Source organism: Polaromonas sp., from assembly GCF_039932935.1.
Classification (GTDB): Bacteria; Pseudomonadota; Gammaproteobacteria; order Burkholderiales; family Burkholderiaceae_C; genus Polaromonas.
Genome location: NZ_JBDTPB010000050.1, coordinates 1 through 56,993 on the forward strand (window position 1 = coordinate 1; position 56,993 = coordinate 56,993).

The following is a 56,993-nucleotide window of genomic DNA, read 5'->3' on the forward strand; positions in this document are numbered from 1 at the left end:
CTTTCTTTTGGCGAAGCAAAAGAAAGTTACTTGCCGCCGGGCAACCCCCGGCCAGCTACCTTCAACAAAGCGCGCCCCGCCCAAGTCAGAGCCGGCTTCAACCGTTCCCGCCCGGAAGGGCAAAAAACTAACGCCCAAGATACACCTCAATGACTCGCTCGTCGGCCTGAACCTGATCTAGCGTACCTTGCGCCAACACAGACCCATCACACAGCACAGTCACGATTTCGGAAATCGTCTTGATAAAGCTCATGTCGTGCTCCACCACCATCAGCGAGTGTTTTCCCTTGAGCGTTAAAAACAGCTCCGCCGTGCGCGCGGTTTCTTCGTCCGTCATGCCGGCCACGGGCTCATCCAGCAGCAGCAGCTTGGGGTCTTGCATCAGCAGCATGCCGATCTCCAGCCACTGCTTTTGCCCATGGCTCAGGTTGCCGGCCATGCGGCCCACGCTGTCGGCCAGGTGAATCGTCACCAGTGTTTCGGCCAGTCGGTCGCTTTGCGCCGAATCCAGCTTGAAAAACATCGAGTGCTTCACGCCCTTGTTGGTCTTGAGTGCGAGCTCCAGATTTTCAAACACCGTGAGCTGCTCAAACACCGTGGGTTTCTGAAACTTTCGGCCAATGCCTAGCTGGGCAATCTCGGCCTCCTTGTGGCGCAGCAGGTCAATCGTGCTGCCGAAAAACACCGTGCCTTCATCAGGCCGGGTTTTGCCGGTGATGATGTCCATCATGGTCGTCTTGCCCGCGCCGTTGGGGCCGATGATGCAGCGCAGTTCGCCCGGTGCGATGTCCAGGCTGAGCTTGTTGATGGCCTTGAAGCCATCGAAGCTGACGCTCACATCCTCCAGGTACAAGATACGGCCGTGGGTAACGTCCACCTCACCGGCACCGTGAGCAATACGGCTGCCGCTGGCGCTGCGGCCGCCGGATTCGGTATTGCTCTTGCCGGCTTCCAGCGCGGCAAGGCGCTCTTCAACGCGGCGCGCGCCTTGCTCAAGCAGATCGGGAGTCATTTAGCACCTCCCTTGCGAAACTTCTTGACCAGACCCACAACACCATCAGGCAGAAAGAGCGTGACGCCAATGAACAGCGCACCCAAAAAGTACAACCAGAATTCGGGGTACGCCACCGTGAGCCAGCTCTTGGCGCCGTTGACGATAAAAGCGCCCACAATCGGCCCGATCAGGCTGGCGCGCCCGCCCACCGCCGCCCAGATGGCGATTTCAATCGAATTGGCCGGGCTCATTTCGCCAGGGTTGATGATGCCGACCTGCGGCACGTACAAGGCCCCCGCCACGCCGCACATCACGGCCGAGATCACCCAGATGGTGAGCTTGTAGCCCAGCGGGCTGTAGCCGGAGAACATCACGCGGGTTTCCGCATCGCGAATTGCCTGCAGCACCCGGCCAAACTTGCTGCCCACCAGCCACTTGGCAAACAGGAAGAAGCCGAGCAGCGTGAGGCCCGTCATGACAAACAGCGTCATGCGCATGGAAGGCGTTGCAATCGGAATGTTCAGGATGCGCTTGAAGTCGGTAAAGCCGTTGTTGCCGCCAAAGCCGGTTTCATTGCGAAAGAACAGCAGCATGGCCGCAAACGTCATGGCCTGCGTGATGATGGAAAAGTAAACACCCTTGATGCGCGAGCGAAAGGCAAAGAAGCCAAACACAAAGGCAATGAGGCCCGGCACCGCCACAATCAAAAACAGCGTGGCAACAAAGCTGTCGCTGAAGGTCCAGTGCCATGGCAGCGTCTTCCAGTCCAGAAACACCATGAAGTCGGGCAGGTCGCTTTTGTAATTGCCGTCACGGCCGATCTGGCGCATCAGGTACATGCCCATGGCGTAGCCGCCCAGCGCAAAGAACACGCCGTGCCCCAGCGAGAGGATGCCGGTGTAGCCCCAGATCAAATCCATGGCCAGTGCGCAGATGGCGTAGCACATGATCTTGCCGAGCAGCGCCACGGCGTAGGTGCTCATGTGGAACACGCTGCCCTCGGGCACCCACAGGTTAAGAATGGGTGCGACGGCGCAGACAGCGATCAGCGCCATCATGAAAGCGCTCCAGCCGCCGCGCGTCAGCAGCGGACCTTTGGCGGGGAGTGGCACGCGGGAGGCCGCGGTATTGGGGGTTGCCATGGGGGTCGTCATTTTTTCACCGTTCGGGCTGAGCTTGGCCTGTCCTGAGCTTGTCGAAGGGTCGAAGCCAAGGCATGCACTTCGACAGGCTCAGTGCGAACGGATGTGGCGAATTCAGTGCTAGCGGATCGGGCCGGCTCAGCCCGAACGGGTGTGAGGGTCTTAGCCCGAATGGGTGTGAGGGTTTCGGCCCAAACGGGGGTAAAGGTTTTAGCGCGAACGAGTGTGGAGATTTCAGCTCGAACGGATTTGTACCCCCCCGTTCGCCCTGAGGTATCGAAGGGCTCCCCTACCAGGGGTGCGCCAGGTAGATCGATCCTGTCCATACTCATGCTTCCGCACTCCGGCCTTTCATCGCGAAGATGCCTTGGGGCCGCTTCTGGATGAAGATGATGATGAACACCAGCACGGCGATCTTGGCCAGCACCGCGCCCGTCCAGCCCTCCAGGAATTTGTTGAGGATGCCCAGGCCCATCGCGGCATAGACCGTGCCCGCCAGCTGGCCCACGCCGCCCAGCACCACGACCATGAACGAGTCCACGATGTAGCCTTGACCCAGGTCCGGCCCGACGTTTCCCACCTGGCTCAATGCACAGCCCGCCAGGCCGGCAATACCGGAGCCGAGCGCAAACGCATAGGTATCCACCCGTGCCGTGTTCACACCCATGCATGAGGCAATCGGTCGGTTTTGCGTGACGCCGCGCACAAAGAGCCCCAGCCGCGTCTTGCTGATCAGCCAGGCCACGCCCAGTAGCACCGCGACCGCAAAGACAATGATGACCAGCCGGTTGTAGGGCAGCGACAGATTGCCCAGCACCTGTACACCACCGCTCATCCACACCGGATTTTCAACACCGACGTTTTGCGCGCCGAAGACCGAGCGCACCAGTTGCTGCAGCATCAGGCTGATACCCCAGGTGGCCAGCAGGGTCTCCAGCGGCCGGCCATAGAGGAAACGGATCACGCTGCGCTCCAGCGCCGCGCCCATCAGGGCCGAGGCCATGAAGGCCACCGGCACCGCGGCCACCAGGTACCAGTCAAACGCGCCAGGCAGATATTTTTGAAACAGGCCCTGCACCACGTAGGTGGCGTAAGCGCCAATCATCATGAGCTCACCATGCGCCATGTTGATGACGCCCATCAGCCCGTAAGTGATTGCCAACCCCAATGCCACCAGCAGCAAAATGCTGCCCAGGCTGATGCCGCTGAAAATCGCGCCCAGCCTGTTGCCCCATTCAAGCGAGGCCTCCACCTTGGCCAGCGCCGCCTGCAGGGCGACCTTCACATCGGCGTCCGCCTCTGTGCCCAGGCGCTCGATCAGCACAGTCTTGGTATTGGGGTTCTTGCTGCCGGCCAGCTGTGCGGCGGCTTCTAGCCGCTTGGCCTTGTCGGCGCTGCCCAGCATGATGGCCGCGCGCATCAGCTCGAGCTGGTTCTTCAGCTCGGGGACCGTTTCAGCCGCATAAGCCTTTTCGATCAGGGGCAGGCGCGCTTCATCGTTGTCGCCGCCCAGCGTTTTGATCGCATCGCGCCGCTGCTTCTCGTCTTTGGAAAACAGCTTCAATGCCGCCAGCGCGTTGTCGAGCTCGCTGCGCATCAGGTTGGGGTTGATCACGTCTTCGGCATCCGCAGGCAATGGCACCTCGGCACCCGTGATGGGGTCAAAGGCCTTGTCATCCTTGACCACAAACACCTTGTCGCCCTTGGTCTTCACCGCGTCGTCAGACAGCGCCTGGATAAACGCCGCCGTCTTCTCATCGGCCTTGACGGCAGCTTTACCCAGCGCCTCCACCCGCGCCTCCGTCTCGCCAATCGCCATGCCTTTTACCTCCTCAGGGCTTAAGGCATGGGCGCGAGCAGCTATTAAAAGCGTAGCAAGAAGGATTAGGCGGTGTAGTGGGAAACGAAGCATGTGGAAAGAACCTGTAGGTTGGGCGCGTACGCAAAGCCGTCAAGCCGTGTAGCGCCCAGACTGCAACTTCCTGAAAGGCACGGCCCTGCTTGTTTATGAGCAAGAACCGAACCGTAGACACCCAAAGGCGTCAAGACTGGAAGAAGCGTAGCGAGCGGGCCAAGGCGGGTTCTGCGGCGCGGAACCGTACACCAGTACGGTGAGCACCGCAGAGCCCAGATTGGCTCGCGCAGTAGCTTCTTACTTCTTGACGGGTTCGTCGGGCTTGGAAGCGTTGCCTTCAATGTACGGGCTCCATGGCTTGGCCTTCACAGGGCCAGGCGTCTTCCACACCACATTAAACTGGCCGTCGGCCTTGATTTCACCGATGAAGACCGACTTGTGCAGGTGATGGTTTTTCTCATCCATCTTGCTCACGATGCCGGAAGGCGCGGTAAAGGTCTGGCCGGCCATGGCGGCGATCACCTTGTCGGTGTCGGTGGACTTGGCTTTTTCAACAGCCTGCTTCCACATGTTGATGCCGATGTAGGTGGCTTCCATCGGGTCATTCGTCAGAGGCTTGTCAGAGCCAGGGAGCTTTTTGGCTTTGGCGTAGGCAGACCACTTCTTGATGAACTCGGTGTTGGCCGGGCTCTTGATCGACTGGAAGTAGTTCCAGGCAGCCAGGTGGCCGACCAGAGGTTTCGTGTCGACGCCGCGCAGCTCTTCTTCACCCACGGAGAAAGCAACGACTGGCACGTCTTTGGCTTTCAGGCCGGCATTGCCCAGCTCTTTGTAGAAAGGCACGTTGGAGTCACCGTTGATGGTGGACACCACAGCCGTCTTGCCGCCTTGCGAGAATTTCTTCACGTCAGCCACGATGGTTTGGTAATCGCTATGGCCGAAGGGAGTGTATTTCTCGTCGATGTCCTTATCAGCCACGCCCTTGCTCTTCAGGTAAGCGCGCAGGATCTTGTTGGTGGTGCGTGGGTAGACATAGTCAGTGCCCAGCAGAACCCAACGCTTGGCGCCGCCGCCGGCTTTGCTCATCAGGTAGTCAACTGCGGGAATGGCTTGCTGGTTAGGCGCTGCACCCGTGTAGAACACGTTCTTGGACAGCTCTTCACCTTCGTACTGCACAGGGTAGAACAGCAGGCCGTTCATTTCCTCAACCACTGGCAACACCGACTTGCGGGAAACAGACGTCCAGCAGCCGAAGATCACCGAAACTTTGTCCTGGCCAAGCAGCTGCTTGGTCTTTTCAGCAAACAGCGGCCAGTTGGAAGCGGGGTCAACCACCACGGGCTCGAGCTTTTTGCCCATCACGCCGCCCTTGGCATTGATCTCTTCGATCGCCATCAGCACGGTGTCTTTCAACGTGGTTTCAGAAATCGCCATGGTGCCCGACAGGCTGTGCAAAATGCCAACCTTGATGGTGTCCTGGGCGAACGCTGGCATGGCGCCAAGGCCTGCCAGTGCGACGGCGGCGGTAAGCGCCTTCAGGGTAAATCGACGTTGTTGCATGTGAATCCTCGCTCCGGTAGATAGGTAGGTGAATCGCGTTTCGCTGCGCCAAAACCCGGGAAGTAAGACTTTTGAGGGCTTTTACACAGCGATGAGGAGATTCTGGAGACCGGAGGGAGATTGGGGAATACGCCGGGTGGCGTATGTGGCGGGCCAACGATATGCTGTCGAGGCCGGCTGGGAGGCCGGTATTGCGGGAGGCTACAGCGCCTGTTCGGCCCTCTTCCACATCAAACCAAAAACAAAATGAGGACTCTCTCTATGAACGCGCAGGCTTCCCGCCTTTCAATCCTTGCCTTAACGGCCCTCGTACTCTCCGGGTGCCAGACCACCCAGCCCAGCCCGAGTGCAAGCAACCCGGAGCCGGTAATTGTTTCCGCCCTTCGACAAGGAGGAAAAGGCATTCCCTACGGCCGCTCAGATTCGACAGCGCCCTACCTTCGCGTCATCAAGTTGCAAACCGCCACCGACCCAGGCTACGGCTACTCTGCCGCCAAACCCATCAAGACAGGCCCAAGGGACAACCGCCTTCATCTGCTGTACCTCAACTCTTTGCGCGGACCGAAAGGCGAACCCGTGACCTATGAGCGCCGAGGCGCTTGCTGTGAGTACGAGGACAAGTCGATCACGTCGATTGGCGGGCTCCCTTCAGGTGGCGGGCTGCTGGATGTCTACGACGTGCAGGTTGACGGAGGCGGCAAGACCATCACGATTTACGTGGATATGTACCGGATGGGACCGCCGCAGTTGCCGGTTGGGTTTACGGGTCGGTAGTGATGCCGGTGCAGTTGTTGCCGCAGTTCTAAGGTGTCTTTAGTTGTGGGTATGAGAATGCTTTGCTCCGTCCCCGCTAATCGCTATGCTAGAAACCATGCAAATCAGAGTTATCTTAGATACGAACATCTTTTCAGGTGATCGCCACAGAACCAGCGAGTCGTTCAAGGCTCTAACGCGTCTCAGTGCTCAAGGACTGATACAGATCATCCTCCCATATATAGTAAAGAGGGAATGGCAGACACAGCTTGTCGCGCAAAGTCGAGAAGATTTTGTCAACCTCCTTAACGCGGCACGTGACTTGGTGGCTCGCGGTGTGCCAGAGGACTTGGCCCCTCTCCTTAGGGACTTAATAGGACAAGCGGAAAACAGACTAGAAGATGTCGTGGCGCACGCCACCGTGTCTTATCAAAACTGGATTCAGCAGAACCAGGTAGTTGAGCAAGAACTGACCTTGCAATTAGGGGCCAATGCCATGGAAGCATATTTCTCGGGCACCCCGCCTTTTTCGGCCCCAAAAATCAGGAAACACATCCCAGACTCATTCTTGTATCAAGCCCTAGCGGAGCAAGCTATTCAGTACCCCGTCTACTTCGTCAGTTTCGACAAGGAGCTGCTAAATCAGTGCTCGAAGATCGGCAACCTAAAGCCATTTGAAAATCTCAATAGATTAATGGCAGATGAGGCAGTGCAGGACCTAATTGCCCAGCAATCAGGCGCAAGCAGTTCCATTGCTACCGACCAAGAACTTCCAAGCGAGATGGAATCCCAGTTCGATCCAATTGAAACTCTACGAAAACTTCAGTTCTCCCCGGATGCAAACACAAAAATCACGAGCTATTTGGTGACCGATGGAGCCAAAATGATTGCCGGTACAACATTCCGCTCGAAAAGCATCCCAGGAGATGACAAAGAGGCGTACGTTGAGTCATTTGGAGAGCTAGAGGACGTGGAAGTTATGTGGGATGAAGCCGCATATTTAGGCGATTTCACCTACGTGCTCGAGTACAAGGGCACGGGAACTATGCTGGTTAGCTACTATGTACACAAAGGTGACACTTGGGCACTAGAGCGCCGAAAAGTCCATTACCAGGACCACAACAGCCATGTTTGGGAAATAGAAGAAGAAACTTCCGTGACTGTCTATGGTTACATCAGCGTCACTATTGACCAAGATTACAGAACTGGAGATGACATCGCGCCGGCAATCGTTGAAATGGATATCGACTCGATTGAGAGAGTCATCCTTGAAGAAGATGACGCATAAATGTCTTTAGCTCCACTGAGGATCGGGATCATATTCCTAGTCTGTCAAAGAACACCCTATTCCTCATCTCTGCATTCTTCATAACTTTATCCCAGCTGAGCACTTCAATATATAGATTGATGTTGCCCATCCAATTGAACCACCCGAGTCGGTCAGGCATAGGTTTAAAGTCTTTCTCGGTCAGCAACCACTTTTCAACTTTTGCATTCAAATCGCAAACTACATACCCATAAAACGGCGTGTTATCTGCGATATTGATTTTTCGGCCCTCAGGTGTTTTGTACTTGCCTTCTTTTAGGCTGTTTACATAACGCACGATCTGCGCAACCGGATCCTCTTTAGATGACGGGTTAGCGAAGTCATCCCTACCGGGTCGCTTAAATTCAAATACCACAACCGGATTGCTACTCTCGTTATCGCCACGGAATGAAATTGGCCTATCGAACACCAAGAGGTCGGGCCTTTCAGATCCATTTCCATTTAGTGGTAAATCAGAGGCGACATAGCTTGTGAACGTTAACCGTTCATCAAGAATCCACAAATTGTGGTTTTGATACTCAGTATCTTCTGAATCCGCTCTGGTCGGAAATACGATGTCATGAACGGCAGACTCAGACGAATAAGCACCAGTTCCGTCAAGCTCAAGCGTTCGCTTAAATAGGTCAAGAACTTGCTTTCGCAGAGCCACGTAGTGAACCAAATCATTTTTACTTGATTCTGAGATTCGACTGACAATTTCAGCGACATTCGTGGGGAGATTCGTCGAATCTGTTGCTCCAAGAATTGCCTCTACCTCGCCTCTGACTCTAACTTCTTGCCTGAACTTCTCGCGCTGAAGCAGTGCTTCAATGTCAGACTCAGACGCACCGGTAGGGAAAGAGGAAGTATCGATATTGCGCACTAGACTTCGATGCCACGGCGCCCTTTGCTCTACGTAGCTGTGAATACGTTCCTTCTTCGCTTTTTGCCTTGAGACCACTTCAGACTCAACAGCTGCCTTAGTCAATTCAGCGGCCCTTTTCTCTATTTCAGTCTGCGAGATTCCGCGGTGCAAATCGTTCTCGCGTTGAAACTCAAAAGCTCCTCGCTCGAGAGAGACATTAGCATCCAGATAGTCACCGAAAACGTATGATTTAAGAATGAAATTTCTAGGCTTTCCGTCAGAATCGGATCGACTATCTAGAAATTCGTCAGCAAACTCAGGAACGTAAATTTGCAAAGACGTTTCTGTAACTTCCCGTTTGTGAGCAACAAGGCTGACCTTGCTAACTTTGTTGCGGGGAAATAGCATCTTGAATACACGCACATGGAATATCTGCATTCCATCTACGGCAGGAAGCTCGAAGCTATCCAACGGAAGCGTTATTTCCTGAATAACCGCACCATCGCTTTCCAAATAGCCGTTGAGCAGTATGGCCTCACTTCCATCCTCTTCCGTCAGGTCAATATTTGGACAGTTGTAGTCCGTCGTAATGAAATACGGCAAAAGAGTCTCAACGAGACCACGAGCAATTGTGGGCAACTTTCGAGGCAGTAATTGGCTTTTTTCACCGACCAAGGTGATAGTGCTCCCGCTTGAAGAGCTCTCGGCCGAGGTAACTACCTCATCACAAATAATCTCTTGCTCTTTTCCCATCGAGAATCGCCGCCGCTTGAATGTCTCATCAAGATAGACGCTATCCACCTTCATATCGCCGAAATACTTCAGGCACGTAAAACGTCCAAATCCCTTACCGCCTTGCCGAATTTTTAGATCGCTATACAAGGTATCAAACGAATCGCGGTTCTCCTGAGTAAAGCCAATGCCGTTATCAGAAATGGCGACATCAAGTATCTTGGATTCAGTTCCCTCCATCTCTTGCTGCGACGAACGCCGAACGCGGATATGGACAAAGCCCTCAGTGATTTTTGCTGCTTCGATTGCTTCTATCGCATTCACCACGCTCTCTACTATCGGCGTGTAGACGGTAGTGCTTGATCGGATGTTTTCTATAGCGCGTCGAATGTTTACATTACTCATTTTTTGTCCGTTCGATTTGCTCGCGGTGTCTTTCGGGAGCGTAACACCAGACTTGCTAGCAGAACAGTGGCGACCCGAATCGGTATCGTCTCATCTCATCTCATCTCAAAAATCAATTGGACGACGTTCCACAATCCACTTGAAATTCTTGAAGCCCGCGTCGCGATAACCCGGTTTTCCTCCCTGTCGAGTCCGTTACTAGTGACAAACACTTGTTTTGATTTCAAGTCAACGTTGGGCTAGTCTGCTCTCATCGATTCAGGTAGTAGCTAGAGCTGCAGCACGAATAGCTTTAAGCGCCTCAATCGACATGACATCCTTCTTTTTGTGGAGCATGGCGTGACAGTTTGGGCATACCGGACGTAAGTCTCTAATCGGATCTACACGGTACGCCTTTCTAATACTCGAAAGAGGACGGAGATGATGAACATGCATAAAGTCCGCACCAAGGCTTCCGAAATTCGCGCTGAAGTCAAAGGCGCAGACCTTGCATATCGGTTTGTAGTGTTGAAGGCATTTTCTTCGAGCGACTGGATCGCGCTCGTAGGCGTTAACAATCACAGTGCGGGTAGCCCCTTCGAGAAACGTTTCACTTGAAGATTCGGCTGGCCATTCAGGAGGTCCTTCTATCGCGTACCAGCGGTTCTTAATACGGAGCAGATACTTTTGACTAAGTTCTTTGACTAACCCCTGAATCTTTGCGCTTCCGCTGCCGTCGTCTTCCGCCATGATTATGGGAAAGGTGAATAGAGAATATCCTTCGTCTTCAATGAGATGAATGTGTTGAAGAGATTGACCGAACCCTCTCTTTTTCCCATTCACTCCATGCTCCCACCTCTTGTTGAAAATCTCCGTACGATTATTCTTAGTGTTTGTATCCCACGCGCCAAAGATCACAAACTTTTCATCGTTATTGACAAAAGACCAACTCCAGGTCCAGTTTGTGCAAGTCGCACCGTACGATTCGATAAATGCTTTTCTGCTCATAGGAAATTTGATGTAGGCGGTTGATAACGCATATTGCTCCACTGATCCGCTTTAACTATCGAATGGAGCGACAAGCAATACAACCAGAATGAAAGAATTTTCAACTTTGGCAATTAGTGCCTAGCTTCACAACCTCCGATTGGAGGATGTCATAGTTAATTGAAGCACAACACAATCCCATGTAGATGAACTAGGTCGACGGCTTACAGTGGGACATCAATGGCGAATCTAGAAAACTTCAAGAGTGCCTATGCTTTCATTGAGTCGGTTTCAAAGCCTTTTCAACAGGTGAGCCAGTACGAGCGCGCCAATGTAGTACTAGACATAATCTCTGAAGCCGCCTTCAACGGAGGTAGAGGTGATAGTCGCGATCCGAAAGATCTGGCCATCGTGAGAGTAATGTCCACGGTAAATCGGCTTCAAACTCGTTTTGGTTTGGGTGATATCACCGATGGAAAATGGTTTCGTGTTGTTTTCCAGGACAAGTCCGGTGCCCCTCCCGCCTGGATACTGGGAGCCGAAGATGACTACGGCGGCAGCGTACAAAGAACCAACTTGATCGAAATGCAGGCGTTGGATGATCCAAAATCAAGAAGCCGACCACAAGTAATATTGCTAGCCGATCTCTCCGCTCTATGCGCGTCTGCGCAAATCAATTCACAGCAACAGACTCTGAGAGCCGTTCGCCGATTGCCTCACAACGATTATTTTGTGCGATTGGTAGATGTCGGTCACGCAAGCTTTTCGGCTATTCATACGTCTCAAGATGCGAATTCTCAGATTCTGGGCTATTTCGATGTGGGCGGGCCGGTCTTCTTTCATCACCACACATTTCCAAAGGCGTTTTCCGAAAAGGATCGAGTCCCGAAGCAAGGCTTTGTCGCGCTTTCTCATTGGGATTTCGATCACTACTCACTCGCAGTCACAAAGCTTCCAGAGCTGCGAAAATTGCGCTGGTATGCCCCTAACCAAACAATTGGACCGAATGCAGCTAGGCTCCAGTCGCTTCTCGCCGGCAATTTGACTCTTCTTACGCAGCCCGCATTTCGGATTCATCCAGGACTCGATCTGTGGCAAGGAACCGGTCCAACAACTGACCGAAATAACAGTGGGTATGTCCTTACCGTGTCCAGGCAACGTTCAAAAATTCTTCTTACTGGTGATGCCAACTACGACATGATCCCCTTGGGTGCACAGGCGAATTTGTCTGCTCTGTCAATCACTCATCACGGTGGCGCTGGAAGTGGATTTCCCCCCACACCGAAAGGCGGGAAAGGCGCAGCCGGCGTGTCCCTTGGGCTTCCGAACAGATACCACCATCCAAACGCTGCAAGTCTGAAGGCCCATGCTGTGGCAGGATGGAAAATTCTCCGGACTTCTCACCCCGGCGGGAAACGCGGGGATTTGTGGCTTGTCTAGTGACCTGGGGAATAGCCGCATGTTTTTTGAGGGTTACGCGCCGGCTACGTCATCGTATTTGCGACACGCAAATCACCTTCAAGCCCGCAGCACAGACAAAATCCACTCCTCGAAGAGCCGAATATTTCGCTGCTCACGCCGCTCAGGCGGATAGGTAAGGAAGTAGCCATTGCCGCTGTCGACCTCAATGTCGAAGGGCCTCACCACTTTCTTCGAGGCAATCAGGTCGGTGAACAAGGCTGCGTCAGCGATGGCAACGCCAAGGCCGCGCTCTGCGCTCTGGACGCACATGTCGACCGTGTCAAACAGCTGCTCGCGCGCGCCCTGCAGGTCGGGCACGCCGGCGCCGCGCATCCACGTCAACCATTCGTGCCGTTGGGGTGTGGCGTGCAGGAGGGTTGCGCTGGCTAGATCGGCGGGCTCGCGCAGACTGGCGGCTAGCTGGGGCGAGCACAGAGGCACGAGGCGCTCGCGCATTAGCGGCACTTCGACCAGGTTGGGCCAGCCGCCTTTGCCGTGGGCAATGATGGCGTCAACAGCCGAGCCGCTGAAGTCGGGCGCGTCAGTCCAGTGGGTGGCTACGCGTATCTCGAGCCCGGGCAGCTCGGCCTGCAGGGCCGGCAGGCGGGGCAAGAACCACCTGACGGCCATGGTCGGTGGGAACTGGATTCTGAGGACATCGCTGCCGCGCCGTACGCGTGCGCTGGCTTCAGACAGCATCTGCATTGCTTGCCGCACCGGTGTGATCAGCTGCTGGCCTTCGACGGTGAGCGTCAGGCCGCGGGCTACCCGCACAAACAGCGGGCATCCGTAATATTCCTCCAGCAACTGAACCTGCCTGCTGACCGCGCCTTGTGTCAGATTAAGCCGGGTGGCCGCGCCTGTGAAGCTGCCGCAATCAGCGGCGGCCAGGAAGGCCTGCAAGGCATACAGGGGTGGCAGGGCCTGCATGGCTCAGGCGCGTGAGGCGGTGTTGTGCATCTGGCCAGTTTATCGTGGCGGCCTGTAGTGAGCTGTGGCACCAGCCATGCGTGCCGCACATGGCTGCCCCCAAAAACTTTCGTTGGTGCTCTGGCGCGGGCGATCCTACGATCACCCCATTCTTCCAACACCCCTCACAACGTTTCTTCACGTCATGGTCATCAGCTCGAACGCACTGGCATACATTGCCGTTATCAACAAGTACCTGGCGCAGCTGGCCGCAGGTGACGTGGGCGGCATCGTGTCGCTGTTCAGCCCCCAAGGCGTTGTGCACTCGCCCTTCCTGGGCGTGCAGCCGGCGGGCAAATTCTTTGACCTGCTCAAGGCAGCAACGCGGCGCAGCGTTATTGAAGACCCTGAAGTGTTTGTGAGCGCAGTCGGTTCGCGCCGGGCTTCGGTCTGTTTTACTTACCAATGGGAGCTGGCCGATGGCTCGCAGGTCAGATTTCAGTGCGTCGACCTTTTCGATTTCGATGAGCAGGGCTTGATCGAAGCGATGACCATAATCTATGACACGGCGCCCATCCGCGAAGCCGTCGGTGACAAGTACCGCGTCGTGCAAAGCAGCTAGTTCACCCCAACCACCCCCACCAACAAGGAGAACCTTATGAAATTCATGGTCCTGGTCAAAGCCACCGCCGACAGCGAAGCCGGCGTCATGCCCAGCGAGCAGTTGCTTTCGGAGATGGGCAAGTACAACGAAGAGCTCGTGAAGGCGGGCATCATGCAGGCCGGTGAAGGCCTGCACCCCAGCTCGAAGGGTGCCCGCGTGCGCTTTTCCGGCAAGAACCGCACAGTGGTCGACGGGCCGTTCAGCGAAACCAAGGAGCTGGTGGCAGGCTTCTGGATCTGGCAGTGCGCATCACTGCAGGAGGCGATCGACTGGGTCAAGCGCTGCCCCAACCCGATGCCCGGCGACTCGGAGCTCGAGATCCGGCAAGTCTTTGCGGCGGAAGACTTCGGTGAGGCCTTCACGCCCGAACTGCGCGAGCAGGAAGAGCAACTGCGCGCGCAGATCGACAAGCCCCGCTGACCGCACAACCCTAACTCTAGCTTCAACCCCAAGGAGAGCCACCATGCCAAAGATGATTTTTGTCAACCTGCCCGTAAAGGACCTTGCCGCTGCAACGCGCTTTTACAAGGCAATCGGCTGCGAACAGAACCTGCAGTTCAGCAACGAGCAGGCCGCGATGATGGTCTGGTCGGAGGCCATTAGCTTTATGTTGCTGACGCACGATTACTTTGGCACTTTCACGTCGAAGCGCATCGCCGACGCGCAGCAGACCTGCGAAGTGCTGCTGTGCTTGTCACGTGACAGCCGTGAAGACGTGGATGCCATCACGCAAGCCGCGGCCGCAGCCGGCGGCAAGGCCGACGTTCGCCCGCCGCAGGACATGGGCTTTATGTATTCCCGCGCTTTCCAGGACCCGGACGGCCATGTGTTTGAGCCGGTGTGGATGGATATGGCGGCGGCACAAGCTGCTGCGTAGGTGGGTACCTAACCGGCTTCAATCGAAATTTGTCGAAATCACCGGCCCGTTCGTCGTGGTTATGAAAACAATCCGAGCACGATAGGGTCTGCTTATTTCTTAACTTTTTGTAAACAGAAATCGATGAAGTCTCTACGCACCTTGATGAAGGCAACGTCGATGTTGACGATGTCGCCTTATTTCAAAATCTTGTCAGGCGAGGGGACGCCGTGGCACACCACGTTGTTGACAGAGGTGAGAATCGTTTTGGGATACCGAGGTAGCCCGCGTTGGCAGGAATGGTGGCGCAGCCATCTCCACTGCAAATTACTGCGGTGGACCGCGGCGCATGGTCGCTAGTTGTTCCGCAAATGATTTATCCAGGTCCCACCGTTGCAACCTGGTTATCTCACCATACTGATCGCAACTGGCACGGAACCCCGCCATGCCGTTGACTGCAAGAGCGCGTCTTTGGTTTTCTTTGAACGTGACCTTCCCATCGAGCAACTCGCGCCGGTATTCAGGGCCAAGGACGGGGTTCGCCAGAATTTTGATCCTGTGGTTTTCAATTTCCTGCAAGAGATCCATGTGTTTGACGCGCCAGATTTGAAGATGCTTTTCATTGTTTTCTCTGGTCTCCGGAAATTCTTCCGAACATATGTCAGCGATGCTTCGTACGGCTTCAACGATGTTAAGAACAACGCCCAAATCACGGTAGTAATTGCCGGTGGACGGGAGCACCTGTTGAGCGGACAGATTGCCGTGCATTGCCAACGCTGACAAGGCCATGCAGGCGAGTGCGATCATCTTTCTCATGGCCTCCTCCAATAGTTGTGCCTATTTTTTGCCCCCGCAGAATGCCCGCTCTGCCTCGGCAGGTGCCATCTCAAGAATGGATTTGAACGATGCGACGCCGACGCATCAGGATAAACACGCTGTCAAAAAACACGAGGGTTCCTCCGGCCAGACAGGAAACGGCAGCGATTGCCAGGACAAGCGTGACGGGTAGTTTCAATCCCTTCCGGGATTGTAGTTTCAGACATGGGATCTCTCAGGCTTAAGGTTGGAGGCAAGCGGACCAAGCGGCCTTTCTTGCCCGAAGGCTACAGTCTCGGCTTCGGTGCGACGAATCTTCGCTTGCTTCCTACGGCCGATCAAGTGTTTTTCTTCCTCTTGCGGGCAGCAGGGCTGAGCACGATGGCATTGTCGGCTCACTTCCCAAGGACGAAACATGAAACACAGCGATTTGATTTTCCCGGCCCTCATCGGTGCGGTGGCCAGTGCGCGCTCCATGACGCCCATGGCCAGCATCGCGGCAGCACGGTTTTTAAACCGTCGCACACCGGGGCGGCTTGTGCTGCTGGACCGCCCCCTGTTCAAGTACGGCGCCCTGGCCATGGGTGCTGGTGAATTGTTCGGCGACAAGATGAAGACCGCGCCTGACCGCACTGTTTTTTTGGGACTGCTGGCGCGAGTGATGAGCGCAGGCATCGCGGGCGCTGCACTGGCGCCCCGTGGTCGTGAGCAGGCCGGCGCTTTAACGGCGGTTGCAAGCGCCGTACCGCTGGCCTATATCACACTTGCAGGCCGCAAGCGCGCCATGGCCCGCATGGGCCAGACCCGCAGCGGTTTGATCGAGGACGCGCTGGTCGTTGCCGCCGGTGCGGCGGTTGTGGCGCTGGCGGTCAGGTCGTAACGCACCATCGGTTTTTGCCTACAAAAACCAGCGCCAGCCTCGCTGGAACTCGCCCTGCTCCCTGCCCAGAATGGCAGAGATCATGCCCAGCACCGCGGCTCCCCTTCATGAAGGCACTTCCCCCGCAGCCGCGTTGACGCTGTGGCAGCGTGTCCGCCGCTGGGTATTTCCTGCCTTCGGCGTGGCGGTGCTGGCCCTGCTGATTTCTCACGCGCACAAGGTTGACTGGGCAGGCGCCTGGCAAACGCTGTGGCGCTACTCCCCTCTTCTCTTGCTGGCCGTGCTGGGCCTGGCCACTGCCAGCCACGCGCTGTACGGCTGCTTTGACCTGATTGGCCGGCACCACACGCGCCACAAGCTGCCGCGCCTGCAGACGTGGGCCATCGCCGTGACCAGCTATGCCTTTAACCTGAACCTGGGCTCGCTTGTGGGGGGCGTGGCTTTGCGGGCGCGGCTTTATGCGCGCGCCGGGCTGGACGAAACCACCATTGCCCAGATTGTTGGGGTGAGCCTTGCCACCAACTGGCTGGGTTATGGGCTGGTGGCCGGCAGCCTGTTTGCCGCGGGCGCCATTGCGCCGCCCAGCCAGGCGCACATTGGCGCCACGGCGCTGCGTTTGCTGGGCGCGGCCATGGTGTTGATTGCGGTGGGCTACGTAATCGCCTGCGCTGTGGCGCGCGGGCGCGAGTGGCGGCTTCGCGGGCGGCGGCTCACGCTGCCTTCGCCCCAGCTGGCGCTCGTGCAGCTGGGCACCTCGGCGGCCAACTGGGCGCTGATGGGCGCGGCCATGTATTTGCTGCTGGGCCAAAAGGTGCCCTACACCACTGTGCTGGGTGTGTTGATGGCGGCGTCCATCGTGGGGGTGATCATGCCGATCCCCGGTGGCCTCGGTGTGCTGGAGGCGGTCTACCTTGCGCTGCTGTCGGGCAGCGTGCGGCAAGGGGCGCTGATGGGCGCCGTGCTGGCCTACCGCGCGCTCTACTACTTCTTGCCACTGGCGGGGGGATTGGTGCTGTATGCGGTGCTGGAGCGGTATGCCTCGGCCCGTTCCTCAAAGTCCTAGGGTCTGTTAACAGGCCCTAGCAACCACGCTGAAAGATCTGTTCAGTCGCCGCTGCCGGCCAGCGCTTCAAGTTGCTGCGGGTCCACGGGCTTGGTCAGGTGCAGGTCAAAGCCGGCGTCCACTGCCCTTTGCTTGTCTTCAGGCTGGCCCCAGCCGGTAAGGGCCACGATGGTGGCGCGCGCACCAGAGCCTTGTAGCTTCCTGATTTGCCGGCAGGCTTCATAACCGTCCATGCGGGGCATGCCAATGTCAAGAATCACCAGGTCCGGCGAAAAGCTGTCGGCCACGTTCACCGCGTCCACACCATCACCGGCCGTGCGCACGTCATGCCCCATGACGCCGAGCAGCTGCGCCAGCGTCGAAGCGGCGTCGGTGTTGTCGTCTGCCACCAGAATCCGGCGGGGTTGAAACAACGACGCGGGCGAAACTGGCGGCGAAGCAGCAACCGCGGGCTGCGCGGCCACACGCGGAAGCCAGACAGTGAATTGGGTGCCGCGACCTTCCGCACGCGACTCCACACGCACATTTCCGCCGTGCATCTCGATGATCTTTCGCACCAGTGTCAGCCCAATACCCAGACCGCCCTGGGCCTTGGGCGTGTAGGGGCTGGCCTCTCCTTGCACGAACATGTCGAAGACGCGGTCGCGCAGGTGTTCGGGTATGCCAATACCGGTGTCTTCCACGCTGACCGTGATTCCGTCCGTGTCGATGTGAGTCTTCAGTTCGACCACGCCGCCCTCGGGGGTGTACTTTGCGGCGTTGTTCAGCAAATTGGTGAACGCCTGCGACAGCCGGATCTGGTCGCCATGGACAATGACATCGTCACCCGGGAGCGCCAGCCGAAGCTGGTGCTGCCGCTCCGCCACGGTGGGGCGGCTGGTTTCCACCGCGCTGCGCAGTGCGTCGGCAAGCCTGCTCTGTTCCAGGCGCATCTCCAGTTTGCCGCGGCTGACACGGCTGATGTCCAGCAAATCGTCGACCAGGCGTGTCATGTGTGCCAGTTGCCGGTCCATGATGGCGCGGGTTTTTTCAAGGCCCGAAGGATTGGCGGCAACGCGCCGCAGTATTTCCACGCTGTTGCGCAAAGGCGCGAGCGGGTTGCGCAACTCATGCGCCAGCATCGCCAGAAACTCGTCCTTCATGCGAACCATCTCTTCGGCGTCGCTGCGCGCGATGCGCTCACTTTCAAGCAGCTTCTCGCGCTCTTGGGCCGCGTGCTGGGCGCGCTCATAAAGCCGGGCATTGTCGATGGCCACACCGGCCTGAGCGGCAATGCTGGCCACCAGCCTTTCGGCACGCTCGTTAAACATTCCGACCTGCGGGTGCCCAAAGAACAGCCCGCCAATCACCTCTCCGGAGCCCGAGGCCACCGGCACTGCCAGATAGCTTCGTACCGGAAGGTGTTCCGGGGGCATGCCATGGTGGGGCGCCCACTGGCCATAGCGCGGGTCCTGGAGCACATCGTCAATCCGGATGGGCGGAGCACCGGCGAAGGTGGGGCCGAACAATGCGGTAGCGCGCGGGTTGCCAAATTTTTCGAAGTCTTCACGCCGCGCACCCGACAAGGTGTAAAGCAAAAAGGCTTTTCCGCTCTCATCGCAGGTGTTGTAGAAAAAAGCCCCAACCTTCGCGCCGCTGACTTCGGTGGCCGTGTCGGTGACGGTCTGCACCAAAGCCTTCACATCGAGCTTGGCGGTCAGGGCCGTACCGGCCTCGTTCAGCAACTCGAGCACGCGCGTTTCTTCGCGCAGCTTTTCTTCGGCACGGCGTTGCTCGGTGATGTCGCGAAAAACCCAGACACGGCCGACATTGGCTCCATCGACAAACTGGATCTGCGAGGTCCGCTCATAAATCCTGCCGTCTCGCATACGCAGCAGATCAAAACTTTCTGCCGGTGATTCGCGGTAAATGGCGTCCACCCGTTCGATGAACGCCGTCGCGTTGTCAAACTGCCGGGCAACCAGCGGCAAAATAACGGCGTGGTCGCGCGAGGCCATGGCCTGTTCGTCGAGCCTCCACATCCGCACATATTGCTGGTTAAAGCCGGTGACTTTTCCCGAAGCGTCTGTTGCCAAAATACCGTCGCGGCTGGCTTCCAGCGTGGCGCGCATCATGGACAAAGACAGTGCCAGTTCGCCGGTCTTTTGTTCCAGGTCGGCCTTGGCCGCATGCATGGCGTCCTCGGCTCGCTGCCGTGCCGCCAGAATGCTCTGGGCATTCTTGATCGCCACTGAGCGAAGAAGACTGTCCTCGTCGTCGGCGCGTGTCTGCATTACTTCTTCTCGAGCAGGGCGCTGGCCCGCGCCGTGCCTTCTACACGGGCGCGTATTTTTGCAAACGCGGTGTCACGGGTGGTTGAGGTGTCGTCGCAAAAGGGCGAAAAGCCACAGTCGTCGGTCGTGCCCAGTTGCTCCAGCGGAATGTAGCGGGCCGCCTGCAGCACGCGCTCGCACACTTCTTCTGCGGTTTCCACTTCAGGCCGAATAGGCGCCACCACGCCGACAAACACACGCTGGTCGGGCTTGAGGTACTGCCGGATGATTTTGAGCACACGTTCGGGCTCTTTTTCGCCCGCCAGCGCCACATAAAAATTACCCGCTTTCAACTCGAACAGGCTGGGCAGCAGCTCCTCATAATCCACGTCGGCACTGTGGGTGGAGTCACGGTCGCCGCCAGGGCAGGTGTGCACGCCGATGCGCTGGCGGTCCTCTGCGGAAAACCGCGCAAGCGCCAGGTTGTTCAGGTCAATAAAGCTGGTCAGAAGACCGCCGGAAGGGTCGATCTTCATGGCGAGCCGGCCTTCGGTGAAGTCGATCTGCACCTTGTGTGCGCCCTTGTCGAGGCAGCGCCTGATTTCGGTTTCATGCTCGGCAAGCAGGTCCTGCAAAAATTGCTCACGCGTGTAGCCGGGAATGCCTTCGTCCGGGTACATGAGGCTCAGGGCCGACGGGGATATAACCGCCTGCTTGATCGGCACCTTGCTGTAGCGCTGCGCAACGTCCATATAGCTGTCGGCGTAGCGCCGGTACCGAAAAGGGCCTTCGGTCAGCCGAGGCATGCGGCGCGTATGGCCCGCCGCAAACGGGATGCGGAATCCGTCGGGTGAGGTGTTGGGCAGGCCGTGGACGCAATAGGTCCAGAAGTTGTGATATTTGCGCTGCTCGCCATCGGTGATGACCGGCGAGCCCGTGGCTTCAAACCGCCTGATGGTGTCGCGAATTGCTTCTTCGTAGAGGGGTTGCAGCGCAGGTGCTTCGCCGTTGCCGTCACTGATGGCGTCGAGCAGGCTTGGGGGGCGCGGAATACTGCCTATGGGTTCTGTAGGGATCTGCATTGTGCGACCACTATAAGTACACACAGCACCGGGTCATGTCGGCTAAAACCGATAGTTACAGTCCCGCGACGAGCCATGGCGATTTGTGCCTTTTGGGGTCCAGGCGTCGTCGCAGCTTTGCCACATTTCAGGGTTTTCCTGGGGTTAAACGCGCTAAAGCCGAACGCCGCCCGGGCAAGGATCGGCTTGGGCTGGCCTGCTTGTCGCTATCAATAACATAGCTGCTGGCGCACAGCCTACGCTGGCTAGAGGCCAAAATAACTAAAAATCGGGCGGAAAATCGTGTGGTCCCAGGTAAAAAGGGCTTCGTGGCGATTCCGCCACTTGACCGCTTCATGTCCAATACGGGTATGCAACCGAACGACATCTCCCCCGCCGACCAGCGCCTCACGGCGCTGGAGATCAAGGCCAGCTTTACGGAAGACCTGCTGGATCAGCTCGACAAGGTCATCGTGCGCCAGCAACAGCAAATTGACGCGCTGATACGCGAAGTGGCGGCGCTCAAAACAGGTACGCCGCGTGATGGTGACGTCACCGTGAGCCGCAGCCTTCGCGACGACCTGCCCCCGCATTTCTAGGCGCGAGGTCGCGCTGCTTTTGCGCAGGCTACCAGAGATTTTTTCCGTCGATCACCGTCACGGGTGCCTCGGCGGCATCAAACCCATCAAAGAGGCGGGCGTTGACGCCGATGCGGCGGGTTGTGCCGTCCCAGCTGCCGTCCATTTCGAAAGCAGGGCTGTCTGAATAGGTGGCTACACCGCATTCGCGGCAGAAATGGTGAGCTACCTGTTTGGTCTGCCAACGGTAAATGGCATCGCCGTCGCTGGGCGTCGTGACATGAAATTGCTCTGGGGTGTAATACGCCAAAAGCGCACCCCGCCTGGCGCAAAACGAGCAGGTGCAGCGCGTCAGTTGCGCGGGGATTTCACCGTCAATGCGAAACGCGTTTTTGCCGCAATGGCAACTTCCGGTGATGGTCATACATTTCCTTTTCGCGTTGGGGCGGCATTGTCTTCCTCCGCGTCGTCATCTGCGGCAGCGATGGTGGAGACCTCTTCGACGCCGTCCAGGCCACGGGTGGCCTCGGCGGTTTGCAACCTGGCTACTTTTTCCCCAGGTACTGACGTACGGCGGAAGCTGAGTTGCCGACGGCCTTGACGGCCTCGCGCAGCTGTTGCTCGGTGCAGCCCAGGGTTTTCGTCCAGTCGCGGAGCTCGTAGTCCTCCTCGAGCGAGATGAATTTACGGTCCAATGCGGTTTTACTTGTATCGTCGGCCATGGCGGTCTCCTGGGGAAAAAAGCATGCTATGCCGGCCGAGCTGAGGTAATCTGTAGGACAAAACCCGCCCCGCAGGCAGTCCACTTTCGGCCGCCCGCTGATATCTTCCAGGTGTACCTATGCCACTACCACCGGACTTCAAGCCTTCAGACTTTTCCATTGGCTCCCTCAGCGACCGCCAACTTGTAAATCTGGCCAAGCTGGCCGGTGTCATGGTGGAGGGCGAGGCACTTACCGCGGAGTTGCAGGAATTCACGCTGCTGATCATGGAAAAATGCGCTGACGTTGGCGACAAGTACCAAAGCCGGAAACACGGCCGCACGGCGGGCGACGAAATCCGCGCGCTGTTCGGGATTTACTAGGGCCCCTGACGGCTGAGCGGCGGCGTATTCCGCCCAGGAATTTCTCCCAGTTCACTGCCGGGGGGCGCCCCTTTTTCATCCGAATCCATGCCCGCTTCGGCAAAGGCTGATCGCCGGGATTCCCACGGCGCAGCGTCCTACACCTGGCACAAACTCCCCTTCCTACGATCAGCGCATCCGCGTTTTCGCCGTTGCTTCGCCGCCCCATTTTTTATCCTTCCGCGCGCGCTTTTGAAAAACTTTCTTGCCGCCTGGGCGAGGTCCGGCCATGACGTGTGATGTACAGCCCCCATCAACTCTTTTGGATCAATCCCCTCATGCCAAAACCCACTGGAATTTCGTCGAAAGCAGCCGCCAAAAATACCGACAGTGGCCCTGCGCGGGTCGCCCCGGAAGCCAATGCGGATGTGGCTTCTGAAAAAATGGCCCAGGTGCAGGAGCTCGCAGCGGCGATGCCCTACAACGCGACCAAGGCCGCCGAGCACGGGGTTGCAAATGGGCTGGAGCCGGTGCCGGGCAGCACCGTCGAGCCCGCGTCCCGGCTGCCAACCGGCAGCACACTGAGCGAGGAAAACGGCTCGGGAAAAACCGGCAGTCTGGCGCCGGAGGGACTCAACGCCACCATCGAGCCGCTGGACCGCGTGCGGGTGGACTCCGCCGGCCAGGCCCTGACGACCAACCAGGGCGTGCGAATTGCCGACAACCAGAACTCACTAAAGCTGGGTGTGCGCGGGCCCGCGCTGCTGGAAGACTTCATCCTGCGCGAAAAAATCACGCACTTTGACCATGAGCGCATCCCCGAGCGCATCGTGCACGCCCGCGGCTCGGGCGCGCATGGTTTCTTCGAGTGCTACAAGCCATTCACCCAATACACCAAGGCGGCGCCCTTTCAGGAGGAAGGCAAGGTTACGCCGGTATTCGTGCGCTTTTCGACGGTACAGGGTGAGCGCGGCTCCAAAGATACGGCACGCGACGTGCGCGGTTTTGCCGTGAAGTTCTATACCGACGAAGGCAACTGGGACCTGGTGGGCAACAACATGCCGGTGTTCTTTATCCAGGATGCGATGAAGTTTCCGGACCTGGTACACGCCGTGAAACCGGAGCCGCATCACCAGATGCCGCAGGCCGCCAGCGCGCACGACACTTTCTGGGACTTCGTCTCCTTGATGCCCGAGTCAACCCACATGCTGATGTGGGTGATGAGCGACCGCGCCATTCCGCGCAGCTACGCCACCATGCAGGGTTTTGGGGTGCACAGCTACCGCTTCGTCAACGACGCGGGTGAGTCGGTGTTTGTGAAGTTCCACTGGAACCCCAAGTTCGGCACGCACTCGCTGGTGTGGGACGAGGCCGTGAAAATTTCTGGCGCCGACCCCGACTTTCATCGCCGTGACCTGTGGGAGCGCATTGAGGCCGGCGTGTACCCCGAGTGGGAGCTGGCAGTGCAGGTGTTCACCGAAGAGCAGGCAGAGCGCTTCAGCTTTGACATCCTGGACGCCACCAAGATCATTCCCGAAGAGCTTGTTCCGCTGCAGCCGCTGGGCCGCATGGTGCTGAACCGCAACCCCGACAACTTCTTTGCGGAAACCGAACAGGTGGCGTTTTGCACGGCGCACGTGGTGCCGGGTATCGACTTTTCCAATGACCCTTTGCTGGCGGGCCGCATCCATTCGTACGTGGACACGCAGATCTCGCGCCTGGGCGGGCCCAACTTCCACGAGATCCCGATCAATGCCCCGCTGGCCCCCGTGCACAACAACCAGCGCGACGGCATGCACCGGCAGGCCATTCCGCGCGGGCGCGTGTCGTACGAGCCCAACTCCCTGGCTGGCGGCTGCCCTTTCCAGGCTGGCGCGGCGCAGGGCTTTGTCAGCGTGCCGGCGCGCCTGCAGGCACAGGAAGACCACGTCAAGGTGCGCGCCAAGCCCGAAAAGTTTGCCGACCATTACACACAGGCCGCCTTGTTCTATAACAGCCAGTCGCCTGTTGAGCAGGCCCATATCGCAGCGGCCTTTCGCTTCGAGTTGAGCAAGGTGACGGTACCCGCCGTGCGCGAGCGCATGGTGTCATCGCTGCGCAACGCGTCCGAGTCGCTGGCGCAGAAAGTGGCCGAAGGACTGGGCATGGCCCAACTGCCGGCGTCCATGCCTTTGGCACTGGCCAAACCGGCCAAGCCGGAAGTGACCGCGTCGCCGGCGCTTTCACTGGCGGCCCGTCCGGGTGACGGCAGCATCGCGGGGCGCAAGGTTGCGGTGCTGGTGGCGCCCGGCGTCAACGGCGCGGCAATCGACCAGATACAGGCGGCGCTGGCTGCTGAGGGCGCTGTGCCGCGGCTGGTGGGGCCACGCATCGGCGCAATGGCGACGGCAGAAGGCAAGGTCGTGGACGCCGACGCCTCACTGGAAAACGAACCCGGCTTTCTGTTTGACGCGCTGGTTTTGCCGGACGGTGAAGATGCGGTAGCCGCACTGGCGGGCGACGGCCATACCGCGGAATTCATCAAGGACCAGTATCGCCATTGCAAGACCATTCTGGTGCTGGGCGCTTCAAGCCGTCTGCTGGAAAAGGCCGGCTTACCCGCTGCTGCGGGCAGCGCCGCAGCCAAAGGCAAAAAAGGTGCACCGGCGGACACTGGACTGATCTTTGAAACCTCTACTGACGTTTCCGGTGCGCTGGCGCGCTTTGTTACGGCGATGGGACGGCACCGCCACTACGAACGGGAAACGGATCCGCCTGCGGTGTGAGTGCCAACCGCGGCTGGTACGTGCCGACTGGTTTCGGTCCTTAAGAAATTAAGCAAGGGGACCGGCCGCATCGGCCTCCTGGCTCCCGCTGGCGTTTGCCGGGCGCAGCAGCAGCGCGCCCAGCACGGCTGCGCTGGCGGCAAAGACAGCGCCCACGACAAATGCCAGCTGATACCCGCCGTTGAGGGCCTCCAGCGCCTGTGCGCCCGCGCCGGCCAAAGTGCCGGTGCGCGCGGCGGCCAGGCTGGCCAGCACAGCCAGGCCCAGCGCACCGCCCATCATGAAGGCGGTGTTGACCACGCCTGAAGCAACACCCGACTCGGCCGGATCCACATCGCTCATGGCGGCCAGCAACACCGGGTTAAAGGCCATGCCAGCGCCCAGACCCAACAGCAGCATGCCGGGCAGCACGTCGACCACAAAGCGCCCGCCCACTGGTGCGCGGGCAAAGAGCGCCAAGCCCACGGCAGCCAGTAAAAGGCCGGCAGCCAGCGGTGCGCGTATGCCAAACCGCATGACGATTTTGGCCGACAGGCCCAGGGAGAACGCGGCCATGATCAGGTTGGCGGGCAAAAAGCCCAGGCCGACCTGCAGGGCGCTGTAGCCCAGCACCAGTTGCATGTACAAGGCCGAAATAAAGAACCAGGCAAACATGGCCGCAGCCCACAAAACCCCGACCACGTTGGCGGTGGCGACATTGCGCAGGCGGAAAAGACCCAACGGCACCAGCGGCGTCGTGACCCTGGCTTCGATGACCAAAAAGACCGCCATGAGCACGGCGGCTGCACCCAGCAAGCCGAGGGTCTGGCCCGAGAGCCATCCCGCCTCGTTGCCATTGACGATGGCGTAGACGGCCAGCATCAGCCCGGTGGTCACCGTGACGGCGCCTCCCAGGTCAAGCCGCGCGCCGCTGGCCTGGCCTTTACCGCCGGGCAGAAGGAACAGGCACAGCGCGAACACCGCGCCGCCTATGGGCAGGTTGACCAGGAAGATCCAGTGCCAGTTCAGTGAGTCGGTCAGCACGCCGCCCAGTAACACGCCGATGCTGCCGCCGCCCGCACAGACGAAGCCGTACACGCCCATGGCCTTCGCGCGCTCGGCCGGCTCGGTGAAAAGATTCATGATCAGCGACAGCGAGATCGCCGACACCACAGCGCCGCCCAAGCCTTGCACCGCCCGCGCCACCACCAGCAGGCCCTGCGAGTTGGCCAGGCCGCAGGCGAGCGAGGCCACGGTGAACAAGGTGAGCCCGGCCAGGAACAGCCTGCGCTGGCCGTACAGGTCACCCAGCCGGCCGCCCAGCAACAGGAAGCCGCCAAACGTCAGCATGTAGGCGTTCACCACCCACACGAGCGAGGTTTCGGTGAACTGGAGGTCTGTCCGGATGGATGGCAGCGCCACGTTCACGATGGTGGTGTCCAGCACGATCATCAACACGCCCAGGCAGAGCACCATCAGGGCCCACCAGCCCTTTCGGGTTTCCATGGGTTTTGTCATCGACGGGTTCTCCTCGGGTTCAATGGGGGTCAATAGGGTTCAATTTGGCAAAGCCGAATGCTATCAAATGAATAGCTGCTTGCGCACGATGCTATTGGGCTGTCGGCCATTTTCATACTGAATTTCGGCAAAAGCGACACACGAGGCCGCAGCTGGCGCAGCGGATGACTTTGCCTTGCGGTGGCGTGTGCACGTCCTACAAACGCATCCGTATTTGGCGGATAGAAATCGCAGTTTCGGCTGGCTATCTTGGCTCTGGAAACGGGAGCACCGTGGCCCTCCCGGTACGTATGCAATACAGGCTGCTGACTAATCCCAAACCTATCCCAAACTTACCCCAAGGGACTTCTCATGCTGTTGACCCCATCTCCCGGCCGGGCGACCCGCGCCGCCAGACTTGCGAGCCTTGCCGTGATGGGCAGCGCCGGCTTCTTGACCCTGCCAGCCCTGGCAGACCCGTCGCCCGCGCTGGACCGCGCCAGTTTTTCGATCGGCGCGTTTCATGCGGACCCCACCTTTAACGCCGCCGTGAACACCCGTTTCGGGCGGCTGGACTCCGGTGATGTCAACCGCAGCAGTGTGACCATGCCGCGCATCAAGGCCGACGTGCTGCTGTTTGACAGCCAGGGCCTGTCGCTGGACTACTACCAGTTCAAGCGCGGCTATTCGGATTCTCTGGTCAGCAATGTCAATGTTGGCAGCGGCACCGTGACCACCACGGGCACCGCCAACCTGGACGTGAAGCTGGACTTTGCCAAGCTGGCTTACAAGTGGTGGCTGGGCTCGGGCAATACCGTGCTGGGCCTGGGCGCTGGTGCCGCTTACTACCGCGCCAATCTGGACCTGCGCGCCACGGCGGCGGTTGGTGGGACTACCGGTGCCATCGCCGAAAGCTACAGCGACGATGCCGTCGCACCGCTGCTGGAAGTGGGCCTCAGGCACGCCATCAGCCCCGACCTTCGGCTGTTTGCCGATGCCTCCGGTGTGAAGAAGACCGGCGGCAGCGTGCGCGGAGAAATCTACAACGCCGCGATCGGCGTGGAATGGTTTCCGCTGAAGAACGTGGGCGTGGTGCTGGACTATGGCCTGACCGACATTGACCTGCACCGCGACGACAGCAACGCGCGCTTTCGCGTCAAGCTCAAGGGGCCTTCGGCTTTCCTGAAAGTGCGCTTCTAGAACTGCCTGGTCGCTGTGCACGAGCGTGAAGAACGTTCGCGCCCTGCGCCCGGGTTATCGGTTGAGAATGTGAAGGATGTTGCCATCCAGATCCTTGAACCAGGCGCCCTTGTAGTCACCTGCTACATGCGCATCGCCCTCTAGCGTCATGCCCGGCATGTCGTAGTGTTCAAACACCACGCCTCTGGCCTTGAGCGCTTGCAGGATGCCGTCGAACTCGTCGCCCACGCTCCAGGTGGCTGACGTCGCCTGGTTGGTTCCGGCAAAGGACGACACATACACCACTACGGTGGCGGTTCCGCTTTGGTAAGTGAGGACGCCCTCTTCAGAGGTTTCGAGGGGCGTGAGGCCCAGCGTGCCTCCGTAGAATTTCTTCGCGGCCGCAAGGTCTTTGACGGCAATGGTGGCCATGGCGTTTCGGTTGGCAAGCATGCTGCAGTCCTTTCATAGAGGGTCCAGAGGAAATTTCGTTTTATATAGGGATACCATGCCAAACCGCCAGGAATTGCCTGCAAGGAAATGTTTCGGCCTGTGCCTACGCGGTAAAGCAGCGAAACACCCTGCAAGTTGACTGGCACTTCCGCGCGAAATGGCATTCAATCAAGGCATGAACTTTTTACCCTTCACCGCCACACCGACGACGCTCACCTTGCGATCTACCCTCAGCCGCACCGGAGGCAAGCTTCACCGCGGAACAATGATGCTGGTGGTGGCCACTGCGGCCGTGCTGTACGCCACCAGTGGGCATGCGCAGGCCCCAGAGCCGGCCGCTGCGGTGCCCGGACCTGCGGCAACAGAGCCCCAGCCGCCCGCGTCCGCTTCAACGGCCCCGTCTGGCCCCAAATACGCCGCCAAAGATTTAGAGCGCGCCTTCAATTTCATGGACAAGGACAACAACGGCAAAGTCAGCCGCGACGAGGCCTCCAACTTTCGCGGTGTCGCCAAGCATTTTGATGAAGCCGACACCAACAAGGACAACATGCTGTCCCGCGAGGAGTTTGAGCGGGCCATGAATGGGCCTAAACCGCAGTAGGCGAGTTCTTTTGCGGGGGTAGCACCCCCCGTTCGCGCAAACCCGCCAAAGTGCTTCTTCTCTTCAGGTCGGTTGTCCCACTCTGCGACGGGGTGCGCGCGAATTCAGATTGCTATAAAAACCATAGCTGGTGGCGCACGTCTATCAAGGCCGGAGATCGGATTTCACGAATATTTTCGACAAACCCACCGCACTCAGGCCGCACTGCGACCCGTGTCGTGTCAGCTCTCTGCCTGCGTTCCTGATCCGGTCTGGTCGAGCACGCGCCGCAAGGTCTCAAGCAGCTCGGCGTTGGAGGTTTTGGCTTTGAGCAGCACGGCGGCGGCACGCGTTGCCTGAATCCTGTCTACTTCCAGTGCCGAGAAAATCACGACCGGTGGCGGCCCGCTCATGGCCTCGATGTCCTTGAGCAAATCCCATCCCGACCCCCCCGGCAAGCTGAGGTCCAGAAGGATCAGGTCGAAGCGCTGCTCCTTCAGCCGGTCACGCGCCTCCTGCACTGTGTCGGCAAAGACGAAGGTTGCGAAACCTTGCGCAATGGTTGCGGCTATGCGCTGGATATCGGGGTCGTCTTCGACATGCAGGATCACGGAGCGGGCTTCCGCCGAGTCGGCAATGGCGCGCTGCACACCCAGCACCAGCAGGTTTTCGTCAATGGGCTTTTCAAGCCAGTCGGACACCGTCAGGGACTGGTCATTAAATTGAATTCTCCCTTCGGCCGCCGAGGCCGACACCACGACGATGGGCACATCGCGGGTATGCAGCTGGGCGCGCAGCGCGCGGATCAGCGCAATGCCGTCCTGGTCGGGCAGCTTCAGGTCGATGGTCACGGCGGCGTAGCGTTTTTTAACCAGCTTCGCGACGGCTTGCTCCGCCGTGAAAGCTGCCTCCGTCTCAAAGCCGCCCTTGTCCAGCATCATGCTGATCAGGCGGGAAATGTCCGGATCGTCTTCACACACCAGAATGCGTGGCCGCTGCTCCACCAGCGCGGCGAAACCTGAGGTGCGCACCGGCGAATCCACCCATTCAGGCAGTTCGAAGAAAAAGGTGGTTCCCACGCCCGGGTCGGTGTGAAAGCCGATGCTGCCACCCAGACGCTCAATGATGGCCCGCGAGATGTTGAGGCCCAGGCCGGTACCGCCTTTCTGGCGTGTATCGGAAGAGTCGGCCTGGGAGAACTTCTGGAAAATCCGGTTGCGGAATTCCTCCGGAATGCCGGGCCCGTGGTCTCGCACCTCAACGCGTATGCCGGTTTCGCTGCGTGCCACATGGATGTCTACCGTGCCGCCTTCGGGGGAGAACTTCATCGCATTGGACAGCAGATTGGTCACCACCTGCGTCAGCCGGTCGCTGTCTACCCTGACCTGCAACTCCCGGTCGGGGAAATGGAGCTGCAAACGGACATTTTTTGCCGCGCCGTAGCCTTCGTTGGCGGCCAGCGCTTGCTCGAGCAAGGGCTGAAGCTCGATCACCTGGAAATCAAGCGTCATCTTGCCGGACTCGATCTTCTCGATGTCCAGGATGTCATTGATCAGCCTGATCAGGCGCTCGCAGTTGCTCTTGGCAATGCCCACCAGCGTCTTGACAGCGTCGGGCAACTGGCCGGCGACGCCACCCGAAATCAGGCCCAGTGAACCCCGGATCGAGGTCAGTGGCGTGCGAAGCTCATGGCTGACCGTCGAGACGAATTCGCTCTTCATGCGGTCTATGCGCTTGAGCTCGGTGACGTCGTTGGCCAGGGTGTAGAAGCCAATCACCTTGCCTTCGTCGGCGCCTTCGCCGTAGCGCGGGAAATAATTGACCATGTAGTCGCGCATGCCGCCGCGGGCGGTTTTCTGCGATCGCTCGTAGACCACCGGGTAGCCCTGCAGCACCTCTTCCACCCGGGGCTTGATCAGCGCGTACATCTCATCGCCCACGATGTCCCGGATGGTCTTGCCTTGGAGCTGCTCCTGCGTCATGCCGAAGACTTCCTCGTAGGCCCGGTTATGAAAGCACAGGCGCTGGTCGGCGTCGGCGTAAGTGATCCAGGCCGGCACCGTGTCGGTGATTTCGCGCAGCTGCGCTTCGCTGGTGCGCAGGGCCTCGGTGACACGGCGGATTTCGGTGGTTTCGCGTCCCGTGCCGCGGTAGCCGGTGAATTTTCCGTTGGCGTCGAATTTCGGCACGCCGCTGATGCTGAAGTAGTGCAGCCGCCCCTTGGAGTCGCGCCGTGTACTTTCAAGGTCGCGGAAAACCTCGTGCCGGGCTATCGTGGCCTTGTACTCGGCCAACGCGGCGGCTTCGATGTTGATGTAGTCGAGCTCCCAGGCAGTCTTGCCATGGGCCAATTTCGGGATGCCTGAGGCGCTCGGGGCTTCGCCGGGAACCTCGACGAAGCGGAAGTTCTCGTCCTGCTCCCAGAACCAGTCGGAGGACAGCGCCGTGAGTGCGCGAAAACGCTCCTCGCTCTCACGCAGAACCTGCTCGGTCAGCTTGCGCTCGGTGATGTCCTGGATCTGGGCGATAAATTGAAGCGGCTTTCTATCGGCATCACGCACGAGGGAGCAGCTCATGTAGCCCCAGACCGTGCGGCCGGACTTGTGGATGTAGCGTTTTTCCACATGGAAAGATTCGATTTCCCCGGCCAGGGCCCTGCGGCGCTGTTCCAGGTCCCACTCAATATCGTCGGGATGCGTCAGGTCATAGATGGTGCGCGACAGCATTTCGGCTTCGGAATAACCCAGCATCTGGCAAAAAGCGGTGTTGACCTTAAGCCGGCGGGAATCAATGCCGATCAGCGTCATCCCGATGGCCGCATGTTCAAACGCGTTGCTGAACTGCTTGTCGCTGACCGTGAAGACATCGTTGTCCGTGCTGATGGCATCGCCTCTTGCGGTGGTCGCGTCGCCGGCGGTGTCCCCAAACGCATTAGCGGGAAAAACGCTTTCCGACGACGCCGTCCCGGCCTCGTCGGACGGGTCTTCCACCGGCATGGCTCCTGCCTGTTCACCGCCGAGCGTGAAATAAAAGGTGCTGCCTTCACCCACCGACGAATGGGCCCAGATCTTTCCGCCGTGGCGCGTGATGATGCGTTTGACCGTGGCCAGCCCGATGCCGCTGCCGGCAAATTCGTCCGGCGAATGCAGCCGCTCGAAAGTGCCAAAGAGCTTGTTGGCGTAGGCCATATCGAAACCGGCACCGTTGTCCCGCACAAAGTAAACCACTTGGCCGTCGGTGCCTGCTTCTTTTCCGATCAGTATCTCGGTGTGCGGTTTTTTCGATGTGAATTTCCATGCGTTGGCGATCAGGTTTTCGAGCACCTGGCGCAACAGCGCAACGTCTGCCCGGCCCCACATGTTGGGCTCAACGGTAATCTGCACCAGGCGGTCCGGGTCGTTTTCCATCCACTGCTTGATGATCTTGGCCGCCTCGGTACTGATATCGACAGACTCCCAGTTCAGGCTGGTCCGGGACAGCTGGGCCAGGGACAGCAAGCCGTCGGTGAGTTCCCCCATGCGCCGGACACTGCTGCGTATGCGGCCGAGGAAGTGGTGAGCGCGCTCGCCAGCTTCGCGCGGCACGGCTTTTTCAAGCAAGGCGCAGAAGCCGTCAATGGTGCTCAAAGGTGTGCGCAGGTCATGCGCCACCGAATACGAAAACGCCTCGATCTCCCGGGTCGCGGCTTCCAGTTGGGCGGTTCTGCGCAACACGCGTTTTTCCAGATTGACGTTGAGCTGGACGATCTCCTGCTCCGCCTGCCGGCGCTTGCTGACGTCGGTAATGGTGCTGACATACCCCGACGGCGCGCCGCTCCCATCCACCAGCGGTTGCACGTTGATCAGCGCCCAGAATTCACTGCCGTCGGCCCTGCGGTGACACACCACGCGGTTCAACTGTGGCTGGCCTGTACGAACAGCCGCAACGCTGGGCCACTCTTCCCTGGGCATCGGCGTGCCGTCTTCACGGAATCTCTGCCATTCGGGCTCGACCGAAGGCTGGCCCTGGAGCTGAGCCAGGGTTCTGCCAAGAATGCGCTCGGCGCTGGCATTGCAGTCAACGATAAGCCCCCCGGCATCCCGCAGGATCACGCCCTCGGCCAGGGCCCCCACCACCGCCCTGAAGCGGCCCTCGCTGACACGCAGCGCCGTCTCGACTTCCTTGCGCGACGTGATGTCGGTGCCCACGCCCCGATAGCCCTCAAAAGACCCGTCTTCGCCAAACACCGGCTGCCCGCTGACGCTGCGGTAAATCGCGCGGCCGTCCTCGTTCGCCAGGCGGTATTCAAAATTGCGAAACGGCAAATGCGCTTGCAACACGGCCTGGTGGTCTTCCCATGTGCCGACCAGCGGTGCAGAACCGGGGAGATCCCAGCGGCGGTGCCCCTCTCCAATGACCTGGGTTCCCAGGGTGAAACGCAGCGGATCATTGGAGACAAAGGTATTGCGGAAGTCTTTGTCCTGTTCCCAGTACCAGTCGGACGAAAGACCGGTGAGGCTGCGAAAGCGCTCTTCGCTTTGGCGCAGTTTGGCCTCGGCCTCAAGCCGCGCAGTGATGTCGGTGCCTACGCCGCGATACCCGGTGAAACGGCCTTTGGCATCGACCATCGGCTCCCCGCTGATACACAAGGTGACGCGCTGGCCGTTTTTTTCTTCGCGCTCGTATTCAAAGTTCCGGAAGACTTCGTGGCGCTCCAGCAGGGCGCGGTGACGGGCCCATAGTTCCTGGTTGGCTTCGCTGTGGTCAATCTCCCACCGTGTTTTCCCGATGTGCTCGTTGATGGCGAGCCTGGCTTCCGCCGTTTTCCCCCCCGAAAGCTTGGTGAAGCGGAATTTGTCATCGGTCTCCCAATACCAGTCGGAAGAAAGGCTCGTCAGGCTGCGGAACTGGAGTTCGCTGCTGCGCAGACGCTCCTCGTCTGCCAGCCGCTGGGTAATGTCCTCCGCAGTGATCAGGACATGCGTCACCACGCCGCTGGAATCCTTCAGTGGAACCTTGCGCATGTGAACGCGAATGACACCTTTGTGCTTGGTCTGGTTAAGGCGGTCGGGGAAATCCTGCATCTTGCCGTCAGCGATCAGGGCAAGATCGGAGGCGTGCATGTTGTGGGCGTGAGCCTTGGGCCACAAATCATGAACCGTGTGGCCCAGCGCTTCCTCACGCGTATAGCCATAAAGCTCTTCAGCAGCCCGGTTCCAGGCAAGGAAACGGTGGTCCGTGGCTGATTTCAGCTGAAGAGCGATGGGGACGTTCTCGACGATGTCATCGAGCAAGCGCGCGCCCTTACGCACTTTTTCCTCAGCACGCCTGCTGGTTGTTATATCGCGCGTAATACCGCGGTAACCGATGAACTCCTCATCCTTGTTGAACACCGGCACGCCGCTGATGGAAAAATAATGCGCAACGCCGTCCTCCAGCACCCGTATGTATTCGAAATCGCGGAAGGGCTGGCGTTTGGCCAGCATGGCGCGGTGGTCTTCCCAGGACGTGCTGACCGGCAGGGCGCCTGGCAGTTCCCAGCGGCACTTTCCCACGGAACTGTCGAGGTCTTCGTCCTGTGACCTGTTGCTGTCTTCGGCCGTGAAGTCGGTAAAACGGAAATTGGCGTCCTGCTCCCAATACCAGTCCGCCGAGATAGTGGCCAGGTTGCGCAGGCCGCGGATGTCATCCCGAAGCGCTTCGACCGCCCGCTGCTGCTCGGCGAGTTCGAGCTTCAGCGCTTCGTTGGCGGCCGCCAACGCGAGCGCCTCGGCCCGTAGGCGCTGCTCAGCCTGTTCGCTTGTCTCGTCGCGCTTCATAGGGCAACCTGCCTGCTCACAGCGCCACACTGCAAAAGCACGGACGCACCCACCAGGCCAGATTCACAATGGACTGCGGTGAATGCGCTGGGCAAACTGGAGTTCATCCGGTGATGGTGACTTTCTTTACAAAAAAGTGGGCGCCGCGCGAAGAGCTGGCTTTCAAGGCGCCGCACTGCAAGTGTGTAATGCTGCATGTTATTGCGCCATAGGACAACACCCTGATTTCTTTTGCACAAGCCGTCGACAAAGCATGCCATTTTTTTGCATACTTAGGGCCTCTTTAAGGACTAACCATTAAGTCCTCTTGCCTACATCGCGGCCCTTTTTGGCGTGCCCTGGTAATTAATTCCTTCAACACTCTCGCAACGGAATGTTTCGACATCAGGCTCGCGGTCTTGCGCCCTGACCGCGAGGCGGGGCTCGACGCCTGCGCTACCATGGGCGCTCCCCCTTTTTTCAGTGACAAAGAGCGACTCCCGATTGAAATACCTTGTGGCTGTTCGGGCCCTGTGCGAGTTCACGGCCAAGCATGGCGACCTGGACCTGCGCTTTACGCCGTCTCCCTCCGCGCAGGAAGGCATGGCCGGCCACGCCCTGGTGGCGTCTCGCCGAGGGGAGTCTTACCAGGCGGAGGTCAGCCTGGAGGCGGAATACAAGACCCTGAAGGTGCGCGGTCGCGCCGACGGCTATGACCGGGAGCAAAACCAGCTTGAAGAGGTTAAAACATTTCGCGGCGACCTGCATGCGATGGCCGACAACCGCCGGCATCTTCATTGGGCTCAGCTGAAGGTTTACGGCTGGCTGCTGTGCCAGGCCAAAAATCTGCAGACCGTCAACCTGACACTGGTGTACTTTGACGTGGCCACCACACAGGAAACGCCGCTGACCGAGCAGTTTTCTGCCGCGTCGCTCAAGGAATACTTCGAAATGCTGTGCGAGCGGTTTCTGGTGTGGGCCAACCAGGAACTGGCGCACCGCCAGGCACGCGACTCCGCGCTGCAAACGCTGGCCTTCCCGCACCCCGAATTCAGACCGGGCCAGCGCGAGTTGGCCGAAGCGGTTTATAAAACAGCCCAGGCCGGCACCTGCCTGATGGCGCAGGCCCCCACGGGCATCGGCAAAACCATTGGGACGGTATTTCCGCTGCTCAAAGCGGTGCCCAAAAAGCAGTTCGACAAACTCTTCTTTCTGGCGGCTAAAACGCCGGGCCGGGCACTGGCGCTTGAGGCCCTGCACCGCATCAAGCGCAGCGCCCACGACGCCGAAAAGCCCCTGCCCTTGCGTGTGCTTGAACTGGTCGCACGCGACAAGGCCTGCGAACACCCAGGCAAGGCGTGTCACGGCGATGCGTGCCCCTTGGCCAAAGGTTTTTACGATCGCCTGCCGCAGGCGCGCAAGGCGGCAGTCGACCACGCGAGCAGCCACGGGCCGCTGGATAAAACCGCCCTGCGCGCCCTGGCGCTGGACCACCATGTATGCCCCTATTACCTGAGCCAGGAACTCATCACCTGGTCTGACGTGGTGGTGGGCGACTACAACTATTATTTTGATACCACCGCATTGCTTCATGGCCAGACGGCAGGCAACCAGTGGCGTGTGGGCGTGCTGGTCGACGAAGCGCACAACCTGGTGGAGCGCGCGCGAAAGATGTACTCGGCCACGCTGGCCCAAGACCAGCTCCAGCAAGTGCATGCGACGGCGCCGCGTGCTGTTCGGAGCGCCCTGGAGCGGCTCAACCGAAGCCTGAACGAGCTGCTCCAGCCGCAGCAGGCCCTGAACGAAGCGTACCGCGTCTACCCGGAGCTCCCCGCCCCTTTTCTGAAGGTGCTGGGCCAGGCACTGACCCAGATCACGGACTTCTTGCTGGCCAACCCGACACGCATGGACGGTGCCTTGCAGGACTTTTATTTCGAAGCGCTGCATTTTTCACGGATGGCCGAGGTCTTTGCAGAGCATTCGCTGTTTGATGTCACCCTGCAGCCTGGCCATACCACCGTCGGCCCAGGTGACGACAACGCAGCGGTACCGGGAGAACAGGTTCTGCTGAATGACCGGCAAGCCGGCGCGGTGCTGAACATCCGCAACGTCGTGCCCGCGCCCTTTCTAGCGCCGCGCTTTGCCGCAGCGCAGTCGACAGCGCTGTTTTCTGCCACGCTCAGCCCACAAAATTACTACGCCGATACGCTGGGCCTGCCCGCAGGCACTGTCTGGACGGACGTTCAGTCGCCCTTTCTGGCCGAGCAACTGCAAGTCTGCGCGGTGCGCGACGTCTCCACACGTTTTCAGCATCGCGCGGAGTCGCTGTCGCCGATCGTTGAACTGATGGCGCGGCAATACGGCGACAAACCGGGCAACTACCTGGCTTTTTTGAGCAGCTACGACTACCTGCAAAAACTTGTCGCCTTGTTTCGGCGGCGCTACCCGCATATTCCGGTTTGGGAACAAACGCGCGGCATGGAAGAAGCGGCCCGGGATGCCTTCCTGTCGCGCTTCACGCCCACCTCACAAGGCATTGGCTTTGCCGTGCTGGGCGGCTCGTTTGCCGAAGGCATTGATCTGCCCGGCGATCGCCTGATTGGCGCTTTTATCGCCACGCTGGGTTTGCCGCAAGTCAATCTGGTGAATGAGCAGATCCGGGAACGCATGAGCGCCAACTTCGGTGCCGCACAGAGCTACGACTACACCTACCTGTACCCGGGACTGCAAAAAGTGGTTCAAGCGGCCGGGCGGGTGATCCGCACCACCTCAGACCGCGGCGTGGTGTACCTCATTGACGACCGCTTTACGCGGCCGGAAATCCAGGCCCTGTTGCCGGGTTGGTGGAAAGTCACACGGCTGCGCGCGCGCCGCGGCGAGCCGGCCACAGCTTGACCTGGCATCTAAGACCCACAAAAAAGCCCGCAGATGCGGGCTTTTTGCAGGGTACAGGGACCCCATCTATCCAATGCGGGTGCTAGAACACACCGAACAGCATCAACAGCAAAATAACGCTGAGGGGAACGCCGAGTAACCAGGCAATGATAGGCATATGTTTCTCCTAAAGTTGTTGTCAGGTGAAAGACAACTTCACTGTAGAAGCTTGCCCAAAGCGCCTTTGCCAGCCTGCAGCCTTGCCTGAAGTAAGGAATCGCTGACGCCGGTGTAGTTGCGGACCTTGCGGTGGGGGGTTCTGCGGCGAAGAAGTCGTGAATTTAAAGTGAAATAGGCCGCCAGCCCAATCAAGATGTGCGCAAGCAGCTACTAAATTAGTAGCAAGTTGGTAGCAAGAAGATGCATGAATGCGGTGAAGCCATCCTCTTGGGCACGGCATGGCCCATGCGACATTGAGCCCCAAACCTTCCAGAAGGCATGAGTGCAGGGGCTTTTTTAGCGCTGGCTGAACTGCAGCGCGCCCAGCATGCGCTGCACCGGCTGGGTCTCCGGAAGGATATACACCACACCCCGGCTTTTGCCCAACACGGGGCCTACGACAGTTTCATAGAAACTCACCGGGACGACGACGCAGCCCAGCGAGATGCGGTTGTCGTCAGGTGTTTCGGAAGCCAATCGTTCTGCGCGGCGCTCTGCCTGGGCGGCAGGACGAAGACGATGGATTGCCAGCTTGGCCGTGTAATCGATCCACACAATGGCCTCGCCCTGGAGGTTGTGGCCGGGCTCGGAAACAAAACGCCCCGCCGGCGTGGTGCGTTCGTCCACGCGAAGGCTGCCAACACTGCGCTGCGCCATACCGGGCACCGCATGGTCACCGGGTGTCAAGCCGGTCAATACCGGGGAAACGCCGCGCAGCTGCCCCGTCGCCTCGAATACAAAAATGCGCCCGCCTTTTTTGTCGACCATCACAAAAGGAAGCCCCTGGTTGTCGCGAGAAGACATAACCCAACGCAGGGCGTAGCGTGCATCAGGCGAGGCGGATACCAAGGCTCCTTCGGCCGCAATGTTGTCGCCAACCGCCTCAAGGGCGTCCGGTATGCGTGCTGGTTGCGACTCAAGAGGAGTGGCAGACACCTGGGCGGAGGTGGCGCCGAGAATGGCCAAGGCAATCGTGCAAACGATTCTTGCGTGCAGTGCCTTTGCGTTCAACAACATCCTGGTCCTGGGGAGTGAATTCATGAGCCTGTGCGCAAGCGCATCAGAAAGCCGGTTTCGCCCTCTCGGGAGAAGTCCGGCTGGTTGCATCATGTTAGCGATGCAAGCAAATGTTCACAACGGAAAACCCTCAGAAACCCGGGACGGGTCGCTATCCTTTTTATAGCTATACGCCGTTGAATGCATTGCGCATTCGGGCCTTTTTTCTGACAAAAATTATTGAGCGGCCATTTCGTAACAGGTGCGAAAACAGGACATTTTTCGCACTTTAGGTGTGAGGTTGCAACAACACAGAAAAGTAGGAAGCGGGCCTGTTACAAATCCCGCGTGAAAAGATGGGAAGACCCACTAAGAGTGAGAAGACCTATGCAGCGGGACGAAGCCCCTGCTTGCCGGCCAGCGCATGGGCGGCAGGGAAAACTTCAGCCAGCGGTTTGACTTCCGGCAACACGTAAATCACGCCATAACTCGCATTGAATGCAGGCTTGAGCACGTCTTCAAAAAATGCGACCGGCATGTTGATGCAGCCGTAGGAAATACGGTTGTCATCTGTGCGGGGCGACGCCAGCCTTTCCAGCCTGCGCTCCTTGGGTTCCAGTGTCCGGACGCGGTGCATGGACACAGCCGCGTCATAGTCAACCCAGACGACATCTTCACCCAAGGTATTTCGGCCAGGCTCGCCCATAAACCGGCCTGCAGGCGTGGTGCGCTCATGCGGCTGCACTTGCGCGATGGGGCGTCCACCGATTCCAATGACCGAGTCATCACCGACAGCGGCTCCTATCAACACCGGTGTGGCACTGCGTAATTTTCCGGAGGGTTCAAAAACAAACACCTTGGTGTTGAGCTTGTCGAGAATGACAAAGAACAGACGGCGGTTGTCTCCGGACGAAACCACCCAGTTGGCAACCTGCCGCGCCTCGTCCGAGGCGGGCTCTTCGCCGAAATCGGCAAAGTGCAAGGTGGGCGCCAATTGCAAGGTGCCGGGCGAAACAGCTTGGGGGGCGGGTGAAGAATGAGGCCGCGCGTGAAAAAGGGGTAGCGCCAGCACCAGCAACGCTGCACCCAGCAATATGCCTTGCTTGATACCGTCAAAAATATCCGAGCGCGAGGTGGCGTCTGTTTCAGTGCTGGGCGACACCGCATTCGGCAATTGAGAAGCAGGCGTTTCAAACATGTTTTGAGACCGGAACATGGTCACGTTGAAAACGACGACAGGGTGTTAGACGTGAAAATGCTCCGGAAGCCGAGCCTGTCAAAGACGAGGCTCCCGGAGCGAGTCAAAGCGCATGAGGTTGGCTTAGTTGCGGTCAGCCTGTGCTGGACGCTCGGTCTGGAAGCCAGCGGTGTTGCTTTCAGTCGTGGTAGCGGGTGCCGCCGAGCTATCGGGGCTGGTGGTGCCCTGGTTTTGCATGGTCTGGCTGGAGGTGTCTGCAGGCGTAGCAGGTGTCGTGGTGGTGTCGGTCTGGGCATATGCCAGTCCAATGGAACTCACAACGGCGGCAGCGGCCACTACGGAAGCCAGGGATTTAGAAACTTTCATGATGTGTTGCTCCTTGAGTTGTGCCTAGAAGGGGCACCGGTTGGTAAATGGCTGGCCTGATTGCCAGCTAAGCCCAATTTACGAAGGAGACCTTGGGTACGCCGTCGGTCCGGTACGGCCACTGGTGTAGGACAAGCGAGGTCACAAAATGCTACGCAGTGAACCAATGTAAACACACACGCCGGGCATGTGAGTGGTTCATCGTTCCCTAAGCGAACGACATCGGCACTGCCAATCCGCGTTATTCGTTGGGGTTATTGCCTTTTACGCCATGCTCGGCCTTGATGGCCAGCTGGATTTTTTCCAACTCATCGATGAGTTGATCAATACGCGGCAAGTCTTTGACCGGCGCTTCCTGCAGGGCTTCGAGCTGCGCGCGAAGACGCGCGTATTCGGACTGCAGATCGAATTTCATGCTGGTACCGCACCGGCCTGGATGCCGGCGCTTCTTCCGGAGTGCGTATCAGTTGCGCCCGCCGCAAGACCTTTCTTCGCCGCCTCAGCGCCGGCTGCAACGCCGAACAAGTCAACCTGTTGAGGCTCATCGCGACGCGGGCCATATTGAAGGTCGGGACCAATCACACGCTGCAGCTCACCATACCCGGTGGCCAGTGCACTGTCATAAGCAGTAAAACTGGTATCGGAGCAGGAAAGCGATTCAAACACCAGGGGATCCGCGTGGCTCTCAAGAATGCGCCAGAAAAATTCACCTGGAGCACGCTCTTCAACGGTCAAGGCGAGCGAACGCAAGGGTGCGTTGAGTCTGGCATTAACCAGCGTGGATTGGCTCATAAAAATCCTCAGTAAAAGGCCGTGTCGGCCGGGCATATGGTGTTGTGCAATTGAGCATGCCACCCGAACAAATCAAGGGAGTGAAAAGTAACTTTCAGCATCGCACGGGCTCTTGTGACTCTTGTGACTCTTGCGGTATCAGCACAGCAGCTCACCAGACCAGGCTGTTCCACGATGATGGCGCTGCTCGATTTCATGTTGGGTGAGATCGGTTGAATGTTTTAGGTGAATGTTTTATTAACCATCGCACATCGCGGCACAAGCCGGCGTGTGTACCGCGACAGTTTACGCAAAACATGGCGGCGTACAGCGGTGATTAGTACCTCAAAAATGTAGGAAAAGACCGATAAAAGCGCTTTATGAGGCGCCATGTGAAATGGTTATATTGCAGGGGTGCCTCGCGAGTGCATTTTGCGCAGCGGCTATTGACAACACGTCGACAACAAGTCCATGAAAAACCTCTATAAATATTTCTTTCGTGGCCTCATTACCATCCTGCCGGTGGCGCTGACGATCTACTTGCTGTATATCTTTTTGGCGTGGATGGAAACCGCTGCCTTGTGGATGTTGCGGCCCTTGATTGGCGGTTTTTACGTCCCTGGCATGGGGCTGGCTTTTGGGGTACTGAGCATCCTGGCAATCGGCTTTCTCGTCTCCCAGCAAAGCGTTCGCAAGGTGCTTTCTTTCGCGGAACTTCCGTTTACCAACCTGCCGGTGGTCAAGAGCATCTACTCGTCGCTCAAGAGTTTTGCCGACTACTTTGCACCGTCGGGCAAACAGGGCGAGCAAAGCGTGGTGATATTGCGAATGCCCGGGCACGCAATGGAAATCGTCGGCCTGATCACGCGCCGCAGCTTCGCAGACCTGCCATCGGGCTTCTTGCCGGGCGAGCGTGTCGCGGTGTATTTGCCAATGGGCTACATGATCGGGGGCTATACGGTTTTTGTGCCGACCGACTGGGTGCAACCCATTGACATGTCGGTAGAAGAAGCCATGCGCTCTTCGCTGATTGCATGGATGGCACGTCCCGCAGCGGCTGGCGAACGCGGCAACAAGTAGCACCCGCGGCGGAGTTCATCCAAAAGGCAATAAGGTCGTAGGGCCGTAAAGCAGCAGGACAAAGCATTCTTGCGTGTCAGTGGTAACGGGTTGTGAGGGTGTGGTTTTCCACATCCAAAAACCGGATGGCAGGACTATATTTGGCGACCCAGTCACCACATACCGCATTCATTGAATGCGCCCCTGCCATGTCAACACCCACCGCCACCCGCAAGTTGCCCCTTTACCGGTCACTGTATTTGCAGGTGATATGCGCGGTGATAGCCGGGGTCGTTCTGGGTCACTTCTATCCCACAATCGGCGCGGACATGAAACCCCTGGGCGACGGGTTTATCAAGCTCATCAAGATGATGATCGCGCCGATCATCTTCTGCACCGTGGTGATCGGCATCGCCGGCATGGAAGACATGAAAAAGGTGGGCAAGACCGGTGGGTTGGCACTGCTTTACTTTGAGGTCGTCAGCACCTTCGCGTTGATCATTGGCCTGGTGCTGGTCAACGTGCTCAAGCCCGGAGCGGGCATGAATGTCGATGTTTCCACGCTGGACACCAAAGCCATCGCGGCCTACACCGGGCCGGGCAAGATGGTGGGCACCACCGACTTCATTCTCAATATCATTCCGTCCACGTTGGTGGACGCGTTTGCCAAGGGCGAAATCCTGCAGGTGCTGTTGATCGCCGTGATGTTCGGCTTCGCGCTGCACCGCTTCGGTGGCCGCGGCACGTTGGTGTTCGACTTCGTCGAAAAAACCTCGCACGTGCTGTTCACCATCGTCGGCTTCATCATGAAGCTGGCGCCTATAGGTGCTTTCGGCGCGATGGCTTTCACCATCGGCAAGTACGGCGTTGACTCGCTGTTCTCGCTGGGCAAGCTGATGGGCGCCTTCTACCTGACTTGTCTGATCTTCATTTTTGTGGTCCTCGGCCTGATTGCCAGGCTGCACGGCTTCAGCATCTGGAAGTTCATCAAGTACATCAAGGAAGAGCTGCTGATCGTACTGGGCACCTCATCGTCCGAGTCTGTGCTGCCGCGCATGATGGAAAAGATGGAGAATCTGGGCGCGAAGAAGACCACCGTGGGCCTGGTGATCCCGACCGGCTATTCCTTCAACCTGGATGGCACGTCCATCTATCTCACCATGGCGGCTGTGTTCATCGCACAGGCCACCAACACGCCGATGACGCTGATGCAGGAAATCACGCTACTGGCGGTGCTGCTGCTCACGTCAAAAGGCGCGGCGGGCATCACCGGCAGCGGCTTCATCGTGCTGGCCGCCACGCTGTCGGCCGTGGGCACCGTGCCCGTGGCCGGGCTGGCGCTGATCCTGGGGATAGACCGCTTCATGTCGGAAGCGCGGGCGCTGACCAACCTGATCGGTAACGGCGTTGCCACATTGGTCGTTGCCAAGTGGACCGGCGAGCTGGACACCGACCGGCTGAAAGCGGGGCTCAATAACGAAACCTGGACCGAAGCCCAGGAGCCGGAAGTGCTGCTCAATCAAAAAACGGAGCACATGGCAGGCAACCGCCACTGAAGGCAACGGCCACTGAAATGACCAAGCCCGGCAGGCGGAGAATATTTTCTCCGCCTGCCGGGCTTGATGCTTTGTGAATGACTCTTAGCGGGCCTGGCGCGGTGCAGGGCCTGGGCCACGGCCCGCAATGTGGCGGAAGGTAATCCGGCCCTTGCTCAGGTCATAGGGCGACAGTTCCAGCGACACCTGGTCGCCGGCAAGGATGCGGATATGGTTTTTACGCATCTTGCCCGAGGTATAGGCCACCAGTTTATGGCCGTTGTCGAGCGTGACGCGAAAGCGCGAATCCGGCAACACTTCGTCTACCAGTCCATGCATTTCAATCAGTTCTTCTTTGGCCATGATGTAACTCCTAGGGAATTGAAAAAATTGTCCGTGATATCTGTTGTAAAGGCCGGCAATGCTTTATGCGCAGGCCGGCGTTGAGCGCTCGTGAATCCAGCCAAGGGCGTGTTCCGTTGCGTAATGCACGGCCGAGGCCGCGCTTTCAAAGAGGCCGCTGAAGCGCATCACGCGGTCATGCGTGGCGCTGCCGCGTCCGGAGCGGATGGAGACCGATGCAGCGTAGCCTTCGCCTTGCTGCTTCGCCAGTGGTGAGACAAGGTACTTGCCCACCGAGATTTTGTTGTGATCTACGTTCATAAAAAGTCCGTGCCGGGTTATATGTCCCGGCTTGATAAATAAGGAGTAATCGGCTTGCGAGCAAGCCGGAGGGTGTTCGGTTTCCACCCGCCAGGCCCTGGTTCAAGGGGCTGGGCTGGTTGAGCCATGAGTGGGCACTGTCGGGAATAGTGCTCGCCGGGAAAACGGAACAGTGTTGAGAGGGTTCAGCGCTGTATGGGCACTGAAAACACTGTGGATTCGGGCTCTGGGAAGCGCCGCATTTGAGAAGGAAGCCTGTTGGGAAAAGGCCTCGATGTAAAAAGCTGATGCTTTACCGAATCTCTTATTGTAACCGCTGACGCATGAGCTTGCACAAAACCGGGTACAGCGCGAGGCCAGCCCCCTCTTCTTGCAAATAGGGGCCGCGGAACCGGCTTTGCTGGGCCGCAGGCGCAGCGGCGCCCTCGGGGGGCAGGAAACTACATGCAGTGAGCGACCATGAGGGCTCTTCTCTTCCCAAGCAGGGGCCGCGGGACTGGCTTTGCCAGACCGCAGGCGCGGCGGCCCCCTCGGGGGGCGGGGAGCTACACGAATTGAGCGACCGTGAGGGCCATGTTTACCCCTCAAATTGCGGATGAAGTTGCCGAATGCGGTTCATGGCCATACCCGCGGCGGCGGTGCGGGTTTCCACGCCCAATTTGGCATAGACCCGTTCCAGATGCTTTTTAACCGTCGCCGGGCTGGAGCCCAGGATATCGCCGATATCGCGGTTGGTTTTACCCTTGACCACCCAATACAGCACTTCGGCCTCCCGGGCCGTGAGCTTGAAGCTCAGGCTCATGGCTTCCACCACCGCATCGTCGGAAATTTCGCGCATGACGATCAGCCAGTCGCCGCCGCGGTCTCCGTCGTCGGTCTGCTGGTGCAGCCTGAAGGTCAAGCGCCGCGGGCCAAGCTCCACCGCCAGGCGCGGCGGCTCGATCTGTCGCTCGGCCTCGGCCATGTGATGACGCAGCCAGTTCAACACCGGTTCGGGTGTTTGCGGCGCCGATGTGCCGTAGTAGCGCATCAGCAGCTCACGCGCCAACGGCGTTTGCCAGATCAGCTTGCCGTCGGCCTGGCCGCCCATGCGCACCGTGATACTGGCGTACCCGAAAGCGTCCAGCGCGTTGCGTGCCTGGCCCGCCTGCCGCGCTTCCTGCCTGGCGCGGCGGGCGCCCTGCAGATGCACGCCCATTCGCGCCATGACTTCCTTCGGCTTGATCGGCTTGGTGACGTAGTCAACTCCACCGGCTTCCAATGCCGCCACAAGGTACTCGGTTTCCGTGAGACCGGTCATGAAAATAATGGGAATATGAGCTGTTTCGGCCATGGCCTTCAGCCGCTTGGCGACCTCAAAACCATCCATGCCGGGCATCATCGCGTCGAGCAAAATGATGTCGGGCAGAGCCTGCAACGCACGCTGCAGTGCCGCCTCGCCACTGGTGGCCACAAGGACGGTATAGCCTGATTCATCGAGCGCATCGTGCAGGACCGACAGGTTGTCGGGCACGTCGTCCACAATCAGCACGATATCGCTGTTGGCCCGGTCCAGGGTGCGGTCCAGCTTTCGCTCCAGCGCGGGTCCGCCCTCAAGCACGTTGCTCATGGCCTGCCTCCTGGGTGGTCAGCTGGCGGCTCATGGCTTCAAACTGAAACTGCCGCGCCAACACACGCATCTCATCCACAAAGACAGCGGCGTCGGGTCGTTGTCTTTCAATCTCTGCCAGATTGTTCATGATGCCCCGATAGAACCCGAGATTCACCACCTCCAGCAACGCCGAAAGCTGCACGGCATCAGGCAATATACGCGGCACGCTGGCAACCTGGGCCACAGGGACATCGTCATTCGGTGAAACGTCATAACGCCACGTCAGGGCCAATCGCCGCTCCAGCCAGTCGATCAGTTCCGTGTGCCGGACGGGTTTAAGGATGAAGTCTTCCGGGAGAATGCCGGCGTCGTTTTCTGCGCCCTTGTCAAATGCGTTGGCGGAAACAATGGCGAGATGCGTGCCTTCACGCCCCAGCCCGCGCACGCGGCGAAGGGTTTCCCAACCATCAATACCCGGCATGGCGAGGTCCATGAAAATCACATCGGGCTGGTAACCGGTGGCGAGCAAGTCCATGCAATCGTGCCCACTGGCGGCGGTGCGTAGCTCGAACCCCATGGGCTCAAGCAGCTGGACCAGGAGTTCCCGATCAGGCTCTTCGTTGTCCACAACCAGCAGCTTGCGGCGCACGCCTTCGTAGCCGCGCGGCTGACGCCGCACAGGCTTCGTGGCCGCGTCTTTAACTCCCCCTGCAACGACGTGGACCTCTGGCAAAAACAGCCGTATGCGGAAAATCGACCCCGCCCCGGGGGTGCTGATGACCGTCATTTCACCGCCCATGAGGTCCGTCAGCATCTTGGCAATCGTCAAGCCCAAGCCGGCACCGGGTGTGCCTTCCGCACTGTGACCGGCCGTAGTTCCCCGCGCAAAGGGCTCAAAAATCCGGGCCAACTCGGCCTCACCCATGCCCGGGCCGGTGTCTTCAATATCGATGTAGGCCATCTCGCGCGCATGGCGCAATTTGAAATTCACATGGCCTTGTGCCGTGAACTTGATGGCGTTGCCCAGCAAGTTGATCAGGATCTGCCGTACGCGTTTTTCATCCGCCCGCACCAGCTCCGGCAAATTACCGCTGGCCTCAAAGTGAAACCCCAGGCCTTTGGCGGCGGCCTGCAGCTCGAACATGCCTGCCATCTCATGCACGCAGTCTGCGAAATGCATGGGTTTGACATTGAGGGTGAGCTTGCCCGCCTCGATGCGGGCAATGTCGAGCGTTCCCTCAATCAGTGAAAGCAAATGCTCGCCCCCGCGCTTGATCACGCTGACGGCCTGTTTGCGATGCGGCGGAATGGCACTGTCTTCGCCCATCAGCTGCGCATAACCCAGGATGCTGTTGAGCGGTGTGCGCAGTTCGTGGCTGATGGCACTGATGTAGCGGCTCTTGGCCTGGTTGGCCTGGTCGGCGTGACGGCGGGCTTCTTCTGCCACAGTCCTGGCCTGCTGCAGCGCCTCATCTGTTTGCCGATGTGACTCGATCTCGCGCATCAGCAAATGCGTCTGGCGGTTGGATTCCTCTTGCGCGACCTGCCGGCTTTTATGTGCCAGTACCAGCCACCACGCCACGAGCCCAGCAATGACGAGCAAGGCCATGTAGGCCTTCAAAAAACCTGAACGCAGAGCCGGCTCGGGGGGCCCGAGATCTGCCAACGCACTGATTTCCTGGTGGTAGAGCAATCCAAACACGCTCGCCAGCAGCGGCACGATGATCAGCATCAACAACAAAAAATGGCCCAGTCCGGTGTCGAGGTATGGCCAGGCGCGGTGAGGCAGCAGCCAACGTAACGCACCCGACCACTGCGCCGACAAGCTGGCGTGCGGTTTGCAAAGGTCGCCGCACCGCGCGTCCAGCGTGCAGCACAAGGAACAGATCGGCCCCTGGTAGGCGGGGCAATGCGCCATGTCCGGCCCCTCATAGTCGCGTTCGCAAATGACGCACTGCTGCGTCGCATAGCGCTGAAAGGAACCGGACGAAACGTTGGTGCCTGAGGTGCGTGCAATGTAGTACCGACCCCGGGTTGCCCAAGCGATCAGCGGCGCTGCCACGAATGCGGTGCCCATGGCGATCACCGCCGAAAACGCCCGTGCCATTTCGCCGTAAAGCCCCAGATGCGCCGTCACCGACAGCACAGATGCCAGTGCCATGGCGCCAACCCCGACGGGGTTGATGTCGTACAGAAGGGCCCGCTTGAATTCGATGCCCTTGGGAGACAGACCCAGCGGCTTGTTAATGACCAGATCCGCCACGACCGCCATCACCCAGGCAATGGCGATATTGGAATACAAACCCAGCACGTCGCCCAGCGCCTGGAACACATTCATTTCCATCAGCATGAAGGCAATGAGCGTGTTGAACACCACCCAGACCACCCGGCCGGGATGGCTGTGGGTGATGCGCGAGAAAAAATTCGACCAGGCGAGGGAGCCGGCGTAGGCATTGGTCACATTGATCTTGAGCTGCGACACCACCACGAACAGCGCAGTAGCCGCCACAGCCATGCCGTAATTCGGAAAAACATACTCGTAGGCTGCCAGGTACATCTGGTTAGGGTCGACGGCCCGGTCCAGCGGCACCATGTTCGAAATGGCCAGAAACGCCAGACAGGCGCCGCCCAGCATCTTCACCACACCGAGCAGCACCCAGCCGGGTCCGCCGACCAGAACGCCCCCCCACCATCGCCAGCGGTTGGCGGGCGTTTGCACCGGCATGAAGCGCAAATAGTCGGCTTGCTCGCCCATTTGGGTGATGAGCGCAATCCCCACCGTCAAAGCAGCACCAAAAAGGTGCAAATTGAACTCTCCACTCGTCCCAGTTTCCCCGCCGTAGTGCAACACCCCTGAAAACGCACCGGGATCGCGCAACAGCACATAGACAAACGGCACCACCAGCATGACGAGCCACAAAGGCTGCGTCCAGACTTGCAGGCGGGAGATGGCAGAGACGCCGTGAGTGACCAGCGGAATCACCACAAGCGCGCAGATAAGGTAACCCCAACTGGGCGGGATATTGAGCGCGAGCTCCAGCGCATAGGCCATGACGGCCGCCTCCAGCGCAAAAAAGATGAAGGTGAAGGAGGCGTAAATCAGCGAGGTCAGCGTCGAGCCGATATACCCGAAGCCCGCACCGCGGGTCAGCAAGTCCATGTCGACCCCATAGCGAGCGGCGTAAATGCTGATGGGCAGACCTGCCAGGAAGATGATCAGGCCCGTGACCATGATGGCCCAGAAGGCATTGGTCCAGCCGTACTTGACCAGCAAGGTGGCGCCGACGGCTTCCAGAATCAGGAAGGACGCCGCGCCGAAAGCGGTATTGGCCACCCGCCATTCCGACCACTTGCGAAAGCGCTGCGGCGTGAAGCGCAGGGCGTAGTCTTCCATGGTTTCGCTGGCCACCCAGCTGTTGTAGTCGCGCCTGACCTTCACCACGTGCTGTGGCGCTTCGTTCAGGGAGGGGCGTTCGGGGTGCTGCACAGCCTCTTGTCCGCAGGTTTCATGCCACTTGAAGGCCCTTGCCCTGGGCAAAAACCCTGCGCCCGATGGCGTATATCCTGCTTTCAGTCCATCATCAATAATCACCCGATCGATAACCCTGCCTTTTTCAGACGGCTCAGCCAACCCGAAACCAAGCCCCGCACCCCATGGAACTCACTCCACGCGAAAAAGACAAGCTCCTGATCTTCACCGCCGCTTTGCTGGCTGAACGCCGCAAGGCCCGTGGCCTGAAGCTCAATTACCCGGAAGCTGTTGCGCTCATCAGCGCCGCCGTCATGGAAGGTGCGCGCGACGGCAAGTCGGTGGCCCTGTTGATGAGCGAAGGCCGCACCGTGCTGACCCGCGCCGACGTGATGGACGGCATTGCCGAGATGATCGCCGACATACAGGTCGAGGCGACCTTCCCCGACGGCACCAAGCTTGTGACCGTGCACCAGCCCATCGTTTAGCCGGCCCTTGTCAAACCTGATGTTGATTCTTAAAAAACGGAGAACAAGCATGCGCCTTTCCGCTTCCGCTCGCCAGATTGCCCTCCCCGCCATCGCAGCCTTGCTGCTGGCCGCCCTGCCCTTTGCCGCCGGTGCGCACACCGGTGCCGACGAGCACTCACACCTCGGCTTTTTCACCGGCTTTTTCCATCCGCTCACCGGCATGGACCACTTGGCCGCCATGGTCTCGGTGGGTCTGTGGAGCGCCCTGGCCGCGCGCCGGGCCGGGCCTGAGCTGCTGTGGGGCCCGCTGGGTTTTGCCGGGATGCTGCTGGCCGGCGCGGTGCTAGGGTTGCAGGGTATGCAGATTCCTGCGGTGGAGCCCATGATCGCGGCTTCCCTGCTGGTCACCGGCCTGCTGGTCGTTACCCGCTGGCACGTACCGGGTATTGCTGCCGCGCTGATCGTCGGCGTGTTTGCCGTCTTCCACGGCCTGGCCCACGGCTATGAGCTGGCCGACGCCCCCAACGCCTGGGTCACGCTGGCGGGCATGCTGAGTGCCACCGTTCTGCTGCACCTCACGGGCCTGGGCGTCGGCTGGGCACTACGCAGCGCCAATGTCTGGGTGCCACGTGTGGCCGGTGCCCTTGTCGCCATCTTCGGTGTGACCCTGCTGGCCCAACTGGCCTGAAGGGCAAGCCATGATCCCCGGAGAACTCATCACCGACGGCGCTGACCACGAGATCAACGCCGGCCGCCGCACTTTGACGCTGGTGGTACAGAACACTGCCGATCGGCCCATCCAGGTCGGCTCGCACTATCACTTTGCCGAAACCAATGGCGCGCTCGGCTTTGACCGCAACGCATCGCGCGGCATGCGGCTCAATATCGCATCCGGAACCGCTGTGCGCTTTGAACCGGGGCAGCAACGCACGGTGGAGCTGGTGGACTATGCGGGTGACCGCCAGGTCTACGGCTTTCGCGGGCTGACGCAAGGCGGCCTCTGAGGCCCGTCTCGCACAAAAGCCATGACAACACTGTTCATCACCGCTTTTTTTCTGGGGCTGGTTTTTAATGCCGCGCCGGGTGCCGTGTTCGCAGAAACCGTGCGCCAGGGCGCGCGCGGGGGTTTCCAGCCAGCTTTCGACGTGCAGCTCGGCTCATTGGTCGGGGACGCCGCCTGGGCTGTTTTCGGCTTGGCGAGCATTGGCCTGGCGCTGCAGTTGGATGCGCTGCGCTTGCCGATTGGCATTGCCGGTGCAGCCTATTTGATGTGGCTGTCGTGGGACAGCTGGCAGGCGTCAAGGGTTGAGTACAGCGTCGATGCCGCGCCGACAAAGAACAGCCGGCCGATGCGAAAAGGCATGCTGCTGTCCTTGACCAATCCGCAAAACATTGCCTACTGGGCAGCCATGGGTGGTGCGATGGGCGCGGTTGGCGTGTCAAATCCCACGGCCCAGCACTACGGCATATTTTTGGCCGGCTTCATGGTGGCTTCGGTGGTGTGGTGCTTTGTCTGCGCCGCGCTGGTGGACAGACTGTTCCGCCGTGCCGGAACTCAGTGGGCGCGGTTCACTTATCGGCTTTGCGCGGTGGCCTTGCTGGCCCTGGCGCTGGGTAGCCTGCGCGATCTTTTTCAGCCTGCCGCGCAAGCTGCTGCAAGCCCACCGGTTTCCGTGGTGCATCAACCCTAGCGCTCGTTTTACGCCCTCAAGGAATCATAAAAATGGCAACCATTGGACGCCGCGCCTATGCGGAAATGTTCGGCCCCACGGTAGGGGACCGGCTGCGGCTTGCGGACACCGACCTGATAGTCGAGGTTGAGGCTGATTACACCCTGCGCGCCGGCAGCTATGGCGAGGAAGTCAAGTTCGGCGGCGGCAAGACCATTCGCGACGGCATGGCCCAGTCGCAAAGAACCAATGCCGAGGGCGCGATGGACACGGTGATGACGAATGCCCTCATCATCGACCACTGGGGTATCGTCAAGGCCGATATTGGCCTCAAGGGCGGACGCATCGCCGCCATCGGCAAGGCGGGCAACCCGGACGTGCAGCCTGGCGTGGACATCGTCATCGGCCCCGGCACCGAAATCATCAGCTGCGAAGGCATGATCGTCACGGCCGGCGGCATCGACTCGCACATCCACTTCATCTGCCCGCAACAGATCGAGGAAGCCCTGACCTCGGGAGTGACCACCATGCTGGGCGGCGGCACGGGCCCGGCCACTGGCACCTTTGCCACTACCTGCACGCCCGGCCCCTGGAACATCGAACGCATGCTGCAGTCGGCCGACGCATTTCCCATGAACCTGGGTTTTCTGGGCAAAGGCAACGCCAGCCTGCCGGCTGCACTGCACGAACAGATCAATGCCGGCGTGATCGGCCTCAAGTTGCATGAAGACTGGGGCACCACGCCGGCCGCCATCAGCAACTGCCTGGACGTGGCCGAGGCCACTGATACGCAGGTCGCCATCCACAGCGACACGCTCAATGAATCCGGTTTCGTCGAGAACACCATTGCCGCGACCAAGGGCCGCAGCCTGTGCGCCTTCCACACCGAAGGCGCGGGCGGCGGCCACGCCCCCGACATCCTGCGCGTGGTGGGCGAGCAAAACTTTTTACCCTCGTCTACCAACCCGACCATGCCTTACACCGTCAACACGCTCGACGAGCATGTGGACATGCTGATGGTCTGCCACCATCTGGATGCGGGCATCGCCGAAGACCTGGCTTTTGCGGAAAGCCGTATTCGCAAGGAAACCATTGCGGCCGAAGACATCCTGCATGACCTGGGTGCAATCAGCATGTTCAGCTCCGACAGTCAGGCCATGGGCCGTGTCGGTGAAGTCATCATTCGCACCTGGCAGACCGCGCACAAGATGAAGCAACAGCGCGGCAAGTTGCCCGACGACAGCGAACGCCACGACAACTTCCGCATCAAGCGCTACATCAGCAAATACACCATCAACCCGGCTATCGCGCACGGCATCTCGCACGAGGTCGGTTCTGTGGAAGTGGGCAAATGGGCCGACCTGGTCGTTTGGCGGCCGGCGTTCTTCGGCATCAAACCATCGACCATCCTCAAGGGCGGTTTCATTGCCCTGGCCGCCATGGGCGACCCTAATGCGTCCATACCAACGCCACAGCCGGTGCATTACCGGCCCATGTTCGGCGGCTTTGGCGGCGCCATCGCCAAGGGCTCGCTGACCTTTGTCTCGCAAGCCGGGTTGGCCGCCGGCATTGGCGAGCGCTTCGGCCTCGCAAAAAATCTCAGCGCCGTGAAGAACATTCGCGGTGTACAAAAACGCCACATGGTGCACAACCACTATGCGCCGAAAATGGAGGTCGATGCCCAGACCTACCTGGTGCGGGCGGACGGCCAGCTCTTGACGTGCGAACCGGCCAAGAGCCTACCGATGACACAACGCTACTTTTTGTTTTAAGGCGCCATGCTGCAGGTTTCCAAAATCATTTCACAGGGCGCGGGTCTTGCGCCTGTCCTCGTCAAACGCGCGGCCACTGTCGAACTCGACTGGGATGTCCGACAAAAAAGCCGCTTCGACACGACCGACTCACTGGCCCGCCATCTCGGCGTTTTCCTGCCGCGCGGCACACTGGTGCGTGGCGGCGATGTGCTGGTGGCGGAAGACGGCTCCATGGTCAAAGTGGTTGCCGCGCCCCAAACGGTGCTTCGCATCACGGCTTGCCCAACACACGGTTCCCCCTTTGACCTGACGCGTGCCGCCTACCACCTGGGCAACCGGCACGTGCCGATTGAGCTCAAACCCGACCACCTGAAAATTGAGCCTGATCATGTGCTCGCCGACATGCTGCGCGCCATGCACCTGATCGTGAACGAGGTCAAGGAAGCCTTTGAACCGGAGGGTGGCGCCTACAGCGCCGGCGGTCACAGCCACGGCCATGACAGTCACGATCACGGCGAACATGACCACGCCCATGAACAAGCGCCCGCTCAGGCTGCGGCGCCACATGTGCACGGCCCGGACTGCAACCATGTGCACGACCACGGCCACGATCATTCGCACGGGATCAAACCGGTCGCCATCCAGATCCATAAACATAAGCCGCACAGCCACTAGGCGCCCATGGACCTGTCCGTTCCCCCCGCAGGGCAGCTAACGGCGCCCAGCCTGCTCCAGCTGATCTGGCTGGCCTCCCCGGCCTTGCCTGTCGGCGGTTTTTCATACTCGGAAGGGCTTGAAACCGCCATGGAACGTGCGCAACCAGCTACGGAAATGATAGCAAGTGACTGGCTCACCGACCAGCTTCAGTTGGGCCTCGCGCGCGGTGACCTGGCAGTGGTTGCTCAGGCCATTCCTGCCTGGCGCTCGGCCGACCTGTCACGCGTGCGGCAGCTCAATGACTGGGTGCTGCAAACCCGGGAAACCAGCGAACTTCGCGCACAAGCCGAACAGATGGGACGTTCCCTGCTCGACTGGTTACGCAACCACGACGGCGCCAACGTGGCTCACATTGACGCCTGCGCGCAAATGCAACCGACCTTCCCCGTCGCCTTTGCACTCGCGGTATCGCAAACCGAAGCCGGTGCGCGTGATTGCCTGCTGGCCTACGCGTTTGGCTGGGCCGAAAACATGACCCAGGCCGCAATCAAATCCGTCCCTCTGGGGCAAAGCGCCGGTCAGCGCATGCTGGCGCGCCTTGCAGGCGCCATACCCGCAGCCGTCGAGGCCGCCATGCGCTTGCCCGATGCGGAACGCCAGGCCTTTTCACCCATGCTGGCCATCCTCTCGTCACAGCATGAAACCCAGTATTCGCGGCTGTTTCGGTCGTGATCTCCATTGCCATTCTCTAAAGTCACCATGAGCCTGCATCACATTGCCAATCGCACCAAACAACTTCCCCCGCTGCGCGTCGGCATAGGGGGCCCCGTTGGTTCGGGCAAAACCACGCTGCTCGAAATGCTCTGCAAGGGCATGAAGGCGAAATATGACCTGGTCGCCATCACCAACGACATTTACACCAAAGAAGACCAGCGCATCCTGACGGTCAGCGGCGCGCTCGACGCGGAACGCATCATGGGCGTAGAGACCGGCGGCTGCCCGCACACTGCCATACGCGAAGACGCCTCCATCAACCTGGAAGCCATAGACCGCATGCTGGTTGATTTTCCGGATGCTGATGTGGTGTTCATCGAGTCCGGCGGCGACAACCTGGCCGCCACCTTCAGCCCCGAGTTGAGCGACCTCACCATCTACGTTATCGACGTTGCTGCCGGCGAAAAAATCCCTCGCAAAGGCGGGCCAGGGATCACCAAAAGCGATTTGTTCGTGATCAACAAGACCGACCTGGCGCCCCACGTCGGCGCTAACCTGGACGTGATGAGGGCAGACACCCTTCGTATGCGCACAACGGCCAAGGGCCTGAAACCCTTTGTCATGACCAACCTCAAGACCCTCGACGGCCTTGCAGAGGTGATTGCGTTCATCGAGACAAAGGGAATGCTGCCGCAGCCCCGGCACGAAGCCGCATAGCTGCGAGCGGGCAAAAAAAAGCCCGGATGGCCGGGCAGGAAACTGGCCAGGCCAGTGGAGGGAGGTGCGACCCAGGACAGGTCGCAATAAAAGTGTAGCCAAGGCGCGATTGGCGACGTGTAGGACAAGACCCTGAACGTGAAAGTCTCACCCAGCAGCCCCGTCCGGCACCACTAGAGCTCAAATTCACTCGGGTGAACGGTTTCAAACATCTTGCCATCGCGGAAAAACACAACAATCCAGTTGCCGAACTTTTGCGAAGCATGGGCCGGAATCACCTGGTTCAGGGCATTGGCGATGGATTTCTTGACCGGGAGCTCAATTTCCTTCACCTCCGGCGACAGCGCGTCGACGCTGATCAACATAAATGTCCCGCGGTCCTGAATATCAACCCGCGGAAACGACCACCGGGCGCCCGTGGCATGGACAAAAGCCGTGGTGACTTTCTCTGCCGCCTCGGGGGGGAATGCTTGATTGCTCATGATTTTGGTCTCCTGAAATGTGCCGTAACCGAATGTTTCAATCATGGCCGCACACACAGCCTTAGTCACCGTCCGCCAAAATGTTTCAGCCGCGCCACGGCAATAGTTCCAGGAAATAATTCCGCTTTTTTAGCTCTATTTGCTTGACATGCCGAACAGGCGCCCGGCACGCATCGAAAACGCCTTTTCCTGGCGCCGTCGATTAGCCAACTCTTTTTAGGCGCTTCCGTATCGCAGCAAGAATCGCATTTATCACCGACATGGCGGGGGACCCCTCCACCTGCGGTTAAACTATGCGGCTCGGAAGCGTGGCAGAGCGGTTGAATGCAGCAGTCTTGAAAACTGCCGAGGATGCGAGTCCTCCGTGAGTTCGAATCTCACCGCTTCCGCCACTTATTGGCACTAGTTTTTAGCCGCCCTAGAAACATACTCTCCGGTTCAGCTCCCATCGCTGCAACTGCAATCTACTGCTCTGGATTTTTTGCTAATCTGAAAGCAAGGTTTCTAGCACGCGCGGGGCTTAAGCGTCCCAGCGTTTGTGTCATGGAAATCTCCGATCTGCTCAAATCCATGCACTCCACCAAGTGCGCGCCCCGGTGATGTGGTCAAAGTGTACAAGGCCGATCGGTTCGCACGGTCGTTGCTTGGTCTGCTTTCCATCTTGAGCGGACCGAAAAATCCGGCGCCTCGTTCAGAGCCTTTAGCTCCGCACAGCCTTAAACTCCTCCTCAACAAAACGAGGAGAAATTTATGAGAGCGCTGGTTCGAATTTTTGGTCTGATTGCTTTAGCAATGCTCTTAAGTGCGAACGGCAATGCGCAAACTCCTGACCCCTATGAACCAATAGAGGACGTGGTCAAGCTATATAAGGCAGGTGATTTTTATGCCCTTGATAAGTTGGCCACCAAATTACGCATAGAGAAAAACCGGACTCCCAGTGGACGTTGGTATCTTGGCTGGTTTTATGCCAACCTGGATGCTGCCATTCTTGAAGGAAATAATACGGAGACGCAATGGAGCGCCGTCGAAAGCAAACTAAACCGTTGGATAGCGGACTGTCCTCAATCAGCCACTGCGCCGATAGCTCTGGCTACTGCGCAGGAGTCGCACGCCTGGGCTCTTCGCGGCAATGGTTTTGCAAGCACCGTAACCTCTGAAGGGTGGGAAGGTTTCGCAAAGCACATGGCGATTTCTCGCAACACGCTTGAGACAAACAAGAGAATTAGCAGCGATGACCCACAGTGGTATGTCGTGATGCTGAGGGTGGCATTGGCGCAGGGTTGGAAACAAGAGAAGTACTGGGCGCTGTACGAGGAAGCTTTATTGAAAGAACCTCTTTATTACGGGACGTATTTTCAAGCTGCAGAGCGCCTTATC

Annotated in this window: 50 protein-coding genes, 1 tRNA gene and 1 pseudogene (1 of these 52 running past the window's edge); 26 read left to right on the forward strand and 26 right to left on the reverse strand. The window is 59.2% G+C overall.

Translation table 11 applies throughout. The features are described 5' to 3' along the window. Positions 1–127 precede the first annotated feature (127 nt). The 4 genes from urtD to urtA all read right to left on the reverse strand — a co-directional run bounded on the left by urtD (position 128) and on the right by urtA (position 5,551). Positions 128–1,012, reverse strand: coding sequence for an urea ABC transporter ATP-binding protein UrtD (gene urtD, locus ABI546_RS09455; protein WP_348046342.1), 885 nt, complete (start codon positions 1,010–1,012; stop codon positions 128–130). Next, the gene (urtC, locus tag ABI546_RS09460) at positions 1,009–2,148 is read right to left on the reverse strand and encodes an urea ABC transporter permease subunit UrtC (RefSeq protein ID WP_348046343.1); all 1,140 of its coding nucleotides are present in this window, start codon (positions 2,146–2,148) and stop codon (positions 1,009–1,011) included. The genes urtD and urtC overlap by 4 nt, the downstream gene beginning before the upstream one ends. A 316-nt stretch (positions 2,149–2,464) precedes the next feature. Continuing rightward, positions 2,465–3,955, reverse strand: coding sequence for an urea ABC transporter permease subunit UrtB (urtB, locus tag ABI546_RS09465; RefSeq protein WP_348046344.1), 1,491 nt, complete (start codon positions 3,953–3,955; stop codon positions 2,465–2,467). A 333-nt stretch (positions 3,956–4,288) separates the two neighbouring features. Continuing rightward, complete coding sequence (urtA, locus tag ABI546_RS09470) at positions 4,289–5,551, reverse strand: urea ABC transporter substrate-binding protein (protein ID WP_348046345.1); 1,263 nt, start codon at positions 5,549–5,551, stop codon at positions 4,289–4,291. A gap of 246 nt (positions 5,552–5,797) precedes the next feature. Here urtA and ABI546_RS09475 point away from each other — a divergent pair, with 246 nt between their 5' ends. Continuing rightward, on the forward strand, positions 5,798–6,325 hold the full coding sequence (locus ABI546_RS09475; protein ID WP_348046346.1) for a hypothetical protein: 528 nt from the start codon (positions 5,798–5,800) through the stop codon (positions 6,323–6,325). Positions 6,326–6,422: 97 nt separating this feature from the next. Further along, positions 6,423–7,592 (forward strand): PIN domain-containing protein, encoded by a 1,170-nt coding sequence (locus tag ABI546_RS09480; protein WP_348046347.1) that lies wholly within the window; start codon positions 6,423–6,425, stop codon positions 7,590–7,592. 28 nt (positions 7,593–7,620) lie between these two features. Here the strand turns inward: ABI546_RS09480 and ABI546_RS09485 are convergent, their stop codons facing one another. Together ABI546_RS09485 and ABI546_RS09490 are read right to left on the reverse strand one after the other, a co-directional pair. Then, positions 7,621–9,612, reverse strand: coding sequence for an ATP-binding protein (locus tag ABI546_RS09485; protein WP_348046348.1), 1,992 nt, complete (start codon positions 9,610–9,612; stop codon positions 7,621–7,623). 258 nt (positions 9,613–9,870) lie between these two features. Beyond that, on the reverse strand, positions 9,871–10,599 hold the full coding sequence (locus ABI546_RS09490; RefSeq protein ID WP_348046349.1) for an HNH endonuclease: 729 nt from the start codon (positions 10,597–10,599) through the stop codon (positions 9,871–9,873). Between the two features lie 219 nt (positions 10,600–10,818). On the opposite strand from ABI546_RS09490, the gene ABI546_RS09495 reads away from it, so the two are divergent. After that, positions 10,819–12,018 carry a hypothetical protein gene (locus ABI546_RS09495; RefSeq protein ID WP_348046350.1) on the forward strand — a complete coding sequence of 400 codons (1,200 nt, stop codon included), beginning with the start codon at positions 10,819–10,821 and terminating at the stop codon, positions 12,016–12,018. Between the two features lie 78 nt (positions 12,019–12,096). On the opposite strand, the gene ABI546_RS09500 is transcribed toward ABI546_RS09495, so the two are convergent. Next, complete coding sequence (locus ABI546_RS09500; protein ID WP_348046351.1) at positions 12,097–12,969, reverse strand: LysR substrate-binding domain-containing protein; 873 nt, start codon at positions 12,967–12,969, stop codon at positions 12,097–12,099. Positions 12,970–13,153: 184 nt separating this feature from the next. Between ABI546_RS09500 and ABI546_RS09505 the strand changes: the two genes are divergently transcribed. The 3 genes from ABI546_RS09505 to ABI546_RS09515 are packed head-to-tail and all read left to right on the forward strand — an operon-like array spanning position 13,154 to position 14,489. After that, a complete protein-coding gene (locus ABI546_RS09505) occupies positions 13,154–13,570 on the forward strand; it encodes a nuclear transport factor 2 family protein (protein WP_348046352.1) in 417 nt (138 codons plus the stop codon). A 36-nt stretch (positions 13,571–13,606) separates the two neighbouring features. Beyond that, positions 13,607–14,032, forward strand: a complete 426-nt coding sequence (locus tag ABI546_RS09510; protein ID WP_348046353.1) for a YciI family protein — start codon at positions 13,607–13,609, stop codon at positions 14,030–14,032. 43 nt (positions 14,033–14,075) lie between these two features. Then, the gene (locus tag ABI546_RS09515) at positions 14,076–14,489 is read left to right on the forward strand and encodes a VOC family protein (protein WP_348046354.1); all 414 of its coding nucleotides are present in this window, start codon (positions 14,076–14,078) and stop codon (positions 14,487–14,489) included. Between the two features lie 179 nt (positions 14,490–14,668). Here the strand turns inward: ABI546_RS09515 and ABI546_RS09520 are convergent. Continuing rightward, positions 14,669–14,769 (reverse strand): annotated as a pseudogene (locus tag ABI546_RS09520) (type I methionyl aminopeptidase); the annotation flags it as partial. Positions 14,770–14,795: 26 nt separating this feature from the next. Continuing rightward, positions 14,796–15,284, reverse strand: coding sequence for a hypothetical protein (locus tag ABI546_RS09525; protein ID WP_348046355.1), 489 nt, complete (start codon positions 15,282–15,284; stop codon positions 14,796–14,798). A 415-nt stretch (positions 15,285–15,699) separates the two neighbouring features. Here ABI546_RS09525 and ABI546_RS09530 point away from each other — a divergent pair, with 415 nt between their 5' ends. Beyond that, a complete protein-coding gene (locus tag ABI546_RS09530) occupies positions 15,700–16,164 on the forward strand; it encodes a hypothetical protein (protein WP_348046356.1) in 465 nt (154 codons plus the stop codon). 82 nt (positions 16,165–16,246) lie between these two features. Next, positions 16,247–17,227, forward strand: a complete 981-nt coding sequence (locus tag ABI546_RS09535) for a lysylphosphatidylglycerol synthase domain-containing protein (RefSeq protein ID WP_348046357.1) — start codon at positions 16,247–16,249, stop codon at positions 17,225–17,227. Positions 17,228–17,268: 41 nt separating this feature from the next. Here the strand turns inward: ABI546_RS09535 and ABI546_RS09540 are convergent, their stop codons facing one another. Next, positions 17,269–19,500, reverse strand: a complete 2,232-nt coding sequence (locus tag ABI546_RS09540; RefSeq protein ID WP_348046358.1) for an ATP-binding protein — start codon at positions 19,498–19,500, stop codon at positions 17,269–17,271. Beyond that, positions 19,500–20,561, reverse strand: coding sequence for a cobalamin-independent methionine synthase II family protein (locus ABI546_RS09545; protein ID WP_348046359.1), 1,062 nt, complete (start codon positions 20,559–20,561; stop codon positions 19,500–19,502). The genes ABI546_RS09540 and ABI546_RS09545 overlap by 1 nt, the downstream gene beginning before the upstream one ends. A gap of 335 nt (positions 20,562–20,896) precedes the next feature. On the opposite strand from ABI546_RS09545, the gene ABI546_RS09550 reads away from it, so the two are divergent. Then, positions 20,897–21,139: a SlyX family protein gene (locus ABI546_RS09550; RefSeq protein ID WP_348046433.1), complete on the forward strand. Its 243-nt coding sequence runs from the start codon at positions 20,897–20,899 to the stop codon at positions 21,137–21,139. A 28-nt stretch (positions 21,140–21,167) separates the two neighbouring features. On the opposite strand, the gene ABI546_RS09555 is transcribed toward ABI546_RS09550, so the two are convergent. Both ABI546_RS09555 and ABI546_RS09560 read right to left on the reverse strand, forming a co-directional pair. Further along, positions 21,168–21,542: a GFA family protein gene (locus ABI546_RS09555; protein ID WP_348046360.1), complete on the reverse strand. Its 375-nt coding sequence runs from the start codon at positions 21,540–21,542 to the stop codon at positions 21,168–21,170. 121 nt (positions 21,543–21,663) lie between these two features. Continuing rightward, positions 21,664–21,840 carry a DUF3606 domain-containing protein gene (locus ABI546_RS09560; RefSeq protein ID WP_348046361.1) on the reverse strand — a complete coding sequence of 59 codons (177 nt, stop codon included), beginning with the start codon at positions 21,838–21,840 and terminating at the stop codon, positions 21,664–21,666. Positions 21,841–21,959: 119 nt separating this feature from the next. Between ABI546_RS09560 and ABI546_RS09565 the strand changes: the two genes are divergently transcribed. Both ABI546_RS09565 and ABI546_RS09570 read left to right on the forward strand, forming a co-directional pair. Beyond that, positions 21,960–22,202 (forward strand): hypothetical protein, encoded by a 243-nt coding sequence (locus tag ABI546_RS09565; protein WP_348046362.1) that lies wholly within the window; start codon positions 21,960–21,962, stop codon positions 22,200–22,202. Positions 22,203–22,519: 317 nt separating this feature from the next. Further along, positions 22,520–24,946, forward strand: coding sequence for a catalase (locus tag ABI546_RS09570; RefSeq protein ID WP_348046363.1), 2,427 nt, complete (start codon positions 22,520–22,522; stop codon positions 24,944–24,946). Between the two features lie 48 nt (positions 24,947–24,994). Here the strand turns inward: ABI546_RS09570 and ABI546_RS09575 are convergent, their stop codons facing one another. Beyond that, a complete protein-coding gene (locus tag ABI546_RS09575; RefSeq protein ID WP_348046364.1) occupies positions 24,995–26,443 on the reverse strand; it encodes a DHA2 family efflux MFS transporter permease subunit in 1,449 nt (482 codons plus the stop codon). A gap of 351 nt (positions 26,444–26,794) precedes the next feature. On the opposite strand from ABI546_RS09575, the gene ABI546_RS09580 reads away from it, so the two are divergent. Further along, positions 26,795–27,622, forward strand: coding sequence for a hypothetical protein (locus ABI546_RS09580; RefSeq protein WP_348046365.1), 828 nt, complete (start codon positions 26,795–26,797; stop codon positions 27,620–27,622). Positions 27,623–27,676: 54 nt separating this feature from the next. Here the strand turns inward: ABI546_RS09580 and ABI546_RS09585 are convergent, their stop codons facing one another. After that, entirely contained in the window at positions 27,677–28,054 is a 378-nt protein-coding gene (locus ABI546_RS09585; protein WP_348046366.1) for a VOC family protein, read from the reverse strand. 175 nt (positions 28,055–28,229) lie between these two features. Between ABI546_RS09585 and ABI546_RS09590 the strand changes: the two genes are divergently transcribed. Continuing rightward, complete coding sequence (locus tag ABI546_RS09590) at positions 28,230–28,655, forward strand: EF-hand domain-containing protein (protein ID WP_348046367.1); 426 nt, start codon at positions 28,230–28,232, stop codon at positions 28,653–28,655. A 221-nt stretch (positions 28,656–28,876) separates the two neighbouring features. Here the strand turns inward: ABI546_RS09590 and ABI546_RS09595 are convergent, their stop codons facing one another. Next, positions 28,877–34,432, reverse strand: coding sequence for a PAS domain S-box protein (locus ABI546_RS09595; protein WP_348046368.1), 5,556 nt, complete (start codon positions 34,430–34,432; stop codon positions 28,877–28,879). Between the two features lie 483 nt (positions 34,433–34,915). Here ABI546_RS09595 and ABI546_RS09600 point away from each other — a divergent pair, with 483 nt between their 5' ends. After that, complete coding sequence (locus ABI546_RS09600; RefSeq protein ID WP_348046369.1) at positions 34,916–37,306, forward strand: ATP-dependent DNA helicase; 2,391 nt, start codon at positions 34,916–34,918, stop codon at positions 37,304–37,306. A 495-nt stretch (positions 37,307–37,801) separates the two neighbouring features. On the opposite strand, the gene ABI546_RS09605 is transcribed toward ABI546_RS09600, so the two are convergent. The 5 genes from ABI546_RS09605 to ABI546_RS09625 form a co-directional block, all read right to left on the reverse strand. Next, positions 37,802–38,521 (reverse strand): hypothetical protein, encoded by a 720-nt coding sequence (locus ABI546_RS09605; RefSeq protein WP_348046370.1) that lies wholly within the window; start codon positions 38,519–38,521, stop codon positions 37,802–37,804. Positions 38,522–38,885: 364 nt separating this feature from the next. Continuing rightward, complete coding sequence (locus ABI546_RS09610; RefSeq protein ID WP_348046371.1) at positions 38,886–39,698, reverse strand: hypothetical protein; 813 nt, start codon at positions 39,696–39,698, stop codon at positions 38,886–38,888. A 123-nt stretch (positions 39,699–39,821) separates the two neighbouring features. Beyond that, the gene (locus tag ABI546_RS09615; protein WP_348046372.1) at positions 39,822–40,064 is read right to left on the reverse strand and encodes a hypothetical protein; all 243 of its coding nucleotides are present in this window, start codon (positions 40,062–40,064) and stop codon (positions 39,822–39,824) included. Between the two features lie 241 nt (positions 40,065–40,305). Next, positions 40,306–40,479 (reverse strand): hypothetical protein, encoded by a 174-nt coding sequence (locus ABI546_RS09620; protein ID WP_348046373.1) that lies wholly within the window; start codon positions 40,477–40,479, stop codon positions 40,306–40,308. Then, positions 40,476–40,856 (reverse strand): hypothetical protein, encoded by a 381-nt coding sequence (locus tag ABI546_RS09625; RefSeq protein ID WP_348046374.1) that lies wholly within the window; start codon positions 40,854–40,856, stop codon positions 40,476–40,478. The genes ABI546_RS09620 and ABI546_RS09625 overlap by 4 nt, the downstream gene beginning before the upstream one ends. Before the next feature lie 450 nt (positions 40,857–41,306). Here ABI546_RS09625 and ABI546_RS09630 point away from each other — a divergent pair, with 450 nt between their 5' ends. Then, complete coding sequence (locus tag ABI546_RS09630) at positions 41,307–41,915, forward strand: DUF502 domain-containing protein (protein WP_348046375.1); 609 nt, start codon at positions 41,307–41,309, stop codon at positions 41,913–41,915. 188 nt (positions 41,916–42,103) lie between these two features. Beyond that, on the forward strand, positions 42,104–43,450 hold the full coding sequence (locus ABI546_RS09635) for a dicarboxylate/amino acid:cation symporter (protein WP_348046376.1): 1,347 nt from the start codon (positions 42,104–42,106) through the stop codon (positions 43,448–43,450). An 84-nt stretch (positions 43,451–43,534) separates the two neighbouring features. Here ABI546_RS09635 and infA read toward each other — a convergent pair whose 3' ends face one another. The 4 genes from infA to ABI546_RS09655 all read right to left on the reverse strand — a co-directional run bounded on the left by infA (position 43,535) and on the right by ABI546_RS09655 (position 49,077). Then, the gene (infA, locus tag ABI546_RS09640) at positions 43,535–43,792 is read right to left on the reverse strand and encodes a translation initiation factor IF-1 (RefSeq protein ID WP_092132708.1); all 258 of its coding nucleotides are present in this window, start codon (positions 43,790–43,792) and stop codon (positions 43,535–43,537) included. Between the two features lie 63 nt (positions 43,793–43,855). Next, a complete protein-coding gene (locus tag ABI546_RS09645) occupies positions 43,856–44,092 on the reverse strand; it encodes a hypothetical protein (RefSeq protein WP_348046377.1) in 237 nt (78 codons plus the stop codon). A gap of 577 nt (positions 44,093–44,669) precedes the next feature. Continuing rightward, complete coding sequence (locus ABI546_RS09650; RefSeq protein ID WP_348046378.1) at positions 44,670–45,701, reverse strand: response regulator transcription factor; 1,032 nt, start codon at positions 45,699–45,701, stop codon at positions 44,670–44,672. Further along, the gene (locus ABI546_RS09655; RefSeq protein WP_348046434.1) at positions 45,685–49,077 is read right to left on the reverse strand and encodes an ATP-binding protein; all 3,393 of its coding nucleotides are present in this window, start codon (positions 49,075–49,077) and stop codon (positions 45,685–45,687) included. The genes ABI546_RS09650 and ABI546_RS09655 overlap by 17 nt, the downstream gene beginning before the upstream one ends. Positions 49,078–49,337: 260 nt before the next feature. On the opposite strand from ABI546_RS09655, the gene ABI546_RS09660 reads away from it, so the two are divergent. From ABI546_RS09660 to ureG, 8 genes are read left to right on the forward strand one after another with little or no spacing between them, the layout of a single operon-like run. Continuing rightward, on the forward strand, positions 49,338–49,640 hold the full coding sequence (locus tag ABI546_RS09660) for an urease subunit gamma (protein WP_348046379.1): 303 nt from the start codon (positions 49,338–49,340) through the stop codon (positions 49,638–49,640). 49 nt (positions 49,641–49,689) lie between these two features. Further along, positions 49,690–50,310: a HupE/UreJ family protein gene (locus ABI546_RS09665; RefSeq protein WP_348046380.1), complete on the forward strand. Its 621-nt coding sequence runs from the start codon at positions 49,690–49,692 to the stop codon at positions 50,308–50,310. A gap of 10 nt (positions 50,311–50,320) precedes the next feature. Beyond that, positions 50,321–50,626: an urease subunit beta gene (locus tag ABI546_RS09670; RefSeq protein WP_348046381.1), complete on the forward strand. Its 306-nt coding sequence runs from the start codon at positions 50,321–50,323 to the stop codon at positions 50,624–50,626. 21 nt (positions 50,627–50,647) lie between these two features. After that, complete coding sequence (locus tag ABI546_RS09675) at positions 50,648–51,313, forward strand: LysE family transporter (RefSeq protein WP_348046382.1); 666 nt, start codon at positions 50,648–50,650, stop codon at positions 51,311–51,313. A gap of 32 nt (positions 51,314–51,345) precedes the next feature. Beyond that, positions 51,346–53,064 (forward strand): urease subunit alpha, encoded by a 1,719-nt coding sequence (ureC, locus tag ABI546_RS09680; RefSeq protein WP_348046383.1) that lies wholly within the window; start codon positions 51,346–51,348, stop codon positions 53,062–53,064. 6 nt (positions 53,065–53,070) lie between these two features. After that, positions 53,071–53,721 (forward strand): urease accessory protein UreE, encoded by a 651-nt coding sequence (ureE, locus tag ABI546_RS09685; RefSeq protein WP_348046384.1) that lies wholly within the window; start codon positions 53,071–53,073, stop codon positions 53,719–53,721. Between the two features lie 6 nt (positions 53,722–53,727). After that, a complete protein-coding gene (locus ABI546_RS09690) occupies positions 53,728–54,435 on the forward strand; it encodes an urease accessory UreF family protein (protein ID WP_348046385.1) in 708 nt (235 codons plus the stop codon). Between the two features lie 27 nt (positions 54,436–54,462). Then, complete coding sequence (gene ureG / locus ABI546_RS09695) at positions 54,463–55,134, forward strand: urease accessory protein UreG (RefSeq protein WP_348046386.1); 672 nt, start codon at positions 54,463–54,465, stop codon at positions 55,132–55,134. A gap of 173 nt (positions 55,135–55,307) precedes the next feature. Here ureG and ABI546_RS09700 read toward each other — a convergent pair whose 3' ends face one another. Continuing rightward, complete coding sequence (locus tag ABI546_RS09700) at positions 55,308–55,661, reverse strand: hypothetical protein (protein ID WP_348046387.1); 354 nt, start codon at positions 55,659–55,661, stop codon at positions 55,308–55,310. 257 nt (positions 55,662–55,918) lie between these two features. Here ABI546_RS09700 and ABI546_RS09705 point away from each other — a divergent pair. Beyond that, positions 55,919–56,008 (forward strand) — tRNA-Ser (locus ABI546_RS09705). A gap of 358 nt (positions 56,009–56,366) precedes the next feature. Continuing rightward, a protein-coding gene (locus tag ABI546_RS09710; RefSeq protein ID WP_348046388.1) for an I78 family peptidase inhibitor crosses the window boundary here: on the forward strand, positions 56,367–56,993 show its 5' portion. 660 nt of this gene lie beyond the right edge of the window; the window shows 627 of its 1,287 coding nt (coding positions 1–627); it begins with the start codon at positions 56,367–56,369; its stop codon lies off the right edge, out of view.

Excerpts from the sequence above, each read along its gene's own strand:
- urtD (WP_348046342.1), bottom strand. The coding sequence starts at position 1,012 with ATGACTCCCGATCTGCTTGAGCAAGGCGCGCGCCGCGTTGAAGAGCGC.
- urtC (WP_348046343.1), bottom strand. The coding sequence starts at position 2,148 with ATGACGACCCCCATGGCAACCCCCAATACCGCGGCCTCCCGCGTGCCA.
- urtB (WP_348046344.1), bottom strand. The coding sequence starts at position 3,955 with ATGGCGATTGGCGAGACGGAGGCGCGGGTGGAGGCGCTGGGTAAAGCT.
- urtA (WP_348046345.1), bottom strand. The coding sequence starts at position 5,551 with ATGCAACAACGTCGATTTACCCTGAAGGCGCTTACCGCCGCCGTCGCA.
- ABI546_RS09475 (WP_348046346.1), top strand. The coding sequence starts at position 5,798 with ATGAGGACTCTCTCTATGAACGCGCAGGCTTCCCGCCTTTCAATCCTT.
- ABI546_RS09480 (WP_348046347.1), top strand. The coding sequence starts at position 6,423 with ATGCAAATCAGAGTTATCTTAGATACGAACATCTTTTCAGGTGATCGC.
- ABI546_RS09485 (WP_348046348.1), bottom strand. The coding sequence starts at position 9,612 with ATGAGTAATGTAAACATTCGACGCGCTATAGAAAACATCCGATCAAGC.
- ABI546_RS09490 (WP_348046349.1), bottom strand. The coding sequence starts at position 10,599 with ATGAGCAGAAAAGCATTTATCGAATCGTACGGTGCGACTTGCACAAAC.
- ABI546_RS09495 (WP_348046350.1), top strand. The coding sequence starts at position 10,819 with ATGGCGAATCTAGAAAACTTCAAGAGTGCCTATGCTTTCATTGAGTCG.
- ABI546_RS09500 (WP_348046351.1), bottom strand. The coding sequence starts at position 12,969 with ATGCAGGCCCTGCCACCCCTGTATGCCTTGCAGGCCTTCCTGGCCGCC.
- ABI546_RS09505 (WP_348046352.1), top strand. The coding sequence starts at position 13,154 with ATGGTCATCAGCTCGAACGCACTGGCATACATTGCCGTTATCAACAAG.
- ABI546_RS09510 (WP_348046353.1), top strand. The coding sequence starts at position 13,607 with ATGAAATTCATGGTCCTGGTCAAAGCCACCGCCGACAGCGAAGCCGGC.
- ABI546_RS09515 (WP_348046354.1), top strand. The coding sequence starts at position 14,076 with ATGCCAAAGATGATTTTTGTCAACCTGCCCGTAAAGGACCTTGCCGCT.
- ABI546_RS09525 (WP_348046355.1), bottom strand. The coding sequence starts at position 15,284 with ATGAGAAAGATGATCGCACTCGCCTGCATGGCCTTGTCAGCGTTGGCA.
- ABI546_RS09530 (WP_348046356.1), top strand. The coding sequence starts at position 15,700 with ATGAAACACAGCGATTTGATTTTCCCGGCCCTCATCGGTGCGGTGGCC.
- ABI546_RS09535 (WP_348046357.1), top strand. The coding sequence starts at position 16,247 with ATGCCCAGCACCGCGGCTCCCCTTCATGAAGGCACTTCCCCCGCAGCC.
- ABI546_RS09540 (WP_348046358.1), bottom strand. The coding sequence starts at position 19,500 with ATGCAGACACGCGCCGACGACGAGGACAGTCTTCTTCGCTCAGTGGCG.
- ABI546_RS09545 (WP_348046359.1), bottom strand. The coding sequence starts at position 20,561 with ATGCAGATCCCTACAGAACCCATAGGCAGTATTCCGCGCCCCCCAAGC.
- ABI546_RS09550 (WP_348046433.1), top strand. The coding sequence starts at position 20,897 with ATGTCCAATACGGGTATGCAACCGAACGACATCTCCCCCGCCGACCAG.
- ABI546_RS09555 (WP_348046360.1), bottom strand. The coding sequence starts at position 21,542 with ATGACCATCACCGGAAGTTGCCATTGCGGCAAAAACGCGTTTCGCATT.
- ABI546_RS09560 (WP_348046361.1), bottom strand. The coding sequence starts at position 21,840 with ATGGCCGACGATACAAGTAAAACCGCATTGGACCGTAAATTCATCTCG.
- ABI546_RS09565 (WP_348046362.1), top strand. The coding sequence starts at position 21,960 with ATGCCACTACCACCGGACTTCAAGCCTTCAGACTTTTCCATTGGCTCC.
- ABI546_RS09570 (WP_348046363.1), top strand. The coding sequence starts at position 22,520 with ATGCCAAAACCCACTGGAATTTCGTCGAAAGCAGCCGCCAAAAATACC.
- ABI546_RS09575 (WP_348046364.1), bottom strand. The coding sequence starts at position 26,443 with ATGACAAAACCCATGGAAACCCGAAAGGGCTGGTGGGCCCTGATGGTG.
- ABI546_RS09580 (WP_348046365.1), top strand. The coding sequence starts at position 26,795 with ATGCTGTTGACCCCATCTCCCGGCCGGGCGACCCGCGCCGCCAGACTT.
- ABI546_RS09585 (WP_348046366.1), bottom strand. The coding sequence starts at position 28,054 with ATGCTTGCCAACCGAAACGCCATGGCCACCATTGCCGTCAAAGACCTT.
- ABI546_RS09590 (WP_348046367.1), top strand. The coding sequence starts at position 28,230 with ATGAACTTTTTACCCTTCACCGCCACACCGACGACGCTCACCTTGCGA.
- ABI546_RS09595 (WP_348046368.1), bottom strand. The coding sequence starts at position 34,432 with ATGAAGCGCGACGAGACAAGCGAACAGGCTGAGCAGCGCCTACGGGCC.
- ABI546_RS09605 (WP_348046370.1), bottom strand. The coding sequence starts at position 38,521 with ATGTTGTTGAACGCAAAGGCACTGCACGCAAGAATCGTTTGCACGATT.
- ABI546_RS09610 (WP_348046371.1), bottom strand. The coding sequence starts at position 39,698 with ATGTTTGAAACGCCTGCTTCTCAATTGCCGAATGCGGTGTCGCCCAGC.
- ABI546_RS09615 (WP_348046372.1), bottom strand. The coding sequence starts at position 40,064 with ATGAAAGTTTCTAAATCCCTGGCTTCCGTAGTGGCCGCTGCCGCCGTT.
- ABI546_RS09620 (WP_348046373.1), bottom strand. The coding sequence starts at position 40,479 with ATGAAATTCGATCTGCAGTCCGAATACGCGCGTCTTCGCGCGCAGCTC.
- ABI546_RS09625 (WP_348046374.1), bottom strand. The coding sequence starts at position 40,856 with ATGAGCCAATCCACGCTGGTTAATGCCAGACTCAACGCACCCTTGCGT.
- ABI546_RS09630 (WP_348046375.1), top strand. The coding sequence starts at position 41,307 with ATGAAAAACCTCTATAAATATTTCTTTCGTGGCCTCATTACCATCCTG.
- ABI546_RS09635 (WP_348046376.1), top strand. The coding sequence starts at position 42,104 with ATGTCAACACCCACCGCCACCCGCAAGTTGCCCCTTTACCGGTCACTG.
- infA (WP_092132708.1), bottom strand. The coding sequence starts at position 43,792 with ATGGCCAAAGAAGAACTGATTGAAATGCATGGACTGGTAGACGAAGTG.
- ABI546_RS09645 (WP_348046377.1), bottom strand. The coding sequence starts at position 44,092 with ATGAACGTAGATCACAACAAAATCTCGGTGGGCAAGTACCTTGTCTCA.
- ABI546_RS09650 (WP_348046378.1), bottom strand. The coding sequence starts at position 45,701 with ATGAGCAACGTGCTTGAGGGCGGACCCGCGCTGGAGCGAAAGCTGGAC.
- ABI546_RS09655 (WP_348046434.1), bottom strand. The coding sequence starts at position 49,077 with ATGGAAGACTACGCCCTGCGCTTCACGCCGCAGCGCTTTCGCAAGTGG.
- ABI546_RS09660 (WP_348046379.1), top strand. The coding sequence starts at position 49,338 with ATGGAACTCACTCCACGCGAAAAAGACAAGCTCCTGATCTTCACCGCC.
- ABI546_RS09665 (WP_348046380.1), top strand. The coding sequence starts at position 49,690 with ATGCGCCTTTCCGCTTCCGCTCGCCAGATTGCCCTCCCCGCCATCGCA.
- ABI546_RS09670 (WP_348046381.1), top strand. The coding sequence starts at position 50,321 with ATGATCCCCGGAGAACTCATCACCGACGGCGCTGACCACGAGATCAAC.
- ABI546_RS09675 (WP_348046382.1), top strand. The coding sequence starts at position 50,648 with ATGACAACACTGTTCATCACCGCTTTTTTTCTGGGGCTGGTTTTTAAT.
- ureC (WP_348046383.1), top strand. The coding sequence starts at position 51,346 with ATGGCAACCATTGGACGCCGCGCCTATGCGGAAATGTTCGGCCCCACG.
- ureE (WP_348046384.1), top strand. The coding sequence starts at position 53,071 with ATGCTGCAGGTTTCCAAAATCATTTCACAGGGCGCGGGTCTTGCGCCT.
- ABI546_RS09690 (WP_348046385.1), top strand. The coding sequence starts at position 53,728 with ATGGACCTGTCCGTTCCCCCCGCAGGGCAGCTAACGGCGCCCAGCCTG.
- ureG (WP_348046386.1), top strand. The coding sequence starts at position 54,463 with ATGAGCCTGCATCACATTGCCAATCGCACCAAACAACTTCCCCCGCTG.
- ABI546_RS09700 (WP_348046387.1), bottom strand. The coding sequence starts at position 55,661 with ATGATTGAAACATTCGGTTACGGCACATTTCAGGAGACCAAAATCATG.